This window comes from Streptomyces sp. NPDC013187 (genome assembly GCF_042899705.1).
GTDB classification, from domain to species: Bacteria; Actinomycetota; Actinomycetes; order Streptomycetales; family Streptomycetaceae; genus Streptomyces; species Streptomyces hawaiiensis_A.
Window position 1 is genome coordinate 168,412 of record NZ_JBIBAF010000011.1, and the last position, 54,465, is coordinate 222,876.

General features: G+C 71.6%; 56 protein-coding genes and 3 pseudogenes (2 of these 59 cut by a window edge). 35 read left to right on the plus strand and 24 right to left on the minus strand.

Going from position 1 to position 54,465, the window contains the following annotated elements:
• The 3 genes from ACFY5B_RS24415 to ACFY5B_RS24425 all read right to left on the minus strand — a co-directional run.
• Positions 1-264, minus strand: the start of a protein-coding gene (locus tag ACFY5B_RS24415) for an FAD-dependent oxidoreductase (RefSeq protein ID WP_389972493.1). 1,455 nt of this gene lie to the left of the window's left edge; only the first 264 of its 1,719 coding nucleotides appear in the window; the start codon lies at positions 262-264; the stop codon falls past the left edge of the window.
• A gap of 218 nt (positions 265-482) precedes the next feature.
• Positions 483-725 (minus strand): DUF389 domain-containing protein, encoded by a 243-nt coding sequence (locus ACFY5B_RS24420; protein ID WP_389972495.1) that lies wholly within the window; start codon positions 723-725, stop codon positions 483-485.
• Positions 726-904: 179 nt separating this feature from the next.
• Entirely contained in the window at positions 905-1,357 is a 453-nt protein-coding gene (locus ACFY5B_RS24425; RefSeq protein ID WP_389972496.1) for a MarR family winged helix-turn-helix transcriptional regulator, read from the minus strand.
• Between the two features lie 92 nt (positions 1,358-1,449).
• On the opposite strand from ACFY5B_RS24425, the gene ACFY5B_RS24430 reads away from it, so the two are divergent.
• Together ACFY5B_RS24430 and ACFY5B_RS24435 are read left to right on the plus strand one after the other, a co-directional pair.
• On the plus strand, positions 1,450-1,989 hold the full coding sequence (locus tag ACFY5B_RS24430; protein ID WP_389972498.1) for a phenolic acid decarboxylase: 540 nt from the start codon (positions 1,450-1,452) through the stop codon (positions 1,987-1,989).
• A 93-nt stretch (positions 1,990-2,082) separates the two neighbouring features.
• Entirely contained in the window at positions 2,083-3,123 is a 1,041-nt protein-coding gene (locus tag ACFY5B_RS24435) for a vWA domain-containing protein (RefSeq protein WP_389972500.1), read from the plus strand.
• A gap of 149 nt (positions 3,124-3,272) precedes the next feature.
• On the opposite strand, the gene ACFY5B_RS24440 is transcribed toward ACFY5B_RS24435, so the two are convergent.
• A complete protein-coding gene (locus tag ACFY5B_RS24440) occupies positions 3,273-4,340 on the minus strand; it encodes an enoyl-CoA hydratase/isomerase family protein (protein WP_389972502.1) in 1,068 nt (355 codons plus the stop codon).
• Between the two features lie 332 nt (positions 4,341-4,672).
• Between ACFY5B_RS24440 and ACFY5B_RS24445 the strand changes: the two genes are divergently transcribed.
• The 14 genes and pseudogenes from ACFY5B_RS24445 to ACFY5B_RS24510 all read left to right on the plus strand — a co-directional run bounded on the left by ACFY5B_RS24445 (position 4,673) and on the right by ACFY5B_RS24510 (position 18,494).
• A complete protein-coding gene (locus ACFY5B_RS24445; protein ID WP_104781710.1) occupies positions 4,673-5,095 on the plus strand; it encodes a DUF350 domain-containing protein in 423 nt (140 codons plus the stop codon).
• A 139-nt stretch (positions 5,096-5,234) separates the two neighbouring features.
• Complete coding sequence (locus tag ACFY5B_RS24450; protein ID WP_389972504.1) at positions 5,235-7,199, plus strand: protein-arginine deiminase domain-containing protein; 1,965 nt, start codon at positions 5,235-5,237, stop codon at positions 7,197-7,199.
• A gap of 174 nt (positions 7,200-7,373) precedes the next feature.
• Positions 7,374-7,865, plus strand: coding sequence for a hypothetical protein (locus ACFY5B_RS24455; RefSeq protein ID WP_389972506.1), 492 nt, complete (start codon positions 7,374-7,376; stop codon positions 7,863-7,865).
• A gap of 165 nt (positions 7,866-8,030) precedes the next feature.
• The gene (locus ACFY5B_RS24460; protein WP_389972508.1) at positions 8,031-10,736 is read left to right on the plus strand and encodes a LuxR C-terminal-related transcriptional regulator; all 2,706 of its coding nucleotides are present in this window, start codon (positions 8,031-8,033) and stop codon (positions 10,734-10,736) included.
• A gap of 166 nt (positions 10,737-10,902) precedes the next feature.
• Positions 10,903-12,540 carry an MFS transporter gene (locus ACFY5B_RS24465; protein ID WP_389972510.1) on the plus strand — a complete coding sequence of 546 codons (1,638 nt, stop codon included), beginning with the start codon at positions 10,903-10,905 and terminating at the stop codon, positions 12,538-12,540.
• Positions 12,541-12,558: 18 nt separating this feature from the next.
• Positions 12,559-13,095 (plus strand): hypothetical protein, encoded by a 537-nt coding sequence (locus tag ACFY5B_RS24470; RefSeq protein ID WP_389972512.1) that lies wholly within the window; start codon positions 12,559-12,561, stop codon positions 13,093-13,095.
• A 121-nt stretch (positions 13,096-13,216) separates the two neighbouring features.
• Positions 13,217-13,414 carry a hypothetical protein gene (locus ACFY5B_RS24475; RefSeq protein WP_389972759.1) on the plus strand — a complete coding sequence of 66 codons (198 nt, stop codon included), beginning with the start codon at positions 13,217-13,219 and terminating at the stop codon, positions 13,412-13,414.
• 323 nt (positions 13,415-13,737) lie between these two features.
• Positions 13,738-14,400: an HdeD family acid-resistance protein gene (locus ACFY5B_RS24480; RefSeq protein WP_389972514.1), complete on the plus strand. Its 663-nt coding sequence runs from the start codon at positions 13,738-13,740 to the stop codon at positions 14,398-14,400.
• A gap of 125 nt (positions 14,401-14,525) precedes the next feature.
• On the plus strand, positions 14,526-15,881 hold the full coding sequence (locus tag ACFY5B_RS24485; protein WP_389972516.1) for a hypothetical protein: 1,356 nt from the start codon (positions 14,526-14,528) through the stop codon (positions 15,879-15,881).
• Between the two features lie 3 nt (positions 15,882-15,884).
• A complete protein-coding gene (locus tag ACFY5B_RS24490; RefSeq protein WP_389972518.1) occupies positions 15,885-16,766 on the plus strand; it encodes a ribonuclease BN in 882 nt (293 codons plus the stop codon).
• 48 nt (positions 16,767-16,814) lie between these two features.
• Positions 16,815-17,282, plus strand: coding sequence for an SHOCT domain-containing protein (locus ACFY5B_RS24495; protein WP_389972520.1), 468 nt, complete (start codon positions 16,815-16,817; stop codon positions 17,280-17,282).
• A 39-nt stretch (positions 17,283-17,321) separates the two neighbouring features.
• Positions 17,322-17,408: pseudogene (locus ACFY5B_RS24500) on the plus strand (carbonic anhydrase); the annotation flags it as partial.
• Positions 17,409-17,600: 192 nt separating this feature from the next.
• Positions 17,601-18,170: a dihydrofolate reductase family protein gene (locus tag ACFY5B_RS24505; protein ID WP_389972761.1), complete on the plus strand. Its 570-nt coding sequence runs from the start codon at positions 17,601-17,603 to the stop codon at positions 18,168-18,170.
• Positions 18,171-18,305: 135 nt separating this feature from the next.
• Positions 18,306-18,494 (plus strand): hypothetical protein, encoded by a 189-nt coding sequence (locus ACFY5B_RS24510; protein ID WP_389972521.1) that lies wholly within the window; start codon positions 18,306-18,308, stop codon positions 18,492-18,494.
• Positions 18,495-18,606: 112 nt separating this feature from the next.
• Here the strand turns inward: ACFY5B_RS24510 and ACFY5B_RS24515 are convergent, their stop codons facing one another.
• The 3 genes from ACFY5B_RS24515 to ACFY5B_RS24525 are packed head-to-tail and all read right to left on the minus strand — an operon-like array spanning position 18,607 to position 21,001.
• Complete coding sequence (locus ACFY5B_RS24515; RefSeq protein WP_389972523.1) at positions 18,607-18,852, minus strand: enolase C-terminal domain-like protein; 246 nt, start codon at positions 18,850-18,852, stop codon at positions 18,607-18,609.
• Positions 18,853-18,886: 34 nt separating this feature from the next.
• Positions 18,887-20,710, minus strand: coding sequence for a thiamine pyrophosphate-requiring protein (locus ACFY5B_RS24520; RefSeq protein ID WP_389972525.1), 1,824 nt, complete (start codon positions 20,708-20,710; stop codon positions 18,887-18,889).
• A 54-nt stretch (positions 20,711-20,764) separates the two neighbouring features.
• Positions 20,765-21,001 (minus strand): hypothetical protein, encoded by a 237-nt coding sequence (locus ACFY5B_RS24525; protein ID WP_389972784.1) that lies wholly within the window; start codon positions 20,999-21,001, stop codon positions 20,765-20,767.
• 197 nt (positions 21,002-21,198) lie between these two features.
• Between ACFY5B_RS24525 and ACFY5B_RS24530 the strand changes: the two genes are divergently transcribed.
• Positions 21,199-21,771: a MarR family winged helix-turn-helix transcriptional regulator gene (locus ACFY5B_RS24530; RefSeq protein WP_389972527.1), complete on the plus strand. Its 573-nt coding sequence runs from the start codon at positions 21,199-21,201 to the stop codon at positions 21,769-21,771.
• Here the strand turns inward: ACFY5B_RS24530 and ACFY5B_RS24535 are convergent.
• Positions 21,768-22,127: an integrase core domain-containing protein gene (locus tag ACFY5B_RS24535; protein WP_389972763.1), complete on the minus strand. Its 360-nt coding sequence runs from the start codon at positions 22,125-22,127 to the stop codon at positions 21,768-21,770. The genes ACFY5B_RS24530 and ACFY5B_RS24535 overlap by 4 nt on opposite strands.
• Positions 22,128-22,434: 307 nt before the next feature.
• Here ACFY5B_RS24535 and ACFY5B_RS24540 point away from each other — a divergent pair, with 307 nt between their 5' ends.
• The gene (locus tag ACFY5B_RS24540; RefSeq protein ID WP_389972529.1) at positions 22,435-23,142 is read left to right on the plus strand and encodes a 2-phosphosulfolactate phosphatase; all 708 of its coding nucleotides are present in this window, start codon (positions 22,435-22,437) and stop codon (positions 23,140-23,142) included.
• Between the two features lie 25 nt (positions 23,143-23,167).
• On the opposite strand, the gene ACFY5B_RS24545 is transcribed toward ACFY5B_RS24540, so the two are convergent.
• The 3 genes from ACFY5B_RS24545 to ACFY5B_RS24555 form a co-directional block, all read right to left on the minus strand.
• A complete protein-coding gene (locus tag ACFY5B_RS24545; protein ID WP_389972530.1) occupies positions 23,168-23,353 on the minus strand; it encodes a hypothetical protein in 186 nt (61 codons plus the stop codon).
• Positions 23,354-23,678: 325 nt separating this feature from the next.
• Positions 23,679-24,242, minus strand: coding sequence for a snapalysin family zinc-dependent metalloprotease (locus ACFY5B_RS24550; RefSeq protein ID WP_389972532.1), 564 nt, complete (start codon positions 24,240-24,242; stop codon positions 23,679-23,681).
• Positions 24,243-24,323: 81 nt separating this feature from the next.
• Entirely contained in the window at positions 24,324-24,977 is a 654-nt protein-coding gene (locus ACFY5B_RS24555; protein ID WP_389972534.1) for a LysE family translocator, read from the minus strand.
• 230 nt (positions 24,978-25,207) lie between these two features.
• Between ACFY5B_RS24555 and ACFY5B_RS24560 the strand changes: the two genes are divergently transcribed.
• The 3 genes and pseudogenes from ACFY5B_RS24560 to secF form a co-directional block, all read left to right on the plus strand.
• Positions 25,208-26,602 (plus strand): hypothetical protein, encoded by a 1,395-nt coding sequence (locus tag ACFY5B_RS24560; RefSeq protein WP_389972536.1) that lies wholly within the window; start codon positions 25,208-25,210, stop codon positions 26,600-26,602.
• A gap of 176 nt (positions 26,603-26,778) precedes the next feature.
• The gene (locus ACFY5B_RS24565) at positions 26,779-27,117 is read left to right on the plus strand and encodes a hypothetical protein (RefSeq protein WP_389972538.1); all 339 of its coding nucleotides are present in this window, start codon (positions 26,779-26,781) and stop codon (positions 27,115-27,117) included.
• Between the two features lie 128 nt (positions 27,118-27,245).
• Positions 27,246-28,194: pseudogene (gene secF, locus ACFY5B_RS24570) on the plus strand (protein translocase subunit SecF); the annotation flags it as partial.
• Positions 28,195-28,198: 4 nt separating this feature from the next.
• On the opposite strand, the gene ACFY5B_RS24575 reads toward secF, so the two are convergent.
• The 8 genes from ACFY5B_RS24575 to ACFY5B_RS24610 all read right to left on the minus strand — a co-directional run bounded on the left by ACFY5B_RS24575 (position 28,199) and on the right by ACFY5B_RS24610 (position 35,336).
• A complete protein-coding gene (locus ACFY5B_RS24575; RefSeq protein ID WP_389972540.1) occupies positions 28,199-29,443 on the minus strand; it encodes a glycosyltransferase in 1,245 nt (414 codons plus the stop codon).
• A 263-nt stretch (positions 29,444-29,706) separates the two neighbouring features.
• Positions 29,707-30,075: a HEAT repeat domain-containing protein gene (locus ACFY5B_RS24580; RefSeq protein WP_389972542.1), complete on the minus strand. Its 369-nt coding sequence runs from the start codon at positions 30,073-30,075 to the stop codon at positions 29,707-29,709.
• Entirely contained in the window at positions 30,075-30,302 is a 228-nt protein-coding gene (locus ACFY5B_RS24585; protein WP_389972543.1) for a HEAT repeat domain-containing protein, read from the minus strand. Before ACFY5B_RS24585 ends, ACFY5B_RS24580 begins: the two co-directional genes overlap by 1 nt.
• A gap of 266 nt (positions 30,303-30,568) precedes the next feature.
• On the minus strand, positions 30,569-31,576 hold the full coding sequence (locus ACFY5B_RS24590; RefSeq protein WP_389972545.1) for a trypsin-like serine peptidase: 1,008 nt from the start codon (positions 31,574-31,576) through the stop codon (positions 30,569-30,571).
• 249 nt (positions 31,577-31,825) lie between these two features.
• Positions 31,826-32,320, minus strand: a complete 495-nt coding sequence (locus tag ACFY5B_RS24595) for an SRPBCC family protein (RefSeq protein WP_389972547.1) — start codon at positions 32,318-32,320, stop codon at positions 31,826-31,828.
• Between the two features lie 159 nt (positions 32,321-32,479).
• Positions 32,480-32,767 carry a zinc-ribbon domain-containing protein gene (locus ACFY5B_RS24600; RefSeq protein WP_389972548.1) on the minus strand — a complete coding sequence of 96 codons (288 nt, stop codon included), beginning with the start codon at positions 32,765-32,767 and terminating at the stop codon, positions 32,480-32,482.
• Between the two features lie 269 nt (positions 32,768-33,036).
• Positions 33,037-34,677 (minus strand): phosphoglucomutase (alpha-D-glucose-1,6-bisphosphate-dependent), encoded by a 1,641-nt coding sequence (gene pgm / locus ACFY5B_RS24605; RefSeq protein WP_389972550.1) that lies wholly within the window; start codon positions 34,675-34,677, stop codon positions 33,037-33,039.
• A gap of 230 nt (positions 34,678-34,907) precedes the next feature.
• Positions 34,908-35,336, minus strand: coding sequence for a hypothetical protein (locus ACFY5B_RS24610; RefSeq protein WP_389972552.1), 429 nt, complete (start codon positions 35,334-35,336; stop codon positions 34,908-34,910).
• A 140-nt stretch (positions 35,337-35,476) separates the two neighbouring features.
• Between ACFY5B_RS24610 and ACFY5B_RS24615 the strand changes: the two genes are divergently transcribed.
• Positions 35,477-35,626, plus strand: a complete 150-nt coding sequence (locus ACFY5B_RS24615) for a hypothetical protein (RefSeq protein WP_389972554.1) — start codon at positions 35,477-35,479, stop codon at positions 35,624-35,626.
• Between the two features lie 96 nt (positions 35,627-35,722).
• On the plus strand, positions 35,723-36,595 hold the full coding sequence (locus ACFY5B_RS24620; RefSeq protein ID WP_389972556.1) for a hypothetical protein: 873 nt from the start codon (positions 35,723-35,725) through the stop codon (positions 36,593-36,595).
• A gap of 4 nt (positions 36,596-36,599) precedes the next feature.
• Here the strand turns inward: ACFY5B_RS24620 and ACFY5B_RS24625 are convergent.
• Positions 36,600-37,353, minus strand: a pseudogene (locus ACFY5B_RS24625) (DUF1731 domain-containing protein); the annotation flags it as partial.
• 81 nt (positions 37,354-37,434) lie between these two features.
• On the opposite strand from ACFY5B_RS24625, the gene ACFY5B_RS24630 reads away from it, so the two are divergent.
• Positions 37,435-37,761: an antibiotic biosynthesis monooxygenase family protein gene (locus tag ACFY5B_RS24630; protein WP_389972558.1), complete on the plus strand. Its 327-nt coding sequence runs from the start codon at positions 37,435-37,437 to the stop codon at positions 37,759-37,761.
• Between the two features lie 74 nt (positions 37,762-37,835).
• Here ACFY5B_RS24630 and ACFY5B_RS24635 read toward each other — a convergent pair whose 3' ends face one another.
• A complete protein-coding gene (locus tag ACFY5B_RS24635; protein ID WP_389972765.1) occupies positions 37,836-39,188 on the minus strand; it encodes a diacylglycerol/lipid kinase family protein in 1,353 nt (450 codons plus the stop codon).
• 312 nt (positions 39,189-39,500) lie between these two features.
• Here ACFY5B_RS24635 and ACFY5B_RS24640 point away from each other — a divergent pair, with 312 nt between their 5' ends.
• The 5 genes from ACFY5B_RS24640 to ACFY5B_RS24660 all read left to right on the plus strand — a co-directional run bounded on the left by ACFY5B_RS24640 (position 39,501) and on the right by ACFY5B_RS24660 (position 43,616).
• Positions 39,501-40,007: an SRPBCC family protein gene (locus tag ACFY5B_RS24640; protein WP_389972560.1), complete on the plus strand. Its 507-nt coding sequence runs from the start codon at positions 39,501-39,503 to the stop codon at positions 40,005-40,007.
• The gene (locus tag ACFY5B_RS24645; RefSeq protein ID WP_389972562.1) at positions 40,007-41,089 is read left to right on the plus strand and encodes an LLM class flavin-dependent oxidoreductase; all 1,083 of its coding nucleotides are present in this window, start codon (positions 40,007-40,009) and stop codon (positions 41,087-41,089) included. Before ACFY5B_RS24640 ends, ACFY5B_RS24645 begins: the two co-directional genes overlap by 1 nt.
• A 55-nt stretch (positions 41,090-41,144) precedes the next feature.
• Positions 41,145-41,825: a hypothetical protein gene (locus tag ACFY5B_RS24650; protein ID WP_389972564.1), complete on the plus strand. Its 681-nt coding sequence runs from the start codon at positions 41,145-41,147 to the stop codon at positions 41,823-41,825.
• A 229-nt stretch (positions 41,826-42,054) separates the two neighbouring features.
• Positions 42,055-42,414: a hypothetical protein gene (locus ACFY5B_RS24655; RefSeq protein WP_389972566.1), complete on the plus strand. Its 360-nt coding sequence runs from the start codon at positions 42,055-42,057 to the stop codon at positions 42,412-42,414.
• Between the two features lie 98 nt (positions 42,415-42,512).
• Entirely contained in the window at positions 42,513-43,616 is a 1,104-nt protein-coding gene (locus ACFY5B_RS24660; RefSeq protein WP_389972767.1) for a GNAT family N-acetyltransferase, read from the plus strand.
• 157 nt (positions 43,617-43,773) lie between these two features.
• Here the strand turns inward: ACFY5B_RS24660 and ACFY5B_RS24665 are convergent, their stop codons facing one another.
• Positions 43,774-44,364 carry a hypothetical protein gene (locus tag ACFY5B_RS24665; RefSeq protein ID WP_389972568.1) on the minus strand — a complete coding sequence of 197 codons (591 nt, stop codon included), beginning with the start codon at positions 44,362-44,364 and terminating at the stop codon, positions 43,774-43,776.
• Positions 44,365-44,513: 149 nt separating this feature from the next.
• On the opposite strand from ACFY5B_RS24665, the gene ACFY5B_RS24670 reads away from it, so the two are divergent.
• The gene (locus ACFY5B_RS24670; protein ID WP_389972570.1) at positions 44,514-47,075 is read left to right on the plus strand and encodes a SpoIIE family protein phosphatase; all 2,562 of its coding nucleotides are present in this window, start codon (positions 44,514-44,516) and stop codon (positions 47,073-47,075) included.
• Positions 47,076-47,192: 117 nt separating this feature from the next.
• Complete coding sequence (locus ACFY5B_RS24675) at positions 47,193-47,885, plus strand: GAF and ANTAR domain-containing protein (RefSeq protein ID WP_389972572.1); 693 nt, start codon at positions 47,193-47,195, stop codon at positions 47,883-47,885.
• Positions 47,886-47,889: 4 nt separating this feature from the next.
• Here the strand turns inward: ACFY5B_RS24675 and ACFY5B_RS24680 are convergent, their stop codons facing one another.
• Positions 47,890-50,022, minus strand: coding sequence for a SpoIIE family protein phosphatase (locus ACFY5B_RS24680; RefSeq protein ID WP_389972574.1), 2,133 nt, complete (start codon positions 50,020-50,022; stop codon positions 47,890-47,892).
• Positions 50,023-50,485: 463 nt separating this feature from the next.
• Between ACFY5B_RS24680 and ACFY5B_RS24685 the strand changes: the two genes are divergently transcribed.
• Entirely contained in the window at positions 50,486-50,623 is a 138-nt protein-coding gene (locus ACFY5B_RS24685; protein ID WP_389972576.1) for an ankyrin repeat domain-containing protein, read from the plus strand.
• A 22-nt stretch (positions 50,624-50,645) separates the two neighbouring features.
• Here the strand turns inward: ACFY5B_RS24685 and ACFY5B_RS24690 are convergent, their stop codons facing one another.
• Positions 50,646-50,828: a hypothetical protein gene (locus tag ACFY5B_RS24690; RefSeq protein ID WP_104781672.1), complete on the minus strand. Its 183-nt coding sequence runs from the start codon at positions 50,826-50,828 to the stop codon at positions 50,646-50,648.
• A gap of 333 nt (positions 50,829-51,161) precedes the next feature.
• On the opposite strand from ACFY5B_RS24690, the gene ACFY5B_RS24695 reads away from it, so the two are divergent.
• The 3 genes from ACFY5B_RS24695 to ACFY5B_RS24705 form a co-directional block, all read left to right on the plus strand.
• On the plus strand, positions 51,162-51,983 hold the full coding sequence (locus ACFY5B_RS24695) for a chitosanase (RefSeq protein ID WP_389972578.1): 822 nt from the start codon (positions 51,162-51,164) through the stop codon (positions 51,981-51,983).
• 83 nt (positions 51,984-52,066) lie between these two features.
• Positions 52,067-53,029: a DMT family transporter gene (locus tag ACFY5B_RS24700; RefSeq protein ID WP_389972580.1), complete on the plus strand. Its 963-nt coding sequence runs from the start codon at positions 52,067-52,069 to the stop codon at positions 53,027-53,029.
• Between the two features lie 58 nt (positions 53,030-53,087).
• Positions 53,088-54,465: the 5' portion of an MMPL family transporter gene (locus ACFY5B_RS24705; protein WP_389972582.1), read on the plus strand. 875 nt of this gene lie beyond the right edge of the window; the window shows 1,378 of its 2,253 coding nt (coding positions 1-1,378); the start codon lies at positions 53,088-53,090; its stop codon lies beyond the right edge, outside the window.

Sequence of the window (54,465 nt, forward strand, 5' to 3'; positions counted from 1 at the left end):
CACCCGGAAGAGTTCCATGGTGCGGACGTTGTTGCCCCGGCCTCGCGGGTGGATGGAGGTGCCCGCGTGGCGCTCCACCAGCAGGTGCGGTACGCCCAGCCGTCCGAGGAACAACGAGGTTGCCAGGCCGACCAGGGAGCCGCCCACGATGAGGACCGGGACGTCGATGGTGTGGGGGCCCGCCTGTCCGGCTCGTTCTTTCGTCACTCTCGCCTCCAGTGCGTCGATGCCGCCGGCCCAGCCGGTTGCGGCGGCGATCCTCATGCATGCCCCGGGGAGGTGACAGTGGCTCAGGCTTCACCCGCGTGCTTCGCGGCACGCCCCTCCGGCGGAGCGGGGAACACCGCACTGCGGCGGGACGGTTCAGTCACCGACTCGTCCGGCATCGACACGCCGCCCATGGGACTCGTCCACGAAGACGGGCACGCCGTCGGGAATCCGTCCCCGAAGCCGGTCGAGCAGCGGCTGCACCCGGGGAAAGGTCACCGGGAAGGCGGACATGGATGTGCATCGTCCGCGAGACGGCGTCGGCGCCGGTGACGGACGCGTCCGGCTGGTCCGCGAGCCACTGCTGCGCCGCCGTCTTCGTGCGGCCCGTCCCCCAGGCACACTCCCGACGCCACGAAGGGTGGTACGAGCGGGATGGCGATCGCGGCCCCGGGCAGCACGGCGGCGACGTCCCGCCGGGCTAGGGCGACCGCGCCGACGAGGCCCGTGGCCACCACGCCGCAGATCGCCGGTGGGCAGGGTGCAGGGAAGGGCCGCTCCGACCTCCCCAGGTTTCGCAGCCCTTCCCGTCCAGCGGCAAACGCTTACCCCGAGACGCGGACCTCACTCCTCACCCGTCGGCACTCGTCCGACCAGGACGGTTCCTGCCGCCCGAGCACCTCGCACGGCTCCCCGTTCAACGCCGGGGTCGATCGCCCGGGCCCTCCAGGGCTCCCTGCAGTTCCCTGAGCGCAGGCAGGGCCTCCTCGATGGCCCGGCGGCTGTCCGGCGTGAGAGCGGCCAGGGCGTGCCTCAGCTCCTCCGTGCTCACTCGGTCGTACCGGTCGAGCAGATCGAGGGCGTGCGGGGAGGCCACGAGGGTGACGGTGCGCAGGTCGGTCGCTGACGGCCTGCGCTCGACGAGACCCGATGCGGTCATGGTGCGGACCAGGTTGCTGACCGTCGAGGAGGCCACCCGCAGACGGGACGCGACGTCACGTGGCGCGAGGGGTCCGGCCTCGGACAGGACTCTCAGGAGTTCGATCTGCGCTTCGGGAAGGTCCGGCAGGTCTTCCGCGCGGCGGGTGCGCAGCAGCACGGCTCGTCTGAGGGGCCCGATGAGGCGGCTGAGATCAGTCGCGGTGTCCATGGGTTCATGATGCCCTGAACTTTGTTTTGCGACAAAATAGCTTTGTGGCAAAGTGGATTGCGTACGGCAATGAACGACGAGGAGGTCCCCTCATGGACAGCCGCGCAGCGCACGAGACCACCGTCCGCAGCCCCGTCCCCCCGCAGCAGCTCTCCGGCATCGTCGGCCACCGCTTCATCTACACCTACGCCAACGGCTGGCAGTACGAGATGTACGTGAAGAACCCGACCACCATCGACTACCGGATCCACTCCGGCATGGTGGGCGGCCGGTGGGTCAAGGACCAGCGGGTCGACCTGGTCCGCCTGGACGACGACCACTACAAGGTGTCCTGGAACGAGCCCACCGGCACGTCGGTCTGCGTGAACGTCATGCCCGGCAAGCGCCGCCTGCACGGCGTGATCTTCTTCCCGCGCTGGGTCGAGGAGCACGGCGAGCGCACCGTCCTCTACCAGAACGACCACCTCGACGAGATGCGCAGGTTCCGCGACGAGGGCCCGACGTACCCGATCCATGTGGTCCCGGAGTTCGCCGAGATCACCCTCTTCGAGTTCGTCGGCCCGGACGACGACACCGTCATCTCCACGGCACCGGGCGACCTGCCACCGGGATGGTCCGACCGCACCGGCTGACCGCCCGGGTCCGGCCGCACGGTTCTTCCAAGATCGATTGTCAGTGGTGGGTGAGAAGGTAGGTACACCAAGCCGGAACGAGGGGGAGCTGTGATGTCCGAAAGCCAGAACTACATCAACCACGTTGCTCTAGTGCTGGATGCCAGCTCGTCGATGTCGCACCTGAGCCGCAAGGTCGTCGAAGTCGCCGACCAGCAGATCGCCTATCTCGCCCGCCGCTCGAGGGAACTGGACCAGGAAACCCGCGTCACGGTGTACGTCTTCGCCGACAAGGTGGAGTGCGTCATCTACGACAAGGACGTGCTGCGCATGCCGTCGCTGAAGCAGCTGTACCGGACCGGTGGGATGACGGCCCTCCTGGCAGCCGCGCTGAAGTCGCAGAGCGAGCTGGCTCAGACGGCCCAACTGTACGGAGACCACAGTTTCCTGACCTTCGTCCTGACCGACGGACAGGAGAACGCGAGCCACCGCTGCCCGGACGCCGCCGCCAGGGATCCACGTCAACTGGTCCAGGCCGTGGCGGAGATGATCCGGACCCAGCAGGACAACTGGACGCTGGCCGTGCTGGTGCCCGACCAGATGGGCAAGCGCGAGGCCATGCAGTGCGGCTTCCCCAAGGACAACATCGCCATATGGGACGCCACCAGCACGCAGGGCCTGGAGGAGGCCGGGCAGGTCATCCGCCAGGCCACCGAGAACTTCATGATGGGCCGCACCCAGGGCATCCGGGGATCGCGCGCGGTGTTCTCAACGGGCGGGGAAGCGGTCAACGAGGACACCATCAAGGCCGCCGGCCTCACCCCGGCCGATCCGTCGAAGTACCAGCTGATCCCGGTCGCCCGCGACGCGGCGATCCGGGAGTGGGTCATCGAGTGCGGGCACACCTACACCACGGGAGGCGCGTATTACGAGCTGAGCAAGTCGGAGAAGATCCAGGCGCGTAAGCAGATCGCGGTGCTGGAGAAGAAGACGGACCGTGTGTACACCGGCCCGCAGGCCCGCGCCCTGCTCGGGCTGCCCGACACGGAAGTGCGCGTCAAGCCCGACCACAACGACCACTTCACCATCTTCGTACAGAGCACGAGCGTCAACCGGAAGCTCGTGGCCAACACACGGCTGCTCCTCATGCTCTGACATCCCGTGAAGCCGATGAGGCGTCGGAGGCCGCAAGAGGCAGAAGGATGTCTCTCCCCCGGCGCCCCGTCGAAAGGCTTCTGCCTGCCTCCTGGAAGGGGCCGGCTGAGGCCCGGCCCGATGCAGTGAAGTTCGGTATGGCCCTTCCCTCAGGGAAGCAGTCGCGGCGACAGAGCCAGTTCGCGTGCATCGAGCGGGGTGAAGAAGCGCTCGACGTCGGCATCGGTGACCTCGGCCAGGGTTGTCGGCGACCAGCGCGGCCTGCGGTCCTTGTCGACGACCTGGGCGCGGATTCCCTCCACCAGGTCGGGGGTGTCCAGGGCGGCGCAGGACACTCGGTACTCCTGGTTCAGGACCAGCTCCAGGGGGCCGAGCGTCCGGGCGCGGCGCAGAGAGGCGAGGGTGACCTTGAGGGCGGTCGGCGACTTGGCGAGCAGGGTCTCGGCGGCCTCCTTGGCTGCAGAGTCACCGTGCGCGAGCAGCCGACGCACGATGTCCTCGACGGTGTCGGCGGAGTAGCCGACGTCGATCCAGTCACGTTGGGCGGCCAGGACGCCCTGCGGGGGTGTGCCCGCACAGCCGGCCAGCGCCTCCCTCGCGGGCAGCTCGGCCAAGGCGTCGAGGAAGTCCCGCAGCGAGGCCGTCGGCACGAAGTGGTCGGCGAGGCCGCACAGCATCGCGTCGGCGGCGCCGACCTGAGCTCCCGTCAGAGCCAGATGAGTGCCCAGCTCCCCGGGAGCGGCGGCGAGCAGATGGGTGCCCCCCACGTCCGGCACGAAACCGATGCCTGTCTCCGGCATGGCGATGCGGGACCGCTCGGTGACGACACGGACGCTGCCGTGCGCCGAGATACCGACACCGCCGCCCATCACGATGCCGTCCATCACGGCGACGTACGGCTTGGGGTAGCGGGCGATGCGGGCGTTGAGGTGGTACTCGTCGCGCCAGAACGCGGCCGAGGCGCTGCCGTCGCCGTCGCGGGCGTCGTCGTGGATGGCACGGATGTCACCGCCTGCGCACAGGCCGCGCTCCCCCGCGCCGGTGATGACAACGGTCTCGACCGCGGGGTCCCGCTCCCAGGCCAGGAGCGCCTCATCGATGCGGCGGACCATGGTGTGCGTGAGTGCGTTGAGGGCCCGAGGCCGGTTCAGCGTGATGTGGGCGGCGCGCCCGCTGGTGTGGAAGAGGACGGGCTCCCGTTCCTCGGTTCCGCTCATCGGAACGCCTCCCCCGGGCCCTGGGCCGCGTTGACGCGCATGTCCTGTCGGTTCCTTCCCGTTCAGGTGGAGGGCACTTCATCCGCCGTGGCCCGTGAGGAACCACCTGGCCACTGCGGACCCTACGGTGCCTGATGACCTACCCGGACGAAACGGCGGGGTGGGCGGGGCGGGACCGTAACGATTCCGAGGCCGGCCCCGAAAAAGGCTCCTCATGCCGGTGATCTCCCGGAGGACCGGGCGCCGTTCACCGTTCGGGACGTGTGCGCTACATTTTGCCTCTCTTTGACCGCGATCACTCATGATCTCTACGCTTCGGAGTTGGCACCCCCATGAGCGACATCGTCAACGGACTCGGCCGGGCCACTGCATACGGCGGTCTGGGACTGGTTCTGTTGCTCCTCGGCATCGTCCTGGTCGACGTACTGACGCCGGGAAAGCTCGGCCGGCAGATCTGGGAGGAGCGCAATCGCAACGCCGCCACCGTCCTCAGTTCCGCGCTGCTCGGTATCGGCGGCATCGTGTTCACGTCCATCTGGACGACGTACGAGGACTTCGGCAAGGGGCTGGTCTCGACCGCGGCGTTCGGGGTGCTGGGGCTGGTCATGATGGCGGTGGCGTTCCTGGTGGTGGACCTCGTCACGCCGGGACGCCTGGGGGCGACGCTGGTCGAGGCAGAGCCGCACCCCGCGGTCTGGGTGACGGCATCCTGCAATCTCGCCGTCTCCGCGCTCATTTCGGCGTCCATCGCCTGAACGACCCGCGCGGACCGTTCCGTCGGCGGCTCCGTTACCGAGCAACCCTCGCCGCACAGTGAACGCACAGCCTCTTTCCCTCCTCTTGCAGGGCGAAGCCCCTGACCGAGAGGAACCTGCTGTGCGTTCACGGAGACGTATGCGTTCGCGCCTGTACCCGGCCGGGTCGGTGGTCCTGGCCATGGCCGCCGCGGGATCGGTGCTGGCGGGGCCGGCCGGCTCCGCCTACGCCGCCGAGGCCGGGCGCGCCGACCTGCGGGCGGACGTGAACCGCGACGGGCGGGTCGACGTCACCGCCGGCAGCGACACCCGAGGCGAGGACGGCTGGTCCGTCGAGCGTGGGGCCGTATACCTGCCCAACATCGATGACGACGCCAAGCGGTGTCCGGTGACCGGGCCCGGTGGCCAGCCGCTGTCCGACGCCGAACTGGCCGCGTGCAACGACGGCTCCGACACGAAGGTCAACGGCACCGAGGACGCCGCCGACCTCGCCAGGATCCGTTCCGTGCCCCTGCCGGACCTGCCCGCCGGCGCGACCGGCAGCCTGAAGATCGCCACCGGTGGCGCGCACGCGCATCTCTTCCTCCAGCGTGCCGGGAAGTGGACCCCCGTGACATCCGGGACCCGGCTGACGACCGCCGAGCTGCGCTCCGGTGCGGAGTTCGGTGTCGAGGCCACCGATGTCGTCCGGGACAGTTCGAAGTGGGACGGCCGTGCGGTGGTCCGGCTGACGGTGACCTCCGGCCAGCTGTCGACCTCCGACGCCGTGACCCTGAGGGTCGCGCCGCTGCTGACTCAGCATCACCTCCAGGACACCCGGCAGGTGATGGTCTCCGAGGTGCAGGGCGAGGGTCCGGACAGCCGCCTGCAGCGGACGTTCGTCACCGCCCTCGAGAAGGAGGTCGAGAAGGCGGGCATCACCACACCGCTGGTCACCTTCACGAAGTACGCCGACCGCTGGGCGCAGGACTTCGTCGAACCCGCCTACGTCAGCATGACCGGGCCGGGTGGCCGGCGCCAGGTGATGCGTGTGATGCTGCGTTCCGCTCAGCCGAACCGGGACGCGGGCCGGGAGCTCTTCGAGAGGATGCGCGGCCGGGACGTCGGTGTGGTGCAGGTGACCGACCGGGCGGAGCCGGACGACTGGTCGCTCGACTCCATGGGAAACCTCGAGACGATCCCGCCCTACGCGCACGGCGGACGCTCCTTCCCGGCAGGGCGGATCATCATGGGCGAACGCAAGGACAGCGGGGGGCGTCCGTCGAAGGTGATGCGGACACTGCTCAATTCCCAGGGGCTGCAGGAACCGCTGCTGCTGGACACCTCGTGGCTTGCCGTGGGGCACGTCGACGAGTTCGTTCAGTTCCTGCCCGCCGACACGCCCCGTGGCTGGCGCATCGGCGTCGCGGACCCGCAGGCGGGACTGAAGCTGCTGCGGGACGCCAAGCGCGACGGCCACGGCAGAACGAAGATGTTCTCCGTTCCGGGCCGCGGTGACAGTCCGGCGCCCAAGGAGACGATCGACCAGGCGCTCGCCTCCCGTCACCTGGTGGCCGACAACGAGATGGCGGCGCGGCGCATCGCGGCCGACCTGGAGATCCTCAAGCGCGAGACCGGAGTCACCGACGGGGAGATCGTGCGGGTGCCCGCGCTGTACACCCGTGACTCGGAGGCTCTGACCGCCGACGGCCGGGAGATCCCCGTACCGCGCCTGACCCGCATGGGCGCCGGCTCCGACCTCGTGAACAGCCTCGGGGACCACGGCCAGCAGAAGTGGCTCGCCGGGAATCCGGCCGCGCCCCGTGCCGGGGCCGAGGCGACCGTGACGACCAGCGCGTACGTTCCCGGGGCGGTCAACGGGCTGCTCCTGACACGCGACCGTTATCTAGCCCCACGCCAGTGGGGGCCTGTCATAGACGGCAAGGACATCTTCACGCAGGCCGTCACCGCCACCTACCAGCGGGTCGGCCTGAAGGTGTCGTACATCGACGACTGGTACACCTACCACCTCGGAATGGGTGAGGTGCACTGCGGCACCAACACCCTGCGCGACGCGACCTCCGCATGGTGGCAGCGCCCGGTGGCGCACCGTAACGAGGTGTAGGCGACGAGGGGCGACGGGACGGCGACCGCCGCCGCCTCACCCGCGTCGGGTGAGGCGGCCCGTGCCGTGCCGTGGGCACGCTGATGAGGACACCGAACGGTTCGGAGCGGGGCCTGGAACTCAAGGCGTTGCCTCGCTCCTTCCGGCCCCTGAGCATCGCAAACGAGGCGCACGATGACCGCGACACACACTCAACCGGCACACAGCGCGAAGGACGAATGGGCCACCGGCCTGACCGCCTTCGCGGCTGTGATGCTCTTCCTGGTCGGCCTGCTCGACATCTTCCGGGGCATCATGGCCATCGCCGAGGACGACATCTTCGTGACGACCCGCAATTACGTCTTCGAGTTCGATCTGACCGGCTGGGGCTGGGTCCACCTCGCCCTGGGCGCACTCGCCGTGATCGTCAGCCTGGGGCTGCTCAAGACGGCGATGTGGGCCCGCGTCCTGGGCGTGGCCATCGCCGGGCTCGTCATCATCGCCAACTTCCTCTCCCTGCCGCAGTACCCGGTGTGGTCGGTCGTGATGATCGCGCTCTCGGGCTTCATCATCTGGGCCCTGTGCGTCGTACCGCGCGACAGCCTCCTCGAGCCCCCGGAGGACGCGTCATGGCGCGGGCGCGACGACACGTACCGTCCTACGGCCGCTCCACGTCCGCCCCGCTGACGAGGTTCAAGAACACTCCGCCAAGAGCCACTCTCGATCCCGCTGACCTGCCGCCGCGAGCGCAGGTCAGCGGGCTGCTGGTGCGGTCCGTCGCGCGCCTGAGCCGGAAGGCTGGGATGCTGAACGTGAACGCTGCCCATGACGTGACCCTGACCGACAGGGGTGATGAGGGCCGTGGCGGAAATCCATGAGAACGCCCAGGGACCGGCGGTCCACCTCGTTCCGGCACTGTCGCGCGCCGATCCCATGGGGGATCCGTTTCTGCGCACCCGGTTCGCCCTCCCCGCGAGGCCTCACACGTTCCTGCGTCGTCAGCGGCTCGTCGACCACCTCGACCAGGCCCTGAGGACGCCACTGACCCTGCTCGACGGCCCCGCCGGAGCCGGCAAGACCCTGCTGGCCTCGGACTGGGCGTCGGGACTGGGCCCCCCGGTCGCCTGGCTCACCTGCGATGTGGGCGATCGCCGTCCCGGGGTGTTCTGGGCCTATGTGCTGCAAGCCCTGCGGGCCTGTGGTGCACCGGCGTCCGAAGCCGTCGGGGCGCCCTCGGACGCCGCCGGTGTGGACCACAGGATTCTGTCGGCACTGGCCGGCGACTTGAACGGCCGGGATCGGCCGCTCGTCCTCGTGCTCGACGAGTACGACCGGGTGACCGATGCGACGGTCGCCGAGCAGCTGGAGTTCGTCCTGCACCACGCCGGCCCAGGACTGCACCTCGTGCTCGTCACCCGCACCGAACCACTGCTGCCGTTGCACCGCTACCGGGCGGCCGGTGATCTGACGGAGATCCGCTCCGCCGAACTGGCTTTCACGCCTGAAGAGGCCGCGACGCTGCTGGAGCTGCACGGTCTGAGCCTCCCGGTCCAGGCGGCGCGGAACCTGGTCGACCGCACGCGGGGCTGGGCCGCCGGCCTGAGCCTGTCCGCGCTGGCCGCCCGGGAGGATTCCGACCCGGAGCTCTACCTGAAGGAGTTCGAGGCGGACCGCAGCACGGTGGCGGACTTCCTGCTGGCCGAGGTGCTCAAGAGGCAGACCCTGGAGACACAGGACCTGCTGCTGCGCGTCAGCGTCCTGGAGCGCTTCTGTCCCGATCTGGCCAACGCGCTGACCGACCGCGTCGACGCCGAGCCCATCCTCGCCGGGCTGCACCGTGAGAACGCGTTCGTCGAGCGACTCGGGCACTCGTGGTACCAGCTCCATCCGCTGTTCGGGGAGATTCTCCGCGCCCATCTGCGCGTTCGCCTGCCCGGGCTCGAGCCGGAACTGCACCGACGGGCCGCGCGCTGGCTGCACCGGCACGGCTTCCTGCCGGAGACCCTCGCCCACAGCTCTGCCGCGGGCGACTGGGACCTCACCGCAGGTGCCCTCGTGGGCGATCTCGCGATCGGGCTGCTCTTCACCGGGCCGAACTCGGACGACCTGGCTCGGTTGTTCTCCCCTATGGGGCCCGGGGCGAGGAGCCCGGCCGGCCTTCTCGTACGCGCCGCGCAGGACCTGTCCCGGCACGATCTGGATCACGGCCTGGCCGGCCTGCGCCACGCCGAGGAGCAGCTCGCCCGCGCGGGGAACGACGCTCACGACGCGGCGGCCGCCCGGCTGAGCTGTGCGCTGCTGGAGGCCCTGGCCGCCCGCCTGACCGGATCTCCTCCAGAGGTCGAGAGGGCCGCCGCATCGGCCGCGGAGCTCAGGCAGGAGGTTCCGGTCCACCTCCTGGACAAGCATCCCGAACTGACCGCCCTCCTGATGACCCATGTCGGTTCCACGCTCCTGTGGGCCGGGCGCTACGAGGACGCGCGCGCCGTCCTGACCAGCGTGGCCGGCGCTCCCGGCGGAACCTCCACCGCGCTGCCCCGGGAGGAGGCGATGGGGCACCTGGCCCTGCTCGACTACATGGACGGCTGGCCCGGCCGGGCCGAGCGCAAGGTACTGGCCGCGGTGTCCGAGGCGGACCGGCCGGGCGCACCCCGGCCGTCCGGGTCCGGCCTCGGAAGGCTGGTCCTGGCCGCCGTCGCGGTGGACCGCAATGAACTGGGACGGGCACAAGCCCTCATCGACGAGGCGGCCGAGTTCCCCGCCGGGACGGCTGATCCGGTGCTGGCGGCGGGACGCTCCCTGGCCGAGGCGCGCCTGTTGATGGCCCGGGGAAAGGTACGCGCCGCTGTCGAGGCGGCGGGCCCGGCCGTCCCCGCCGCCGTGGCCTCGCCGTGGGCGCGGAGCCACGAAGCGCTCGTCACCTCGGCCGCCCACCTGGCCGAGGGGCGGCCGGACGAGGCCGCCGAAGTGCTGCGGGCCGTCTCCGGTGACCAGCCCGTGTGCGCCGTGGAGGCCGCGGCGATCCAGCTCGCGGCCCGGCGTCCCGCGGCAGCCTTCGACCTGCTGGACAGTGTCCACGCCGAGCGACGCACCGGTCCGGCGGTGACGGTGCGGGCAGCGCTGGTCAGGGCTCGGGCCGCCGCCGTGGCCGGAGACGGAGCCGCGGCCCGCAAGCTCGTGGCACAGGCGCTGCTCGACGCCCGCCGTGAGCGGCTGCGACGTCCGTTCCTGGACGCCGGAGCATGGATCCGGCCTCTCATCGCCACGGCTCCGCTGCACGATCTGGCGGCAGGCTGGCTGACACCCGCCGCGCCTGCCCAGGGCGGTCGGGCCCGGGCGCAATCGCCGCCCGCCCCACTCGTGGCGGTGGAGCTGAGCGCACGCGAGCACGACGTCCTGGACCGGGTGGCCCGGATGATGTCGACGGAGGAGATCGCCGCCGATCTCTGCCTGTCGGTGAACACGGTGAAGACCCACCTGAAGAGCGTCTACCGGAAACTGGCGGTGAACCGGCGAGGCGAGGCGGTACGCCGCGCACGCGACCTCCGGATGCTCTGAGCCCGCACCGGATCACTCGCGCCGGATCACCGGCTGCCAGGCCCGTACTTCCCCCTTCGTGGGTGAGGCGCGCGGCGCGTACACGGGGTGCGATGAGGAACAGTCGGCGACGCGTTCGCCGGCGCATGCCGGACTCCGCGCCGGCGTACCGGTCCGACTCGGCGAGGTGGACACCGTGAAGCGGTGGCGGGCTCTGATCGTGCTGGGGGCGGCTCAGTTCCTGATGGTCCTGGACACCTCCGTGATGAACGTGTCCATCAGTCAGCTGGTCGCGGACTTCGACACGGAGGTCACCGCCATCCAGGCCGTCATCACCTTGTACGCGCTGGTCATGGCCGCATTCATGCTCATCGGCGGCAGGCTCGGGGACATCGTGGGACGTCGCCGCATGTTCGTGCTCGGGATGGTCGTCTACGGCGTCGGGTCTGGTCTGACGGCTCTGGCACCCGCTCTGTGGGTCCTCATGCTGGGCTGGTCCGTCATCGAGGGGCTCGGCGCCGCCATGGTGCTGCCGGCCATGGCGGCCCTCGTCGCGGAGTCGTACCGCGGACGCGACCGGGCCATCGCCTACGCGGTCATCGGCGGGCTCGCCGGTGCGGGAATCGCGGTCGGCCCGCTGCTGGGCGGATGGGTGACGACGTATCTGACCTGGCGGCTGGTCTTCGCCGGCGAGGTCGTGGTCGTCGTGGCGGTGCTGCTGTGCCGCCGGGTGATCGCGGCGCCCACCACGAGCGGGCCGCGCCCTCGTCTGGACGTGGTCGGCGCGGTCCTCTCCGCGGCCGGACTCGGACTGGGCGTCCTCGGCGTGCTGCAGAGCAGTACCTGGGGATGGGTACAGCCCCGGAACCCGCCCTTCACCGTGCTCGGCTTCGCCCCGACCCTGTTCGTCGTGGGCGCCGGGGCCGCCGTCCTGGCCGCCTTCCGCTGGTGGGAGCGGCGTCGGGAGCACGGGAGTGCCGATCCGCTGGTGCACCTGTCCCTGCTGGGCAGACCCGTGCTGCGGTCGGGCCTGCTGACGCTGCTGAGCCAGAACCTCGTCCTGCTGGGGCTGTTCTTCACCATTCCGCTGTACCTGCAGGTGGTCCAGGGGTTCGACGCCTTCGAGACCGGCCTGCGGCTGCTCCCGGTGTCCGCCACCATGCTGGTGACCTCTCTGTGCGCGTCCTCGCTGGGGCACGTGGTGGGGCCGCGCCGGGTGGTCCGGCTTGCCCTGACGACCCTGGTGGCGGCCATCGTGTGGCTGCTGGCCACGATCGACCCGGCCATCGACGACGGGCAGTTCGCCGGCGCCATGGCCCTGCTGGGCGTGGGGGTCGGGCTGCTCGCCTCGCAGCTGGGCAACGTCGTGCAGTCCGGGGTGGGCGAGGAGGAACGCAGCGAGGCGGGAGGGCTGCAGTTCACGGCACAGAATCTGGGCTCCGCGCTGGGCACCGCGCTCATCGGATCCCTTCTCATCGGCGCGCTGGCCCACGCGTTCACCACGCATGTGGAGGAGGACCCGAGGCTGTCGGCAGAGACTCGCGAGCAGGTCGGTGTCGCCCTCGAGGCCGGGATCACCTTCATCCCCACGGATCAGGTGCGTTCGGCAGCCGAGCGTGCCGGGCTGCCACCGTCCGAGGCCGACGCCGTCGCCGAGTCCTACGCCTCCGCGCAGTTGCAGGGTCTGAAGGCGGCGATCCTGGCCACCGGCGGCGTCGCTCTGGCCAGTTTCCTCGTCACACCGCACCTGCCGGCAGCTCGCGGGAACCGTGCGCGCGCGCAGGGCGCCGATGCCACGGGCGGGGCGACGGGGTCGTCACACTGAGTTCGTGGGGAGTCGTTCATGCCCAGGACCACAACCGCCCCGGGCGGCCGCAGCAAGCGCCGGGCCGAGCGCCGGGCCGAGCGCCGGGCCGGCGCGGACTACACCGGCGGCGTCTACGGTTCCATGCTGGCGTCCTCCGTGGTGATCGGCGCCGGCTCCCTGGGCCAGTTCCCCCGGACCGAGCTGGTGTTGTTGCTGCTGCTCACCGGAGTGGCGTTCTGGATCGCGCACGTGCACGCCCAGCTGTTCGGGGCACGCCTGGCGCAGCAGGCTCCGGATCGCCGTCTCGTCTTGCACGTGTGCCGTGACGAGTGGCCCATCGTCAAAGCCGCGGTCCCGCCGGCCGTCGCGGTGGCGGTCAGCCCTCTCCTGCGGCTGGACGTCCGAGGTGCCCTTTGGCTGGCTCTGTGCGTCGCCGTGGTCGGCCAGATCGGCTGGTCCGTGGCCGCGGCACGCCGCGCCGGTGCCTCGCCACGGCTCCTGGCCGTCACCGCGTCGGTCAACCTGTTCCTCGGCCTGCTCATCATCGCTTTCAAGATTGTGCTGAAGCACTGATCCCGGCATCCGTCACCCGGCGGGTCACCTGCTTCGGGTGAGGTCCGAACCCGGACGGAGGCTCACGATGGCGGAAAGGGCGCCGTCCGCCTGTCCCGGGCATTCGTGGGAGGACAAGCTCGTGCGCTATGAGATCCGCGTCGAGGGGCACCTGTCGGAAACGCTGGCGAAGGCCTTTCCGGAGTTGCGCCATGTGGTGATGGCCGGCCAGACCGTCCTGTACGGCCACGTCGTGGACGACGCGCACCTCTACGGGCTGCTGGCGCGCTGCCAGTCGCTGGGACTGCGGGTCGTCGAGATGCGGCCGGTGCCGGAGTGACGTGACCGGCCCGCATGCCCTCTCAGCTCCTCCGATGTACCGGACGGCGTCAACTCCGCTGCCCACGTCCTGACTGACGACTCGTCGGCCCCACGCCGGGCGACTGGTTCGAGAAACCGGCGCCGGTCACCGCGCCCGCGGGTTCCCGGACGGGCGCCCCGGCGCCGTCTCGGCACCGGCGGATCACCCTTGACGGGTGACCCCGGCACCCGGCGCCGGAGGGATTCTGGAGCCGGCAGAGCTGCGCACCGTCCCTGCCACACCACTCGGGCACCGCACCCTGGCGGTCCCGAAAGGACCGATCGATCACGCGAGGAGGAGCCATGACCATGTCGCGTGGTCCGACACCGCTCCCCGGGCAGGAACACCGGCCCGACGGGGCCGTCCTTGCTCCGGCATCCGGCACCGCGTACGGGCTGGCACGGCTGGGCCGTTCATGGACCTGGCTCCTGGGCTCGGCCGTCGCGACCTTGGTCCCGGGCGTGCTGGTCCTGGTCTGGCCGGAGGCGACCCTGCACGTCCTGGCCGTTCTTATCGGTCTGTACCTGCTGGTGAGCGGGGCGTTCCGGTTGGTGGCCGTCTTCGGCCGGGAGGAACACGGCGAACGGCTGCCGGGACTGCTCCTGGCTGTGGTGTATGTCCTTGGCGGGGTGTTGTGCCTGCGCGACCCGCTGCAGACGATCACCGTGCTCTCGCTGGTCACCGGCGTCGTCTGGCTGGTGTCCGGGATCCTCACCCTCTACACGGCCGTCGTCGCCGAGGACCTGCCGCACCGCGGCGTCGTTCTGGCCGCCGCGATGCTGGGCATCGTCGCGGGGATCGTGGTGCTCGCCCTGCCCATGGAGTCGGCCCGCGCCCTGACCCGGCTGCTCGGCCTGTGGCTCGTGCTGCTCGGCCTGGCCGAGACAGCGGTTGCTCTGGCGTGGCGGGCCGCGCTCCGCACGACGCACCCAGCGGGGTCGCACGCCCCCTCCGAGGCTGCCTGAGTCAGCCCGTCGGCGCGACGGAGGCGCCGCGCCCGGTGCGGCGCCCCCACCTCCGTCTCCCGAGCGGCGACGACCTACAGCGCCCGGGGCGGCGCGCACCCGGAACCACGCGGAAGGGCACCCCCATGAACGCGCCGACCCCGGATCCGCCGCACTCCGGCAAGGCCGGGAACGCGAAACACGTCATGACGGCCGAGGAACGAGCGGAGTACGAGCGGCTGCGCCGGCACGCGGCGGTTCGTCACCTGCGGGCGCGGCGTGCCGGGTCCTCGGTCCTTCTCCTGCTGGCCCTGCTTCTCGCGCCGCCGGCCGTCGTCGCGGCATGGGTCCATGACACGGTCTCCGACACCGACAGGTACGTGGCGACCGTGGCGCCGCTGGCCTCCGCATCATCCGTGCAGAACGTCGTGATCAACCGGCTCACGGACCGTGTGGTGGACAACGTCGATGTCCAGGCGGTGACCGACGCACTCGTCCGGACCCTTCAGGACGCGGGGGCACCGCCCCGCGTCGTCGATGGGGCCGCGTCCCTCGAGGGTCCGCTGCGCAACGCGGTCAGGACCGTCGTGGACCGCACCGTCACCCGCGTGATCACCAGCGACGTCTTCCAGCAGGTGTGGGAGGGCGCCAACCGGCGCTCACACGCCGCGGTGGTGAACATGCTCACGGGTGACCGCGAGGGCGCCGTGGGGGCCGTGAACGGCACCGTCCAGCTGGATGTGGGAGAAGTCGTCGACCAGGTGCGGGAGCGGCTCGTCGACGCGGGCTTCGACAAGGCCGCGGCGATCCCGGACTCGGACCGGACGATCACTCTGTTCGAGACCGAGCAACTGGGCAAGGCACAGGACGCGATGCGGCTGCTGGACGTCCTCGGCACCTGGCTGCCCGTCCTCACCGTCGTGCTGGCCGCACTCGCCGTCTGGACCGCTCCCGCGCACCGGGTCATGCTGATGATCACTGCCACGGGCGTCGGTGTGATGATGGTGGGGCTGCTCGTCGCGCTGGCCGTGGTCCGGCGCGTCTATCTGGACTCGGTCCCGCCGGCGGTGCTGCCCGGCGACGCAGCCGCGATCATCTACGACACGTTCGTACGTTTTCTGCGCGACAGCACTCTCACCCTGCTGGTCGTGTCGGTGATCACCGCACTGGTCGCATACCTGTATGGTCCCGGGCGCCTGGCCCGTGGCGTCCGGACGGCGGCCGACCGGGGTACGACGGCCACCGGCAGAGCACTGGAGAAAGCGGGCGTGCGCACCGGTGCCACGGGACGGCGGCTGGCCGGCCACCGACAGTGGATCACCGGTGTGGTCATGGGGGCCGCAGCTCTGACGCTGGTGCTCTGGAACCACCCCGCCGTCGGAGCAGTGGCGCTCGTCGTCGGTATCGCCCTGGCCGTCCTGGTCGTTCTGGCGATCCTCGCGGCCGCCGCCGGACCGGCCGGGCCGGCGGCGGACCAGGCCGAGCAGCGGGCGGTTCCGTGAGTCATGACCGTGAAACCCGGCCTCTCCGGCAGGCTCCGCGGGCACACGGCAGCGCGGCTTGCGGCGAGCCTGCGGTCCGGAGCCACGGCCCGGATGCTGTCCCGCCTGGCGGCGCTCAACATCGTGGAGGGCTCGGTGCGGCTGGCCGCGCAGGCGTTCCTCACCGCGCTCCCGCTGCTGATGACCGTCGCGGCGTTCGCTCCGGACGGGATGCAGGACCTGCTGGCCGACTCCCTCCGGGCGGTTCTGGGCATACGCGGTGACACCCTCGACGAGCTGCGCCAGGTCTTCTCCGCGACGGGCACGACACGCAACACGGCCGGAGCGGTGAGCGCGGTGGTGACGCTCGTGTCGGCCACGGCGTTCAGCAGGGCCCTCCAGGCGGTGTGTGAGCGCTGCTGGCGGCTGCCGCGCGCACCGATACGAGCGGCCTTCTGGCGCTGGCTGCTCTGGCTGGTGGTCTGGCTCGCCTACCTCCTGTTCCAGGCGCCGCTGCGCCAGGGGTTCGGCGCGGGCACGGTGACCGGGCTGGTGCTGTCCTTGTTGTCCGCGACGCTGCTGTGGTGGTGGTCCCAGCACCTACTGCTGGGCGGCCGGATCGACTGGCGGAGCCTGCTTCCGGGAGCGGTGCTGGCCGGCGCCGGTACGGTCCTGCTGAGTCTGGCCGCGCGCGTACTCGTGCCCACGGCGATGGAGCGCAGCCTCGACGAGTTCGGTCCTCTCGGTCCCGTGTTCACGTTCCTGTCCTGGCTCATCGCCGTCTTCCTGGTGGCCGTGTCGGGCCTGGCGCTCGGCGAGTACGTCGCCTCCACCGCGTGGTACCGGGCTGCCGCACGCTCACCCGCACCGGGTGAAGCCGACCGTGTGTTTCCGGACCCAAGCTGAAGGCAGCATCCGCCGGTGGCCCGGCGAGCGTCGGGACGGAGGAGAGAAATGAGCGCGCAGACGTATCTGGCCTACGACTATCCCCTGTTGAGCGTCTTCTGGAGCATGCTCCTGTTCTTCCTGTGGATCATGTGGTTCATCCTGCTCTTCCGTGTGGTGGTCGACATCTTCCGTGACGACGACCTGAGCGGCTGGGCGAAGGCCGGCTGGCTGGTGTTCACCGTCGTGCTGCCCTTCCTCGGCGTGTTCGTCTACGTCATCGCCCGCGGCAAGAACATGGGTCGCCGTGAGATGGCGCAGGCCCGAGCACAGCAGGAGGCCTTCGACGCTCGCATCAGGCAGGCCGCCGGCAGTGAGGGCCGGTCCAGCAGCGTCGACGAGCTCGCCAGACTGTCCGAGATCCGCGACAGCGGGGCCATCACGGACGACGAATACCGCAGGGCGAAGGAACTCGTCCTGACGGGACATGCCCCAGCCGGGCAGTCGGGGTTCACCCCGCCCCCGTCCGGTCGTTGATGCCGTCGGCGGCGGTCGCACCGTACCAAGACCCTTCGCGTGCTGTTCGGGTGTTCCGGCTCCCGGGCGGCCGCCGAGATCGTCTTCGACCGAGGCCCGGGCGACCTGTTCGTGGTGCGCACCGCGGGCCACGTCGCGGGTGCGGAGGTGTGCTCGCCGAGGCAGTCGACGCGGGCCGAACCGCCGGGTGGGTCGCGCTACCGCCTGACCGATGGCAGCCAGCCACATGGGGTGGTCGTGATGAACGCCCGCGCACGGCACTGCGGCAGCACACCGGGACGTCGTACGGTCGAACCCCGTGGCCGAGGAGGACTGCCGATGCGCAGCGTGACCTATTCGATGAACGTCTCACTCGACGGCTACATCGTGGGGCCGGACGGCGGCTTCGACTGGTCCGTGCCCGACGAGGAGGTCTTCCGCTTCTGGATCGACGAGATCCGAGAGGTCGGCGTCCACCTGCTGGGGCGACGGCTGTACGAGACGATGCTGTACTGGGAAACCGCCGACCAGGACCCCTCGCTCGACGACTCGCAGCTCGAGTGGGCCGCGTTGTGGAACCCGCTCCCGAAGGTGGTGTTCTCCACGACGCTGTCGACGGTGCAGGGCAACGCCCGCCTGCTGTCCGGGGGGCTGGCGGAGGAGATCGAACGGTTGCGGGCCGAGCCGTCGGAGGGTGACCTCGCGATCGGCGGCGCGACTCTCGCCGCCGAGGCGGCGGCGTCGGATCTGATCGACGAGTACCGGACCATGGTCTACCCGGTGCTGGTCGGCGGAGGCATCCCGTTCTTCCCGCAGCGCGAACGCAGGGTCGACCTCGAACTCGTCGAGTCCCGCACCTTCGGTTCGGGCGTCGTCCACCACCGCCACCGCGTCGTGCGCCAGGACTGACGATCGCCGACCGAAGCGTCCGCGCCCGACCCCGTCGGCTGCCGATCGGGTTCACCCGAACAGCCACCTCCGCGCTGTGCCGCGGCCGCGGATGCGATGTCCTGGTCGGAGAGTCGTCCGTCCCATGGGGGAAGCATGTACGAGATGTGCCCCGGCCTCGACGAGCCCGGCACCACCTTCGTCTGGCATGTGAAGGCCAAGAACGGAACCGTGGCCCTGTGCGGCCTGCCACTCGAGACGAGCGCGGCGAAGCCGGTGGAGACGGATCGCCATTGCCCGTCCTGCATGACCTCGTTCGGCCGACTCGTCGACCAGCGCGTCTAGATCCTGACCGGCGGATCGCCATTGATCCATGTCCTCGAATGCGTCCGGGTGGGGCGCCCCGGCGTCGGGCGGTGGGCGACCACCTTTGCCGGCCTCGCCGCGGCCCTCCCCGTCAGCGCACCCGGTACCGCTCCGCGTGCTCGGTGTTCAAGGTCAGGCCCAGGCCGGGCTCGGCGGCGTGTGCGTGGGCATGGGGAGCACAGTGACCGGAGATCTCCGGGCCGCGGCCCTGGGCGAGAGCTGCGGCGCGCAGCCAGACCGCGATGCCGCCACATCGGGTGACGTCCGCTTGCCGGCAGTCGACGGCGCCGGCGGCGAGCATGTGCTCGAAGTACGGATGGTGTAGCCGTACTCGCACGGCGGTGTCAGTCGTTCCGCCACCGCCGCGTCCGTCACCGGTCCTCACCCGCTCCGGGCCGGTCCTCGCGGTGCCGGCCGCCGGGCAGCATTTCCTGCACCTTGGCCTTGAAGCCCTGACGGACCATCGCGGTGCGATCGCTGTCGCCCTTGAGCACGGACGCCGCCGCGGCCTCGATCTGGTCGAGGGACGCGTGCGGCGGGACGGGCGGCACGGCCGGGTCGGTGCGGAAGTCCAGCACGAAGGGCCGGTCGGATGCCAGCGCCGCTTCCCACGCGCTCTGTACGTCCTGCGGCTTCTCCACCCGCATGCCGTTCAGCCCGACCGAGCGGGCGAAGTCGGCGTAGGCGACGTCGGGCAGGGACTGTGAGGGGAGGAACTGGGGGGCGCCGGACATGGCCCGCATCTCCCAGGTGACCTGATTGAGGTCCTGGTTGTTGAGCACGGCCACCACCAGGCGCGGGTCTTCCCACTGCTGCCAGTACTTGGCGATCGTGATCAGCTCGGCGAGTCCGTTCATCTGCATCGCCCCGTCACCCACGAGCGCGATGGCGGGGCGGTCACCGTGCGCGAACTTCGCCCCGATCACGTAGGGGACGCCGGGGCCCATGGTGGCGAGCGTGCCGGAGAGCGAGCCGCGCATGTCCCCGCGCAACCGCAGGTGGCGTGCGTACCAGTTGGCGGCGGAGCCGGAGTCGGCGGCCAGGATGACGTTCTCGGGCAGCAGGCCGTTCAGGGTGTGGGCCACGTACTCGGGGTTGATCGGGTCGGCGTCCACCGCGGCGCGCCGTTCCATCACCTCCCACCAGCGGGCGGTGCTCTTCTCGATCTTCTTGCGCCAGCCGTCGTGCTCGGCCGGACGCAGGTGTGGCAGCAACCGCTGCAGGGTCGCGCGGGCGTCACCGACGAGGTTGACCTCGAACGGGTAGCGCAGGCCCACCATGTGCGGGTCGATGTCGATCTGGACGGCTCGCGCCTGACCGAACTCGGGCATGAACTGCGTGTAAGGGAAGCTGGATCCGATGACCAGCAGGGTGTCGCAGCCCTGCATCAGCTCGTACGACGGACGCGTGCCCAGGAGGCCGATCGCGCCGGTGACGTAGGGCAGGTCGTCGTCGAGCGCGTCCTTGCCGAGGAGTGCCTTGGCCACGCCGGCGCCCAGCCGGTCGGCGACCTCCATGACCTCCTGGCGGGCCCCGCGAGCGCCCTGGCCGATGAGCAGGGCGACCTTCTCACCGGCGTTCAGCACCTCGGCGGCGCGCTCGATGTCGGATTCCGCGGGCACCGGGGCGTAGTGCGACACGCCCAGGCTGGAGGGCACCATCTTGAAGGCGTGCCCTGGGGCGGAGTAGTCGAGTTCCTGCACGTCGGCCGGGATGATGACGGCCGTCACCGAGCGGCGCGCCATGGCGGTGCGCATGGCCCGGTCGAGCACGTTGGGCAGTTGCTCCGGAACGGTGACCATCTCGCAGAAGTCGGAGGCGACGTCCTTGTAGAGGCTCAGCAGGTCGACTTCCTGCTGGTAGGAGCCACCCATCGCGCTGCGGTTGGTCTGCCCCACGATCGCGACGACGGGTACGTGGTCGAGCTTGGCGTCGTACAGGCCGTTGAGGAGGTGGATGGCGCCGGGCCCGGAGGTGGCGGCGCACACTCCCACCCGGCCGGAGAACTTCGCGTAGCCGACGGCCTCGAAGGCGGCCATCTCCTCGTGCCGGGCCTGGATGAACTCGGGCTTGTTGTCGGCCCGGCCCCAGGCGGCGAGCAGTCCGTTGATGCCGTCCCCGGGGTAGGCGAAGACGTGCTCCACCTCCCATTCACGCAGGCGCTGCAGGAGGTGGTCGGAGACCTTCATCGACATGATGCTGACCTTTCCGGTGGTGGGGGCGTGTGTCAGGTGGTTGTGGGGGGTGGGTCAGGGGCCCGGTGGTTGTTCGATCTGGGTGCGGCAGCTGAAGCCGTCCGGGAGAAGCAGGCTGCCGGGGGCGGCCGCGTGCACGGCCGGCAGGACGCCCTGTTCCGCGACGGCCAGGGAGATCTCGTGGTGGCCGCGTTCGAAGGTCCAGTCGATGGCGATGTGCGAGTCATCGGGATAACCGTTCCTTTTGCGTGCCCCGCGTACGGGCGGGATCCTGTGCTGGGGCCTGATCACCGAGGTCTCCTCCGCCACTGCGCCGGACCCCGGAGAGCCTCCTGCCTCCGCGTACCCACCCTTGCACTCTGCAATGATGCTTTACGCGGAACATTTCGGCCGGATCCGGCAAGTCCCACCGCTTACCATTGCTGTCTGCAATGGTTCGCCCTCGAGGGCGATGACGAGATCGCCGGTCGGAGAGGTGGAACGGGACCATGGCGCGCTCCCACGCGGATCCGGATCAGGAGGCCGAGGAGGTCACCCTCGCGGTCATGGCGGCGTCCAGGCTGCTCGTCGCCATCTCCGCACGGGCCCTGGCGTCCACCGACAGCGCACTGACCCTTCCCCAGCTGCGCGCCCTCGTGGTGCTGGAGACGTCCGGGCCCGTCAAGCTCGCCACCATGGCCGCGACCCTGGGCGTCAACCCCTCGACCGCCCTGAGGATGGCCGGCCGGCTGGAGGACAGCGGCCTCATCGACCGCAGGACCAACCCCGCCAACCGGCGAGAGGTGGTCCTACGCCTCACCCCTGCGGGACGTGACGTGGTGGAGCGCGTTCTCGCGCACCGGCGCGCGGAGATTCGCGCCCTCGTGGAGCGGCTGCCCGCCGAGGCCCGCGCCGGACTCGTTCCCGCACTGGAGGCGCTCACCAGGACGGCGGACGAGATGGCCGTGGACCCCGTCGACCAGACGCGTCGCATCGCAGGCCTCGTCGACGACCCGCTCAGCCCTGCCCCGCCCGGCGCTCCTCGGAACGGGCGTGGTCGGCCGAAGGGCGAGACGGCCTAGATGTGCTGTCCGGACAGGTTGGTGACGCGGCTGGCTGGGGTGTGGCCGCCGATGCCGGTGTGGGGTCGGTGGTAGTTGTACCAGTCCAGCCAGTCGGGAAACGCTGCCTGCCGTTCGTCGACTGTTCTCCTCGGACGAGGGCGTGTTGGTGGAATCGGTCGAGGCGATCGCCACGGTCGTCCGGTTCGAGGCCCGTCGACCGCAGGGCGGGTGGCCTGTCCGGGGTGCGGGTGCTGGGTCGGCGAATACACGGCTCCTACCGGCGATTCCTCGTGATTGCCGACGGCGGGCAAGTTCGTGGTGGTGTCGTTGAGGGTGCGGAGGTTCGTCTGCGAGGAGGAGTCCTGCGAGCGCATGACCTTCGCCGAGCAAGTACCCGATCTCACCCGCAGGTTCAGGCGACGGACCGAGCGGCTGCGGTCGACGCTGGTGTCGATCGGTCTTGGGCTCGTGGGTGTTTTGACGGCCCAGCCGTGCTGACGGACTCCGCCGAAGCAGGTTCCGAGCTGGACACCGAGTGTCACGGCGGCGGGATGCCCAGCCCGGGCATCGGTCCACTGCCCGCCGGCCGCTGGAGGGTTCGAGCCACTCACACCGAGGCGGACGGAAACAACTGGGCGACTTCGGACGCGCTTCGGGTCGGGCTTGCGCGATCATGGCCGTATGAAAGCTTGTTTCGTCGGCATCGCCGAGCTGACCGAAGCCCCGTCCGTGGCCGTCGTCGTCGACGTCATGCGCGCTTTCACGGTTGCCGCGTGGGCCTTCGGCCAGGGGGCGGAGCGGATCGTTCTCGCCGCGTCGCTGGAGGAAGCCCTGGCACACAAGGCCCGGCACCCGGACTGGGTCGCGCTCAAGGACGGTCCGCCGGCTCCGGGGTTCGACACCGTCAACTCGCCCGGCCTGGTGCGGTCTCTCGACCTCGGCGGACGCACCGTCGTGCAGAAGACCACGGCCGGGACGGTCGGCGCCCTTGCGGTCAAGGAGGCGTCGCTGGTGCTGTGCGCCGGGTTCGTCGTCGCGGAGGCGACGGCTCGGCTCCTGCGGACTCGCACCCATGGCGGTGACCGGGTCACGTTCGTGGTCACGGGCGAGGACGGACAGGCCGATGAGGATCTGGCGTGCGCTCAGTACATCGCCCGGCGGGCCGTCGAGGCGGGGACGGATGCAGCTGAGTACCTCCGCCGCGCCGGGCGTTCGCGCGCTGCCGCCGAGCTGGCGCAGGGCGTGCGACAAGGAGTCCATCCCGACGACGTGGCGCTCTGTCTCGAGCTCGACCGGTTCCCCTTCGCCATGGTGGCGGCCCTGGAAGACTCGCTCATGATCCTCCGCCCGTGTGCCGTGCCTTCGCCGGCCGACGAGCTTTCGACCTGACCGCTCCACCGGCAGGCCGATCGGGTTAGTCGGCGTCCCCGACGCCTGCCCCGCCACCACCGCCGCCACCACGCCGCCGCCCGTGCGCACCCCGCCCCAGACAGCCCCACAGGAACAGGGACACGACGCCCACTCCCGCCGCTGCCAGCAACACGGCGTGCAGGCTGAGGACGTCCAGCGCGGCCAGAGCGATCAGTACGGCCGACCCCACGGCACAAGACAGGAGCGGGCTGCTGACACGCGTACGCCGGTCGCCGCATCAGCATGCCTCCCGAGGGTGCGGGCCGGCTGCGCAACCGAAGCCAGTACCACGACCGCTCCCGGTAGAACCGCGTTGCGCAACACGTCCCGCTCCCCTGCTGTACCGCACTTCGCAACGCGTCCCGCTCCAACCGCTGTACCGCACTTCGCAACGCGTCCGGCTCCCCTGCTGTACGGCACTTCCGGCAGGGGAGCCGCCGGCGCTGCCACCGCCACTGATCGACGGTGAGCCGTGCTGCGCGGCGTGGGGCCTTCCGAAGCGGGTGCGGCCCGCCTCAGTCCACGATCACCCCGGCACGCGCCACCGGGGCCCGCCCGGCGAGTGCGCCGCCGAAGTTCCCCTCGACCTCCGCCCTCTCCGCCGCGTTCGGGTACGGGTTCGTGCACGACGTGCCCGCGGTGGAGCCGGACATCAGGCTCGAGCACGGTCCGGGCTTGCGATCCGGCAGGCCCAGGATGTGCCCGAGTTCGTGCGAGGAGATGCGGATCGTGTCGTAACCCTGGTCGACGGCCTGGCGCCCGATGTACACGGTGCCGTTGCCCAGGGTGGTGGGCAGAGCGCGCGGCCAGCCGTTGTCCGCGAGGACCCGTATGTTCGCGCGTTGCCCGGCCGCGACGGGCCGCAATTCGACGGCGTCGACACTCTCGTTCCAGATCGCCGCGCCCCGGTTGACGGCACTCTTGAACTCCGCGGAGCCACTCGCGTCGTAGGTCACGACACGTGCGGCCAGAGGCCCGTCGGCCGTTGCGGGTGCAGCGGCCGCGGCCTGACCACCCGTCAGGGACACGGACACCAGACAGGCAGCGGCGAGACCGCCGGTCAGCAAACGGACGTGCATGATCGACCTCCTTGTGGGGGAAGGGCAGTCGTGCTCATGACATTCCCTAGCCCATTGCCCAGCGGGGTCCTCCCTGAACCCTCAGGCGACGGCAGCCACCGAGACGCCGATGGCGATGAACATCCAGCCGGTGGTCAGCTCCCAGCGCCGGCGGATCTTCGGCCTGGCGAGCAGGGCTCGCAGTCGCGCGGCGACCACGACGAGAGCGAACCAGTAGACGACGCCGATGAGTATGTCCAGCATGCCCAGGAAGAAGATCTGCTGCGCCATCGACCCGTCACCGTCGACGAACTGCGGTAGGACACTGAGGAAGAACAGGGCGGCTTTCGGGTTGAGCACGTTGGTGAGCAACCCCTGAGTGAAACCGCTCCGGAGACGCCCCTGGTTGTCGGGCCCGGCCTCCTCCGGGGCTTCGGACGGGGCCTCGTTCGTGTGGTGCCCTTCCCGGGCGGTCCGGCGGGCGGTGAGCACGGCCCGCACACCGAGATACACGAGGTAGGCCGCTCCCGTCAGCCTGATCCCGTCGTACACCACGGGTGAGCGCGTGGCGATCACCGAGAGGCCGGCCGCGGCGGCCAGCATGTGCACACACAGCCCGGTCTGCGCGCCCAGTGCCGCGGCTCTGCCTTTCGCAGGGTCGTCGGCAGCCGATCTGACCACCACGAGGAAGTCCGGACCCGGCACCACATACGCCACCAGCACAACGCCGAAGAAGCCGAGCAAGTCGACCGTCATCCGCCCTCCACTTCTGCGCGCGCACCGAAACCGCCCGCGGCCGGGACCCGTTGACACTCCTCGTGCACCGGTGCCGAGTACCCCCGCGCGGGTCACCCGGACAGCCCGGCCGTCGGAACCACGGGTGAACCGGAGCCAGGCACGCTTGGGCTCACCGGCGTTGACCGCGTACGCACGTCACCAGCACAATCTGCGGGCCTGCGTCAATCCGCCGGCGAACAGGGGGAAGCATGTGCGACACGTGTCCTGACCGCGAGACGCTCCATGCCATCGCGCGGAACCCGGCGGCGCCGGTCGACGTACTGACCAGGCTGCTCTCGCAGCAGGCCATCGCCGCCCGGGCCACGCTGGCCTGGCGTGCGCTGCCGGACGCGGTGGTCGACGCGATCGTCGTACATCCCGATCACAGACTGCGCTCGGCGCTCGCCGAGAACCCCTCGGTGACGCCGGAACAGCGCTCCCGGCTCATCGACGATCCCGACGCACGAGTGCGCGCGACTCTGGCCTACGGCCCCGACTGGTTCCGCGTTCCCGTCGAGCCGCTTCCGGTCGCCGTGCAGAAGCGTCTGCTCGCCGACGAGGACGCACGGGTCCGCCGCAGCGCGGCCGACTCCCGGCACACCGCTCCGGATCTGGTCGCCCGTCTCGCCGACCACCAGGACGCGAGCCTCCGGAGGGCAGCGTGCCGCGAGTGGGCCGCGCTTTCCCGAGGCACCCGCGATCGCCTCCTCCAAGACCCCGTGGAGGATGTACGCCACGTCGCCATGCGGGAGGCCTGCCGCGACGACGCGCGCCTCACCGATCTCCTGCTCGACGCTGACCCCGGCCCCTTCTCCAGGCAGGAGGTGATTCGCTACGGGGCCATGAGCACGGCGACCGCCGAACGGCTCGCGGCCGGCGGCGAGGAGTCGGACCGGCGGGAACTGGCGGCCAATCCTCACCTGCCCGTCGACATCGTCCGCAGGCTGGCCGTCGACGACGCGCACAGCGTCCGGCTGGCCGTGTCGGTCCGGCCCGAGTTGACGGAGACCGAACGGGGCGCCGTCGACATCACCATCAACCCGTCCGACCGGCTGCATCCCGTCGAATGGGTGCGCCTCTGCTCCGACCCCGACGTGCTGCGCCGATGCGCCCGGTCGGCCAACATCCTGCTGCGCCGCAGCGCCGCCTTCAGCCCGCACCTGCCCGCCGACGCCGTCGAACTCCTCTCGCGGGACGACGACTACGCCGTGAGGCTCCTGCTGTGCGAGAACCAGTCGGCCGTGGACGGCGAGGTCGTGCTGCAGACCTACTTGGACTGCCAGGTCATCACCAGGGGCGACCTGCTGGGCCACGCCAACTTCCCGCGTAAGGACGCCGGTCGGCGCTTCGCCGACGACCCGGACCCGGAGAAGAGGTGGCTGGTGGGACTCGACCCGCACGCTCCGGCCGACGTAGTGGTCCGGCTGCTCGCGGATCCCGACGCACGAGTGCGTGGCATGGCCGCCGCGCATCCCGCCCTGCCCGTCGACCTCGTCCTGAAGAGCTGCGACGACCCGGAGCTCTCCGCCCGGGCCCTGAGCAACCCCCGCCTCCCGGCAGCGGTCATGCACCAGCACCTCGACTCCTTGGGCATCCCGCGCTGACGCCGGTCCCGGAGGAGCGGAGCCGGTCGTTCACTCTCTGATGGCGCGTCAGCGCGCACCCGCGCGCTTCCCATTTCACGGCACCCGTTTCACGGCACCCATTTCACCATCAACATTTGATCGCGATACGACCTGCCCTGTTCCATGTCCACGAAATGGATACACGGGAGGCGGCAATGTCGGATCGCGTTCTCTTCTACGGCGCGTCCCAGGGGCGCGGTGTGGCCGCCGCCATCGACGACGGCAACCACATCGGAGACCTCACGGTCATACCCGCGGGCAGCTTCGCCAAGGACTGGACGGCTTTCACCGGACTGAGCGGCGACCGCATCCTCTTCTACGGCAAGACCCAAGGCCGCGGAATCGTCTGCTCCATCGACGACGACAACCACATCGCGGACGTCACCGTCATCCCCCCGGGCAGCTTCGCCAAGGGCTGGACAGAGATGAGCGCTCTGCGTCCGCAGGGCAGTCATCTGCGAGTCGGTCGTGCCGCGGAGGAGCACCACGTCTGACTCCGGCTAGGAGGATGTCGTCCAGCGAGGGGCTGTTCCGGCCCAGGCGGACTCCCATGCCGTCAGGTTGTGGTGCTGGATGACGCGGTGGGCCGTGCCGTAGGCGACGGCTGCCGCGGCGGGGACACCGTCCGGGCGTACGCCGCCGCCCCGGTCTCACCGGCATCGCCGGGACCGGCGCGGTCCGCGACCGCCTCACCCGCCGCAACCCGTTCCTGATGCGCCGTCCGCGCCGCCGGCTCGCCACCTCCGCGGCTGTGCTCGTGCTGGCCGGCTCGGGCATCGCGGTGCGCGGCGTCGATCTCAGCGTGGAATTCACCAGGGGCCGCCACATCGAGTACAGCACCAGCAGCCCCGTCGATCCCGGCCGCGTGCGTGCCGCCCTGGCCGACGCCGGATTTCCCCGGGCGGTCGTACAGTCCTCGGGCGACACGGGTCTGACGGTGCGTACCGATCCACTGACCGACGCCGGGGAGGCGGAGGTCACCGGCACTCTGCGCGACCTCGACCGCCGGGCGGACAAGGTCCGCGACGAACTGATCGGTCCCAGCCTCGGTGAGGAGCTGCGCCGAGGAGCGCTGATCGCACTCGCCGTGGGCCTCGCGGCCCAGTTCGTCTACCTCGCGGCACGCTTCCGCTGGGTGCTGGGCTCGGCCGCGGTCGTCGCGCTCGTCCATAACGCGGTGATCCTGCTCGGGGTCTTCGCCTGGCTCGGCAAGCCGGTCGACGGGGTGTTCCTGGCAGCCCTGCTGACCGTCATCGGCTACTCCGTGAACGACTCCGTCGTCCTGTTCGACCGTGTGCGGGAGCTGGTGCGGCGCAGCTCCGGGGCGCCGTTCCCCGGCCTCGTGAACGAGGCGATCCTGCAAACGCTGCCCCGCACGGTGAACACCGGCATGGGTGCGGCGTTCATGCTCACCGCGCTCGCCGTGCTGGGCGGTTCCTCGCTCAAGGACTTCGCCCTCGCGCTGCTCGTCGGTGCTTGTCGTGGGGACGTACTCCTCGGTGTTTACCGCCGCTCCCCTGGCGATCCGGCTGCGCCGCCGCTTTCCGCGAGTGGAGCCGTCCCGCCGGTGACCGGTCACGGCGTGAGCCGGTCCAGCGCGGCCAGGACCGGTGCCACGCCGTCCTCTTCGGCCAGGCCACGGGCCAACTCCTGGGCGCGGAGGCGGTGGTGCTGACCGTTCGTGGCGCGGCGCAGGGCGGAGGCCAGTGAACCGGCGGTGAGGTGCCGCAGGGGGACGGCGCACGGTGCCGTCCCCAGGGCGACCAGACGCGCCGCCCAGAACCCGCCGTCGAACTGCACGGGTACCGGAATCGTGGGGATGCCCGCGCGCAGGCCGGCGGCTGTGGTGCCTGCTCCGGCGTGATGGACCACGGCGGCGGTACGGGGAAACAGCAGCGCGTGCGGCACGTCCCCCACGGTGATCACGTCGTCGTCGCCGCGGGCGGCGAGACCCGCCCAGCCCTGCTGGATGATGCCGCGCAGTCCCGCCGTCCGCAGCGCACGCACGATCTCGGCGCTGAGGCGCTCGGCATCCGGCACCGTCGCACTTCCCAGACCTACGAACACCGGTGGGGGCCCCGCGCCCAGGAACTCCTCCACCGCGCCGGGCAGTGCGCGGGTGTCGTGCGGCCACCAGTACCCGGCGACCTCCAGTCCGGGGCGCCAGTCCTTCGGGCGGGGCACCACCCGTTCGCTGAAGCCGTGCAGCACGGGCCAGTGGGCTCGCTCGTGGGCCCGGCGGCCGGCGGAGGGGCCGCGCAGGGCCATGCCGTGCCGGGTGCGCAGCCGGTGCACGGCCTGGGTGAAGACCCGGTCGACGGCGGCGATCACGGCTCGTCCGCCCAGGTGGTTGCCCACCGCGCCGAGTGATCGTCCGCCGAGCATGGGCGCGCCGAACTCGCGCGTCGGATGCTGGGGTTGGAGGAACAGGCCGAGGCTGGGGAGGCGCAGTCCCTCTGCGATGGCGCGGCCCAGCGGTGCGACGGCTCCCGCGGCCAGGACGATGTCCGCGTCGCGGGCCGCCTGGACCAGGGCGTCGGTCATCTCCTCGGCCGCGGACCGGGCCATCGACACGGCACGCAGCAGCTTGCCGAGACCGGTGGTGCTGGTGTGCAGATCGCGGCCGCGCTCGGAGTGCGACACGGCGTGCGGGTCGACCGGGGTCGGGTGGAAGCGCACCCCCGATCCGGCGGCCAGGGGTTCGAACAGGCCGTGGGTGGCGAGCGTGACCTCGTGCCCGCCGCGTACCAGCCCCGCGCCCAATCCGGTGTAGGGCGCGACGTCGCCGCGCGAACCCGCCGTCATGATCACCACGCGCATGGGTTCCAGTCTGGACCGGCCGGGCGGATGACACGGGGTACATGGCCGCACGTGGACGAAAATCGCCGTTGCGGGTGTATCTCCGGCCGGTTCTCACCGTGGGGTGTCCAGGCTGTGGAGGAGGCGGGCGGCGGCTCGGCGCAGTCGCGCGGACGCGTCGCCGGTGAGGGTGGTCAGCCGGTCGTGGACCCTCCCGTCGTCCGGCGGCGGGGAGCCGGTGGCCTCCGTCCGGCGCTGGAGACCGAGGACGGCCTCGTAACGGACTAGTCGAGGAGTTGCCCGGTGCAGCGCTCCGGCAGCTGTTCCAGGGCACGAGCGCGTGCGGCACCCGTGCCCTGGCGGGCGGTGCGCATCAGTTCCGCTCGTACGGACGGGTCCTCGCCGCATCTGTACAGCAGGGTGCGGGCGCGTCCCCAGACGGCGCTGTCAAGGTCACCGAGCAGGGCGGCCAGAGCGGTGACGTCCCCGGGGGCGCCCAGTGCTGCCAGTCCGTCCAGGGCGTTGATCCGCACATGGTGGTCCGGGTCGGCCAGCAGCCGGGCGAAGGCCTGGACGGCGGCCGGTCCGTCGAGTTCCAGACGCGTGGCGGCGACGCAGGCCCTGCGCCGGACGTCCGGATCCGGTTCGCGCATCAGCAGGGGCAGGACCTCTGCGCCGGCCTCCGGGACACCGAGCCGGCCCAGGGCGAGGCGGCGGCCGCGCGCACGGAGGGGGCGGGGTCGCCGGCCGCTTCGACGAGTACACGGGCGTGCCCCGTCCGGCCGATCCGCCCCAGCCCCTTCAGCGCCGCAGCGCGCCGCTCCGGGTCCCGCTGCGCCGACTCCCGCAGGAGGAACGCGATCTGATGGTCCAACCCCATGGCCACCTCCCGGAGAGACAGACCGTCGTAGGGCGGGAAGGTCGCCGGTGTCCGGGGTCGGCGCGATCGGCTGGGGGATCACCCGGTGGACGGTGGGGGCTTGGTGTCCGGGCCGGATTCCGGGACCGTCGTGATGCGAGCCGGGTCATCGGTGCTCCGCGGGGGCGGGGTCGGGTGATCTCGTGGAGGTCCGGGCCAGGAATGATCCGGAGCCGCTTCCCCCGCCACGCGGTGGCGGGGGAAGCGGCTCCCGGTGAGGCGCCGGCTCAGGACGACTGGGCGCTCTGGTACAGGTTCTGGGCGTCCGCGCCGAAGTACGGGCCGTACATGGAGTTCGGCAGGAAGTTGTACTTGAAGCTGTTCACCGAGGACTGCAGGCCGGTCCCGGTGGCCTCGCTGAACTGGGTGAACCAGGGGCCGCCGCTGGAGCCGCCGGTCATGTTGCAGCTCAGCCCGTGGTCGTTGGACAGCAGGAAGTCGCGGGTGGTGGTGCCGCTGCAGTAGATGAACTTCTCGCCGTCGTACGGTGCCGCGGCCGGGAAGCCGAAGGAGTACATGGCCTTGTTGTAACCGGTGTTGAAGGCCAGTCCCTGCCCGCCGACGACGTCGGTCAGCTTCTTCCCGTCCAGCGGGGCGACCACGGCCGCGCCGATGTCGTAGTTGATGTCCTCACTGGCCGTCCACTGCGGCGTGGACAGGGTCTTGGAGGCGGTCCAGGTGCCGTACGGGCGCTGCCCGTCGTGGTAGCCGGGCACGAAGACCCAGTTGGTGTGCCAGGCGCCCTGCATCTTCACGCAGTGACCTGCGGTGATCACGGTGCTCTTGTTGGCGCTGGTGACGGCGTTGCCGGAGCAGGACGCGGTGCGGCCCTGGTAGCTGAAGAACACCCGTCCCGCGGTCTTGGTCACCGCTCCCCCGCCGGACCAGGGGCCGCCGCCGTGCGGGAAGGCCAGCGGACCCGCGGCGGAGGCGGGCGCGCTGGGGGCCACGACCGTCGCCTTGCCCTTGCGGAGTGTCGGCGCCTTGACGTCGGAGCGGTCGACGGTCAGCAGGTCGAGCGGGGTGGCCTCGCGCATCCGCTGCGGGGTCCAGAAGGCCAGGGCGCGTTCCTGCGCCGAAACGGTCATCACGCCTGGGTCCGGTGCCGCGCTCGCGGGTGTGGCGGTCACGCCGGTCGCCAGGAGCGCGGCGACGCCGGCGAGCGCGCCGAGGACGGAATGGCGGACGCGGGTACTGCCGCCGGACGGGTACGGGCTGCGGGGTCGGCCTATCACGCGGTCTCCTTCTGCTGTGGGGGCCGGGCGGCGGGAAGCCCGCCCACCCGGTCAGGCAGGGGTGTCACTGCGGACGGTCAGGGGGCAGCGTGCCACCAGGAGGCCGATATGGACAGGTGCATGTCATGACGTTGGCCGAAAAACCACGCGCTCACCGCGCCGAGCGCGACCTGTGGGCACAGAAGAACCCGGCCTCACCGGGGAGGCCGGGTTCGGGGTGCCGCTGATGTCAGAAGAGTGCGGCCGGTGTCAGAGGACGGGGCCGGCGCCGCCGGTGCTGCCGGGGCCGCCCGGCTCGACGCGGCCGCGCCATGCGCCGGATTCGACTCCGCGCTCCTCGATGTACTGCTTGAAGCGCTTCATGTCGCCCTTCACCCGGCGGTCGATCGTGCCCATCATGTCCGCCGCCTTCTCCACCGCACCACTGGGCTCGACGTCCATCACGAGCTCCACCCTGGTGTGGGTGTCGTCGAGACGCTCGAAGCGGACGGATCCCCTCTGGTGGGTGTCTCCGCTCGTCGTGCGCCACGTGACCCGCTCGTCGGCCAGCTGGTCGACGATCTCGGTGTCGAATTCGCGCCGTACCCCACCGATCTTGGTGGTCCAGTGGTTGTGGCGGTCGTCCAGCTGCCTGACCTCCTCGACGCCCTCCATGAAGTTCGGGAACTCCTCGAACTGCGTCCACTGGTTGTAGGCGGTGTGGACGGGAACGTCGACTTCCACGGTTTCCTTGATGGTGCTCATCTGGCTGCCTCCGTATTCACTGATCGACTGCGGGAGGCCCATCGGCCCACTCAGCTCCGGGCCCGTGGAGGCCGAGTACCCGGGATGCTCCGGTTGCCACATCGGAGGTGATCAGTGACCGCCGTCCGGGCGCGTGCCCGAACCGTCCGGCCGCCGGGTTCAGAACCGGTCGTGCTGCTGCGGCTGCCCGGACACCTGGCCGCTCGGCCCGTTGGCGCTCTGGGTCTGCAGCTGCTCCGCCTGCTCCTTCGTCACCTTCTGTTCCGCGCCGCAGAAGGTGCACTGCGTCAGATACTTCGTCGAGATCGGGAACAGCGGGACGAAGAACAGGGTGAACTTCGTGACGCGCTTCCTGAGCGTGTGGGCGGCGGGGTTTCCGCACTGGCCGCACACCAGCGTCAGTATCGCCAGTTGGTAGAGATATCCCTTGGTGCCGAAGATGATCACGTGTCGGTCCTTCCCGGTCGGATCTTCCTCCAGTGTCCTGTATCGCGGGCACGTCGGGGGCGCGGGCCCCTCATTCGTGTGGAGCACCCGGCGCGGGCTGATCCAGTCGGGTGACGTCGCAGGCGGTGGTTCGGTGCGAACGGCCCGGAGGGCGCGTCGAGGGCCGCCGAGCAGCTGCTTCCGGACTCCGGGCCCCGCAACCTGCGCGAAAGACGGCGTGCACGGCCCGGGGCCGTGTGAGAGTGGCCCGGGCCGTGCTGTGTCCGGGGTCAGCCGGACAGGGCCGTCAGCACCACGGACTTGGCCTCCTCCTGGACCCGGCCGAGGTGGTCCGGGCCGAGGAACGACTCGGCATAGATCTTGTAGACGTCCTCGGTGCCCGAGGGGCGGGCCGCGAACCAGGCGTTGTCCGTGGTCACCTTGATGCCGCCGATGGACGCGCCGTTCCCGGGAGCCTCGGTGAGCACCGCGGTGACCGCGTCCCCGGCCAGGGTGTCGGCCGTGACCTGGGCCGGGGAGAGCTTGGCGAGCAGGGCCTTCTCCTCGCGGGTCGCGGGGGCGTCGATGCGCGCGTACGCCGGTTCGCCGAAGCGGGCGGTGAGGGCCGCGTAGTGCTCGGAGGGGGTCTTCCCGGTAACCGCCGTGATCTCGGAGGCGAGCAGGGCGAGCAGGATGCCGTCCTTGTCGGTGGTCCACACGGAGCCGTCCCGGCGCAGGAAGGACGCCCCGGCCGACTCCTCCCCGCCGAAGCCGATGGTCCCGCCCGCCAGTCCGTCCACGAACCACTTGAAGCCGACGGGCACCTCGACCAGCTCGCGCCCCAGGTCGGCGGCGACCCGGTCGATCATGGCGGAGGAGACCAGGGTCTTGCCGATGCCCGTGGTGGCCGGCCAGCGGTCGCGGTGGGCGTAGAGGTAGGAGATGGCGACGGCCAGGTAGTGGTTGGGGTTCATCAGGCCCGCGTCCGGGGTGACGATGCCGTGCCGGTCGGCGTCGGCGTCGTTGCCCGTGGAGATCCGGAAGCGGTCGCGCTGCTCGATGAGCGAGGCCATCGCGTACGGCGACGAGCAGTCCATGCGGATCTTCCCGTCCCAGTCCAGCGTCATGAACCGCCAGGTGGGGTCGGTGTGCGGGTTGACCACGGTCAGGTCGAGGCCGTGCTGTTCGGCGATGCGGCCCCAGTACGCGACCGACGCCCCGCCGAGCGGGTCGGCCCCGATGCGCACGCCCGCCGTACGGATCGCGTCCAGGTCGAGCACGCCGGGCAGGTCGGTGACGTAGGTGCCGAGGAAGTCGTAGCGGCCGGTGGTGGAGGCGGCGAGGGCGCGGGCGTAGGGGACGCGCCGTACGTCCTTCAGGCCGCCGCGGATGATCTCGTTCGCCCGGTCCTGGATCCAGGAGGTCGCGTCGGAGGCGGCGGGGCCCCCGCTGGGCGGGTTGTACTTGAACCCGCCGTCGGCGGGCGGGTTGTGGGAGGGCGTGACGACGACGCCGTCCGCGAGGCCGGTGGTGCGGCCGCGGTTGTGGGTGAGAATGGCGTGCGAGACGGCCGGGGTCGGTGTGTAGCCGTCCGCGTCGTCGATGAGCACGGTCACCTCGTTGGCGGCGAACACCTCCAGGGCGGTGACGCGCGCGGGCTCGGACAGGGCGTGGGTGTCGGCGCCCAGGAAGAGGGGGCCGTCGATTCCCTGCCCGGCCCGGTACTCGCAGATGGCCTGGCTGGTCGCGGCGATGTGGTCGTCGTTGAACGCGTTCGCCAGGGACGAGCCGCGGTGTCCTGAGGTCCCGAACGTGACGCGCTGGCCCGGGTCGTCCAGGTCGGGGCGGCGCGCGTAGTACGCGGTGACCAGCCGAGCGACGTCGACGAGATCCTCGGGTCCGGCCGGACTTCCCGCTCGCTCGTGCTGCATGGGCCCGCTCCTCCGCATGGGTTGATCCTTCGTGTGCGGTCCCATCCTTTCTCGTCACGGCGGGGCCGCGCGAGGGGCGCGCCCCGGCGAGGGTCGGATGTGCGCCAGGCCACGCGGGTGGGGGCGGCTCGGATCACGAGGAAGGCGGCGCCACGGACCACCGGACCACCCGGTGGTCCGTGGCGCCGCCTGCTCCCCCCGTGCCGGCACGTCCATCGCGCCGGCCCTGCTCAGATCCGCCCGCCGGTGAGTCGGGTGAGGGGGCCGTGCGCGCCGCGTTCGGCACGGCGGCCGACGGCGTAGGACGCCGCGCTCAGGGCGGTCAGGCCCGCTCCGACGCCCGCGGCCACGAACTTGCGGTGGGCGATGACCGTCCAGGCCGTCTTCGCCGTGGTGGCGACGTGCCCGGAGGCCGTGACGACCGCCTGGCGGCCCGCCTCGACGCCCTTGGCCGCGGTCTGTGCGGCCGCCTTCGCCGTCTCGGTGGAGCGCTCCGCTCCGGACTTGGCGGCTGACGCCGCCTCATTGGCCTTGCCCGCGGCGCCCTTCGCCGCCTGGGACGCCGACGCGGTGGCCTTGTCCGCCGTGCCGCGGGCCTTGGACTCGGCGGTCCGTACGGTGGTCGCCTTGTGATTCGCGCGCTTGTTCTCTTCAGTCATGGACACCGACTTGCCTCTGACTCCGGCGGCAAACACATTCGGTCGCGCACCGACCGGGCGGAGGTGTGCCTGAGCACCGCGCCGGAGGGGTAGGCGCACTACACAGGCAAGCGACATCACCACAGGAAGGAAGGTGCGTCATGGCCGGAATGCTGAATCGCATCAAGGAGTTCGCCAAGAGCCCGCAGGGACGGCGGGCCGCGGAGCAGGCACGCCGGGCCGCGGCCGACCCCCGCAAGCGGGCCCAGGCCCAGCGTCTGCTCGGCAGGCTCAAGGGCCGCCGCCACTGACGGGTCCCCGTCTCCAACTCCTCGGACCCACAGGTGTGTTCATGTCCGGCTTGGGCACTTGAGCCGCACCACACATGCCTGAGAGGGGCTGGTTCGATGAGCAGGGCGGGAAACGGCAGGCGGGTCTGTGCCTTAGGCGTCGCCGGAGTCCTGGCCGGGACGATGCTGGTCGGCTGCGGCGACGACGACCCGGGCGACGGTGCGCAGGACACCACGGCGAAATCCGGCGGCGGCGCCCGGGCACAGGGGACGCAGGCGGTGCGCTCGGCCTACGACAGGACGGCCGAGGAGGACACCGCCAAGGTCAAACTGCGCGTGCGGACCTCGACCCAGGGCGCCTCGCAGACCGCGAACGGGCAGGGCGTCGTGGACCTGGACGACGGCGACAGCGTCATGACGCTCACGGTCCAGGGGCAGCGGGTCGAGCAACGGGTGATCGACCAGGTCCTGTACCAGAAGCTGCCCAAGGGGCAGGCGCCGGGAGGCAAGCCCTGGATCAAGATCGACCTGGGGAAGGTCATCGCGCAGCAGGGCGCCGGTGACGGGTCCATGAGCGATCCGGCCCAGTCCGCCGCGTACGCCAAGGCGATCAGCGACAAGGACGTGACCGAGAAGGGCAAGGCCACGGTCAACGGCGTGGAGACCACGCACTACCGCGTCTCCCTCGACGTCGCCGATCTTCCCAACGGCGACACCCTGCGCAAGCAGGTCGGTCCGACCCTGCCGATGGACGTCTGGCTGGACGACGAGGGCCGGATGCGCCGTCAGCAGCTCGACATGACCGTCAAGACCCCGGAGGCGACGCAGCGGTCGTCCTCCGGAGCCTCGTCCGCGCCCGAGAAGGTCACGGTGCGCACGGTCATGGACTTCACCGACTTCGGTACCGAGGTGGAGGCGGACGAGCCTCCGGCCGGACAGGTCACCGACATGACCGGCAAGGCCCTCGAGCAGGGCAAGCGGCAGAGCTGACCGGTCACCCCACCGCACGGCCGCGGAGACGTCGTACGAGGTCGTCCGCGGCCTGCGGCCACTCGGGGTGCTCGAAGGCGAAGCCCGCTTCGAGCAGGCGGCCGGGGACGACACGGCGGCTCTTCAGCAGCAGTTCGGTGTCCGAGCGCAGGACGAACACGCCGAGCTCCGCCATCCAGCGGGTCGCGGGCAGGCCCCCGGGGATGCCCGACGCGGCCCGCAGGGGCGCGCATGAAGGCGCGCTGCGGCACGGGGCCCGGGGCGGCGAGGTTGACCGGGCCCTCGATGTCGTCCCGGGCGACGAGGGCTCATCACCATGGCGGCGCGCAGGGCCCCCTTTCGGGTGTGCGGGTGTCCGCGGCCTCCAGCTCGCGCTCCCAGGACTTGGCGATGTCGACGCTGTAGCCCCAGCAGCCGGGGACATCGGGTTCGGTGCCGCCGATCACGCCGGTGGCCTCGTCGTTGGCCGCGTCGAAGCGGTGCGCGTAGACGGTCGCGGCGCTCATCTGCAGCCAGAGCCGGGGCGGTTCACCCGCCGCGGCGATCGCCTCGCCCACGACCCGGGCGGAGTGGACCCGCGAGTCCATCAACTGCCGGAGGTCGGCGGGCGTGTAGCGGCAGTTCACGCTCCGGCCGGCCAGGTTGACCACGACATCACAGCCGTCGATCTCGGCCGCCCAGGGTCCCTGGGTCGCGCCGTCCCACTGCCACCGGGCATCACGAACTTCATGAAGGTCTCCCCCTCGATGGGTGAGAGCGACCCCAGCTCACATTGGAACGCGTTCAAAGGGAGGCAGGCCTTAACCTGGGCAGATCCGCCATCGGGCAAGATGGGACCCATGAGCGTAGTCAAGATCAACGTGCTGACCGTGCCCGCCGAGCAGCGGGAGACACTGGAGAAGCGGTTCGCGTCCCGGGCGCACGCAGTGGAGAACTCCGACGGGTTCGAGTGGTTCGAGCTGCTCCGCCCGGTGGAGGGCACCGACACCTACCTCGTCTACACCCGTTGGCGTGACGAGGCGTCGTTCCAGGCCTGGATGGAGGGGCCGATGAAGAGCGCGCACCAGGGCGGCGGTGAGGGCGGCGAACGCCCGAAGCCCGCGGCGAGCGGCTCGACGCTGTGGTCCTTCGAGGTGGTGCAGCAGGCCGGGCCGAAGGGGGCGTGACCGACGGCGTGACGCAGGAGGTCCCCCATGCCGCGTGGCACGGGGGACCTCCTGCGTGAGCGCCGTGTGGGCGCTCAGGTGTGCCGGGAACGCGTGGGGACGGCGGTGCGGCCGACCGCGGCCGCCAGCTTCCGCAGCCGGCGCCAGTCGAGGCGCGGGGGCGCCTCCGGCACCCCCGGACGATCGCGGGGCACGCGGACGCGCAGGGCGCGGCGTGCGATGCGGCAGTGGACGGGGGCGGGCATGGTGAGCGCCTCACCGTCGAGGCCGACCTCCAGCTCCGCCTGGTCGGCGTCGACGACGACGCGCTGGGCGGTGAGCACCGTGAGCCCCTCCGGGCGCGGCGACAGCAGCAGCTCGGCCGCTTCCACGGCGCTGTCCACCCGGACGGCGAGCACGCCCAGCCGCCCGGAGTTGAGCCGCTCGCGCCGGCCGAAGCCGAAGGGGTCGTCCATGCGGTAGGCGTTGTTGCTGACCAGGACCGCCTGCGGGTCGGCGACGGTGATGCCGTCGGCGGTGGCCGTCAGACGCGGACCGCTCTGCCGGCTGAGCAGGTCGGGAAGGCGCTCCAGGGCGGCGCCCACCTTGCCCTCACGGTAGCCGGGGCTCTGCACGACGGCCCCGTACACGCCGAAGGAGGCGTTGTTGACGAACGGGCGGTCGTCGGCGAACCCGAGGTCGACGCGGAGTTCGACACCGTCGGTGAGGGCGTCGAGGCAGGTGGCGGGGTCGTCCCGGTCCAGACCCAGGTCCATGGCGAAGTGGTTGCGCGTACCGGCGGCGATGACGAGGAACGGCAGTCCGTGTTCCGCGGCGACGGCGGCGACCAGGGCCTGGGTGCCGTCGCCGCCCGCCACGCCCAGGAGGTCGGCACCGTCGGCAACGGCGGCTTTGGCCAGGGCCGTGACGTCCTGGTGCTGGTCCGGGTCGAGCAGCACGACCTGGGCGCCCAACGCCTCGGCCTTCTCCTGCAGGTTGAACCTCTCGACCTTGCCGCCGCCCGAGCGCGGGTTGAGCAGCAGGAAGGGGCGCAGTGGCGGCGGTGTGCGGTACTCCTTGACCCGTACGGCCCGCAGGCCCGTGCTGCGCAGGGCGTAGCGGCCGCTCCAGACCGCCCCGCACCACAGGAGCAGGGACAGGAAGACCACCCAGAGCAGATTCGCTGCGGCGAAGAGGGTGATGAGGCTTATGGGCGCGGCGACGGCCAGCGCGGCCGACGCGATTCGGACCACTCCCCGCCGGGACAGGACCCACCAGAGCGCGGCCGCGGTCACGGCCAGTCCCGCGAGGCCCGCCACGAGCAGCAGCAGCCCTCGCAGGCCTCCGGAGACGAGCGGCAGCAAGGCCGCCAGCGCGGCCGCGGCCAGGGCGCCCCGGGCGGCCCATCTCTGCCGGCGGTGAAACCGCTCGTCCATCGCCGATCCCATGTCGTCCCTCCGCTCGAAGGCCGGCGCGGGCGGGCCCTGAAGACCGCTCCCCGCCGTGACCATGGTGCCCGCCGACGCGTCGGCACCACCACCGTCTTCCTGGACGGCTCCCCCACCGCCGGTCACGTCGGACGTGAAGATCCCGGGGGCGGAGCCACCGGTAGCGTACGCGGCCCTTCGGGCGCGGTTCCGCGCACCGGGCCACATCGGCAGCTTCACCCACCTTCCTTCGGCCTCCCACCGCTTGACCTGGTGAGTCTCATTACGCAACTCTTTGGCGACAGTCCTTGTCGACGAGGAGGCCGACACGCGATGGAGTGGACGGGCGCACGGTACGCGGACCAACCGACGGTCGAGGCGACGACTTGGGTCGCGGCCCCGCCGGGGAGGGTGTGGGCGCTGGTGTCGGATGTGACGCGGATGCCCGAGATGAGCGACGAACTGCAGTCCGTGCGGTGGGCCGGGGATGCGGCCGGGCCGGTCGTAGGGGCCCGATTCGTCGGCCGGAGCCGGCACGAGCAGTTCGGCGAGTGGGAGACGACCTCGACGGTGGTCACGTGCGATCCGGAGCGGGTGTTCGCCTGGGCGGTCGGGGATCCGGCGGAGCCGAGCGCGATGTGGCGGTTCGCACTGGAGCCGAGGAACGGCGGGACCGAGCTGTCGCAGTGGATGCGGATGGGGCCGGGGCGCTCGGGGCTGTCGTTCGCGATCGACGCCATGCCGGAGAAGGAGCAGAAGATCGTGTTCGTACGGCTGCGGGAGTTCGAGCGGGGCATGACCGCCACGCTGGAGCACATCAAGCACCGGCTGGAGGCGTGATGCGCGCGGCGACGACCGTCGAGGCGGCGGCTCTGGGCTCTTGGTCCCGGCAGGCCGATTTCGTCGTGGAGGCGGAGAAACTGGGGCTCGACGTCTGCTGGGTGGCCGAGGCCTGGGGCTCGGACGCCCCGTCCGCCCTGGGCTTCTACGCGGCCCGCACGGAGCGGATGCTGCTCGGTTCCGGGGTCATGCAGGTCGGCACCCGCACGCCGGTCGCCCTCGCACAGACGGCGATCACCCTGTCGAACCTGTCCGGAGGGCGGTTCCTGCTGGGGCTCGGCCCGTCCGGTCCGCAGGTGATGGAGGGCTTGCACGGGGTGCCGTTCGTCCGTCCCCTGGCGCGGGTGCGCGAGACGGTGGAGATCCTGCGGCAGGTGGTCGCCGGGGACAAGATCGCCTACTCGGGCTCCGAGTTCGGTATCCCGCTGCCCGGCGGGGAGGCGGTGCCGATGCGTCTGTCCATGCGCGCCGAGCACCCCGTTCCCGTCTACCTGGCGGCTCTGTCGCCCGCCATGCTGCGGCTGACCGGCCGGGTCGCGGACGGCTGGCTCGGTACCAGCTTCGTCCCCGAGGGGGCCGCTAAGGCCTATTTCGCTCCCCTGGACGAGGGTCTGGCCGCCGCCGGCCGTGAGCGCGCCGACTTCGACGTCTGCCAGGGCGCCGAGGTCGCGTTCGCCCGGGACGAGGAGGCGCTGGCCGCCATGGTCGCGGGCCGGAAGAAGGAACTCGCCTTCAGCCTGGGCGGTATGGGTTCCGCCTCGACCAACTTCTACAACCGGGCCTACAGCCGCCAGGGCTGGGCCGAGGTCGCGGCCGAGGTCCGGCGGCGCTGGCAGGCGGGCGACCGGGACGGTGCGGCCGGCCTCGTCACCGACGAGATGGTGCTGGCCACCACGCTCATCGGCACGGAGGAGATGGTGCGGCGGCGCCTGCGCGTGTGGTGCGACGCCGGTGTGGACACGGTCCGTCTCTACCCGGCCGGAGAAACCCTCGACGACCGGCTCGACACGCTCGGCAGGGCGATCGAGCTGGTCCACGAGACCGAGGCCACCGGGGCGGAGGCCACCGGGGCGGGCGGGTAGGCTCCCCTGGCTGATCACCGGCCGACACGACCGACAGGGGGGCTCCGTGCGGGCCATGGCTACGTTGACGACGTCCACGCTCTGGCTGCTGGCGGGGGCGGCCCTGGCCGGGTGCGGAGCCGGCGGCTCCGGCGAGGACAGATCCGCGGGCGAGATCCTCGACGAGGCCAACGCGAGGATGCGGAAGCTGGACACCGTCACCGTGGACATCACCAACCGCACCACGAGCGGCGACACGGTCACCAGCCACCTGGTGACCGACCTGGACGGCCGGTGCAGGTCCAAGACCACCTGGTCCGGGGGTGGCGCCCTGGAGCAGATCCGTCTGGGCAAGACCGACTACGTCCGCCCGAACCGGGCCTATCTGCAGAAGTGGAAGAACGAGCCCGGCGTCACCGGTGAGCAGAAGCTGTGGGTGAGGACACCGGTCGACCCGGCCTCCAGGGGCGGCGACGGTCTCACCTCCTGCACCCGGCCCTTCGACTCGTTCGGCACGGCGAAGAAGGGCGGATCCGCGCGCGTCGGGGACACGAAGGCCATCGAACTGATCGTCACCGACAAGGCGGACAAGAAAGGGACGTACACGTTCTACGTGGCCGACGAAGGCGAACCGTATCTGCTGAAGACGGTGTACAAGAGCGCCGCGCAGCACACCACCACGTCGTTCAGCGGCTTCGACGAGCCTCTGGACCTGCGGGCGCCGAAGCCCGGTGAGGTGCTGGGCGTCGGCGGCTGAGCCCCCGTCAGGAGGCAGCGCTTTCCGTTGGATTTCCGGCGGCAACCGGCCGGGAGGGACGAATCGTCACACCAGGGCTTGACGGGGCGGAGCAGGGCTCGGCCTACTGGAAGCGCAGCCGGCCGTGTCGGGGGTCTGGTCCGGTGCGGCCCCTGGGGCCGAGTCCACTCCGTTCTCCCCCGCCGGAACGCAGGTCAGGGGTCTGATGGTGCGGCGACGTTGGGCAGCGGTGGTGGGCCTGATGGCCTGCCTGCTGTTGCTGCAACTCGTCGCTCCGGGGCTCGCGGGCGACGGGCGTCCGGCCGTGACGGTCGCGGCGGCGGTGGACGCGACGGCTGCGGGCGCCGCTTCGAGCGCCGCGACCGAAGAGGCCGGAGAGTCGTGTCCGTGTGAGGACGAGCCGTCGGTTCGGCAGCTCGCGGCGCGCACGCCGCGGGCCGCGGGGGCGGCAGGGGTGGACCCGGTGGTGACCGGCGTGGCCGTGGCGGGCCGAGGCGGTACGGATGTGCGTGCGGCGGCAATGAGCCCGTGTCCGGGGGCGGTCGGATCCGTCCCGAGCGCCGAACGGTTGCAGACGTTCCGCTGCTGAGCGACGGCAGTACCGACAACGGCCTGCGCCGTGCGGCCTGAGTACTGCCCTGGTGCCGAAGCGCGGTGATGTGCAGGCCTTCGTGTGTCCCCATGCCGATGACACAGGAGGCAGAGTTGCCTGGAAAGCGCGTTCTCGTTCTGAGGCCGGACGAACTCGGCCCGAACGACCAGAAGATGTGGCGGGAGATACGGACGGAGTGCGGCGCACCGGCGAATCCCTTTCTCGACCCGGCGTTCACCGTGGCGGTGGGGCGGGTCAGGCCGGGGGCCAGAGTGGCGGTGCTGCTGGACGACGGGTCCCCGGTGGGGTTCTTCCCGTACGAGACGGGGGTGCTGGGGCGGGGGCGGGCCATCGGGCTGGGGGTGTCCGACAGTCAGGGGGCCGTGTTACGCCCCGGGATCACGCTGGACGCCCGGCGGTTGCTGCGGGTCTGCGGGCTGTCGTCCTTCGAGTTCGACAACCTCGAAGCCGGTCAGGGGGTGTTCGTGCCGCACGCGGTCGAGGAACTCGCCTCCCCGGTCGTCGACATCGGTGCGGGCTTCGCGGCGTACACGGAACATCTGCGGGCGCAGTCGCCGGGTTTCCTCAGACAGACCCGGGCCAAGGAGCGCAGGCTGGCCCGGCAGGTCGGCGAGGTACGGTTCGTGTACGACGCCCGGGACCCGGCGGCGCTGCGGGCGCTGATGGAGTGGAAGTCGGCGCAGTACCGGCGGACCGGCCGGCGGGACCGGTTCGCGCAGGAGTGGATCACCCGGCTGGTGGCGCTGCTCGGGGAGAGCGAGGAGCCGGAGTGCCGCGGCGTGCTGTCCGTCCTGTACGCCGCCGGACGGCCCGTCGCCGCGCACCTGGGGCTGCGCTCGCGCACGGTGCTGTCCTGGTGGTTCCCGGCGTACGACCGCGCGTACGCCAAGTACTCCCCCGGCCTCCTCCTGCAGTTGCGGATGCTGGAGGCCGCCGCGGCCGACGGCATCGAGACCGTCGACCTGGGCAGCGGCCCGGCTCGCTACAAGGAGTCGCTCAAGACCCGTGACCTGCGGGTGTACGAAGGGGCGGTGGTGCGGCCGGTGCCGGGCGGAGCCGTCCACTGGCTGGGCCGCGAGCCCGCCCGGGCCGCCCGTCGCTTCGTACGCGGCCGGCCCCGGCTGGCCGGTGCGGCGGCCCGGACACTCGAGGAACTGGGCCGGTTGCGCGGCAGCTGAGGCCGCCCCGGCCCGGACCTGGGCGCCCGGCCCCTGAGAGCCGGGCGCCGTGCGGTCGGCCCGTGGCCGTCAGCCCATGGGCGTCGGCCCGTGGGCCGTCAGCCCGTGGGCCGTCAGCCCGTGGGCCGTCAGCCCGTGGGCGTCGGCCCGTGGGCCGTCAGCCCGTGGCGGTCCAGCTGTGGGCGACGTCCACGACGACACGGTCGTCCAGCTGCTGCACCCGGAAGGGCAGCCGCGCGCGGACGCCGAGACCGATCTGGGTCTGCCCCTCGAAGCTGCCGGCGAACCGGGTGTCCCGGAAGGTGCGGTAGCCGGTGAGGTCCACGCCCGGCAGGGGGCGCGCCACCCGGCCGGGATACGTGGCCGCGCCGGTCTCCGGGTCGTACGCGGGCGCGGTCACCCGCACCTCGAGCACGGCGCCGCCGGCCACGGCGATGTAGCGGCCCGAGCCGTCCTGGTAGAGCTTGTCGACGTACTGGACGGTGTAGCCGACGCCGCTGCCCGCGCCGGGCACGTCGATGACCATCCGGTCGTAGCAGGTGTGGCGACCGGTCCTGACGTCGGTCATCGGTGCGACGCCGACGCCGGCGTCGGTCTTGGCGAGGCTGCCCCAGCCGGTCGGACACGCCGTGGCCCGGGTGGTGGACTGCGGGCCTGCCACCGGTGCCGCGCCGGCCGGGACAGCCGCCACACCCACCGTGGCGCCGACGAGTGCGAGAGTCGCGCATGCTCTTCTGATTCGTACCATTGCCGCCCCCGAGGCTTGCATGTGGTTGATGCAGGAGGAGACGGCCGGGGCGGCCGAAAGGTTGCACTTGCCGCGCCGGAGCGCCGACCATGGCACATCCTGGTGGGAAGCGATTGGTGTCCGGTGCGTCCGTACCGGGAGGACGCGACATGGATGAGGCAGCCGCCGTACCGGACAGGCCGAGGTCAGCCGCCGGCCGGAACGGGGCTGAGGGCCGGGTCCCGGACGAGGACACGGGCCGGATCGAGGATGCCCTGACGGCCCCGCTGGTGGCGGCCGTGCGGGACCTCGACGGCTACGGCGGGCTGGTCTACCTGCGCTCCCGCGACCGGCGCTCGCTGGTGCTGGCGATGATCACCGGGGTGCCCCGTTCGCTGCTCAAGAGCTGGTGGCGGGTGCCCGTGGGCGGTGCCCTGCCCATGGCGGAGGCCTACCGGCGCGACGAGACGCTGTGGCTGCCGGACGAGCACGCCACCATGGTCCGCTTCCCGCATTTCACGGCCGGGCTCCCCTACCCTTTCGGCTCCGCCTACCAGCCCGTCCGGACCGGCGGCGAGGCGGTCGGCGTGCTGGTCGTGCTGCGCTCGGCGGCCCGGGCCCCGATGGACGGGGAAGCGGTCGGCCTCGCGCTGCGCCCCGCCGAGCGGGCCATGGAGGAGCGCCTCGACCGCCTCGTCGCGAGCCGGCCGGGCGCGAACTCCGCCGCACACCACGTCGAGTACGACGACGAGCCGATCAGCGTGCGGCTGCCCACCTCGGCCGCCCACCCGGTCCGGGTCGGGCTCATCGACTGGGACCTGGACAGCGACCGCTGCACGGCGGACGACGACGCCCTCGCGCTCCTCGGCCTGGACCGGTCTGACTACGGCGGCACCATCGCGGACGTCGAGGCCCGTGTCAGCCCCGACGACCTGCACGAACTGCGCGAGAGCCGGCACGACGCGCTGGCCGACGGCCGGGTCAGGTCCCGGCACTTCCGGGTCCGCGACGAGTCCCGGGGCGAGGAGAAGACCGGCTACCGGCCCGTCGAACTGTGGGGCCATCTCGTGCAGGGCGGCACCGGATCCGCGCGGATCCTCGTGGGCGCCCTCGTCGACGCGGGCGGCGGACTCACCGCCGCCGCAGCGGCCGAGCGGCTGCCCGACGGGCTCTTCTCCCTCGACCAGGACGGCCGCCTGACGTATGCCAACCGTCGCTGCGAGGAACTGCTCGGCTCCGGCCGGGAGGACCTCTTCGGCCGCTACCCGTGGGAGGTGGTCACCTGGCTCCGGGATCCCGCGTACGAGGACCGCTACCGGGCGGCGATGCTGTCGCAGGAGCAGGTCTCCTTCCTGGTCCGGCGGCCCGACGGGAACTGGCTGAGTTTCGTGCTGTACCCGGACGTGCACGGGCTGACCGGCCGGGTCTTCCCGACCGGGCCGCCCACGGGGGCCGAGCAGGGGCCGGAAGCCGGTTCCGGCGCCGCCGAGGGTCTCGACGCCGTCGCGCCGCCGCCCGCACCGGTGGCGGCCGCGCGGGCCGGAGCGCTCTACCACGTGGTGCAGATGGCGAGCGTGCTCACCGAGGCGGTCACCGTGCAGGACGTCTGCCGGGCCGTGTCGGAGCAGTTGCTGCCCGCCTTCGGCGCCCGGGAACTGGCCCTTTACACCGTCCGCGACGGCCGGATGTACCTGCTGTGGGAGTCGGGGTACCCGGAGGGCTTCCTCACCCCGTTCGAGGGCGTCACCCTCGACACACAGCTGCCCGGAGTCCACGCGCTGACCACGCGGCTCCCCCTGTTCTTCGAGTCGCCCGAGGAACTCTCCCTCGCCTACCCGGGCATCACCCTGGACCGCATGCAGGCCTGGTCGTTCCTGCCGCTGATCGCCTCCGGTCGCTCCGTAGGGTCCTGCATCCTCGGCTGGGACGCCCCGCACCGGTTCACCCCGGACGAGCGGTCCGCCCTCACCGCGCTGAGCGGCCTGGCCGCCCAGGCGATGGAACGAGCGCGGCTGTACGACTCGGAGTCCGCCGTCGCCCGTGGCCTCCAGGAGGGACTCCTGCCGCACCGGCTGCCCGCCGTCGAGGGCCTGCGCACCACCGGCCGCTATCTGCCCGGCACGCAGGGCATGGCGATCGGCGGGGACTGGTACGACGTGATCACCACCGGGCGTGGCGTGGCCCTGGTCATCGGGGACGTCGAAGGTCACAGTGTCGGCGCCGCAGCGGTGATGGGGCAGTTGCGCAGCGCGGTGCACGCCTTCGCGGCGAGCGAGCGCCCGCCGCAGGTGGTCATCACGCACACCAACCGGTTGCTGAGCGAGCTGGAGTCGGACGTCTTCGCCACCTGCTGCTACATCGAACTCGACCCGGCCACCGGACGAGCCCTCGCCGTGCGGGCCGGCCATCCCCCGCCGCTGCTGCGCCACCCCGACGGGCGGGCCGAATCACTGGATCTCGCGGGCGGCGTCATGCTGGGGGTGCAGCCCGACTCGGTGTACCCCGTCACCGCGCTCACCCTGGCCCCCGGCAGCGTGCTCGCCCTGTACACCGACGGGTTGGTCGAGCGGCCCGGCAGCGACATCGAGTCGGGCATCGAGGCGGTCCGCCGCCGTCTGTCCGAGACCCCGGCGGACTCGGTGGAGCACCTCGCCGACCGGCTGGTGGGCACGGCCCGGCAGGCCCGGGAGCGGCCGGACGACGTGGCTCTGCTGCTCACGGCGTACCGGTGACCACGGTTCCTCCTACCCCCAGGCAGGCCTCCCCGGCACCCGGCCGAAGGGACGAACGGGCGAACGAAGCGGCACGGAGTACGGTGGTCGGGACCGGCGAGCAGGACGGTGGTTGCGGTGGAGTGGCAGCGGTACGCCGAGCAGATGGCGCGGCTCGCCCGGGAACTGGGCGCGCAGGATTCGGTCCAGGCGACGCTGGACGCGATCTCGTCGTCGGCGGTGAAGGTGATCGACGGCTGTGACGCCGCCGGGATCCTGGCGGTCTCGAAGGGCCGGGCCGTGACCCTCTCCGTGTGCGGTGACATGGTCGCGGAGTCGGACCGGTTGCAGGGCGAGTTCGGTGAGGGGCCGTGCTTCGACGCCGCGCGTCGCGTGGACGGGGAGCGGCTGTTCCGGATCGCCGACATGACCCGGCCGCAGCCGTCCTGGCCGCGGTACAGCCGGGCGGCCCGCGACCTCGGGATCGGCAGCATGACCGGTGTCCTGCTCTACACGCACGAAGAGGACTTCGGGGCGCTGAACCTCTACTCGCGCCGTCCCGGGGCCTTCGGCGAGGACATCGAGGCCGCGGGCTGGCTGCTCGCCTCCCATGCCGCGGTGGCGCTGGCCACGGCCCGTACCGTCGACCAGCTGGAGCACGCGCTGGAGACCCGGCATGCCATCGGTGAGGCCATGGGGATCCTGATGGAACGCCACCGGCTGAGCGAGGACGAGGCCTTCGGTGTGCTGCGGCGCATCTCCCAGAACCACAACCTCAAGTTGCGCGACGTGGCCCGGCGGGTCACGGCCGCTTCCCCGGACCGGGGTTGACGTCTCACGCCCGACCGTCGCCCAGCCGGGAGGCGCGCAGGAGGAGCACCGCGATGTCGTCGGCGTGCTGTCCGGTGGGGGTGGTGTGGCGGACGAGCCGGTCGATGAGCCGTTCCAGGTCGTGGCCGTCGGCGGTGTCCAGGTGCGCGGCGAGGTCGGACGTGGTGCGGGTGACGTCGGTGCCGGGGAGTTCGACCAGACCGTCGGTGTAGAGGGCGAGGGTCGTGCCGGGGAGCAGGGGCACGGTGGTGACCGGGTAGTCGGTGCCGGTGTCGATGCCCAGCAACGGGCCGGGCTCGATGTCGAGGACGACCGCGGGGTGCCGGGCGTGGCGCAGCAGCGGCGGCACGTGTCCCGCGCTGGCGAGGGACGCCTGGTGGTCACCCAGGTCGAGGTGGACGAAGAGGCAGGAGACGAGGAGTTCGGAGTCGAGGTCGGCGAGGAGCCGGTTGGTGCGGGCGAGGACCTGGCCGGGTGCCGCGCCGGCGGTGGCGTGGGCGTGGATGGCGGTGCGGACCTGGCCCATGAGGGCGGCGGCGGCGACGCTGTGGCCCTCGACGTCGCCGATCACGGCGGCCGCGGTCGTGTCGTTCAGGCGCAGCACGTCGAAGAAGTCCCCGCCGACCTCGGTGCCGTGCCCGGCGGGCAGGTAGCGGGCCGCGACGTCGAGACCGGGCAGGCGCGGCAGGGCTCGGGGCAGCAGGGCGCGCTGCAGTTCGTGCACGAGCCGGTGTTTGGTGTCGTAGAGCAGGGCGCGGTCGAGGGCCTGGGCGATCAGGCCGGACAGCGAGGTGAGGACGGCGCGTTCGTCGGCGGAGAAGGGGTGCGGCCGGTTGTAGGACAGGATGCAGCAGCCGACCGGCCGGCCGGAGATGATCAGGGGCAGGAACGCCCAGGCCTGCTTGCCGCTGATCTGCGGTGCGCTGGGGTAGCCGGCGGCGAGCTCGCCGGGGTCGGCGAAGAAGGCGGGGGTGCCGCTGGCGAGGACCTGGCCGGCGGGGGTGAGGTCGGTGTCCAGGGACAGGGCGTCGAGCCGCTCCATGACGTCGGCCGGATAGCCGTGGTGGCCGGTGATCTTCAGCCGGCCCGCGTCGACGCTGGACAGCACCAGGCCCTGGGCGCCGAAGGCGGGCAGGATCTGGTGGGCGAGGAGCGCGACGAGGTCGCGCACGGTCACCGACTCGGTGAGCGCGGCGGCCAGGTGCACGAGCTGGTAGAGGCGTCCCGTCGGTGCCCCGGCGGACGGCCGCGCACCGGTGGGCGGCGCGTGCGCGGCCTGCTCCGCGTTCGGCAGGACGCGGATGCTGATGCCGCTGCTGTCGGGGTAGAGCTGGAAGGTCAGCGGCTGGTCCGGCGGGCGAAGCGCGGTGAAGGAGACCGGCGCGCGGCTGATGATCGCCGTCCGGTAGTGGTCCTCGAAGACGGGGTCGTCGAGCCAGGGCAGGGAATGCCAGGGACGGGTGCCGAGGAGACGGTCGGCGCCGCGACCGAGCAGACGTGCCGCGCCAGCGGTCGCGAAGGTGATGCGGCCCTCCAGGTCGAGGGCCAGGGCGCCCTCGGGGAGGCGTTCGAGGTAGTCGGCGGCGGCCAGACCGGTCTGCGCGGGGTGGCGGGTGGCGTCGACGGGGACGACGCGCGGCAGCTCGGGCAGGGACGGGGGCCTGGCGGCGTCGTCCAGGAGGCGGGCCATGCGGCGGGCGCTGGAGGTGATGTGACCGCGTTCGCGCGGTGTGACCCGGCGCGGCCGGCCGGCGGGCCACATCAGCACGAGACCGCCCCAGGGGCGCCGTACGCCGGTCAGCGGGGCGGCGACCAGAGCGAACGGGTAGGGCAGGACGGCGGCGGCGCGGGGGTACCGGCGGGCCATCTCGTCCTGGTCGGCGATGCTGACCAGTGCGTCGTCGTGGATCGCGTCGGTGACCGGGACCGGTGCGGTCAGGGGCAGCCGCTGCCAGGGGGCGCTGAAGGCCACCGGAAGACCGCACAGGGCAACAAGGCGCAGTACCGGCTCCGCATCCTCGATCAGGTAGAGGCCGCCGATCGAGGCGCCGGTACCGCGCACGGTGTCGGCCAGCGCGATCCCCAGGGCATCGTCCGGCGAACCGGAGCCGCCGGGGTGCTCCTTGCTCCCGGGCATGTGTCCTCCCGCTCCTACCCCGGACGCTACGCCTGGCGGAGCGTCCGGGCATGTCGTCCGGACGGGTGCCCTTTTTGCGGATGAATGTGCACTCCCGGGGCATGGCCGTGCGACCGGTCGGCGACTGCGTACCCGCCGTTTCGCACCGGTGGCCGCGCGACGGACGTCTGCCGGCAGAATCGGGAGCCCTGGACGGCATGGGGAGGCCGGCTCGCAGACGCCGACATCGCGGGACCCGCCGGCCGTCGCCGTCACGGAGGCGATCCGGGCCGGAGATCTGCCCGGGCTCCGGCACCTGCTCGCCGAGCATCCCGGCGCGCCCGTTTCGTCGGGGCGCACGAGGAGACGCCGCTGCACCGGGCGGCCGGCAGCAACGACGTGCCCGTGCCGGACGCGCTCATCGCGGCGGCGGCCGACATCGAAGCGCCCGGTGCGGTGACCGGCGGCGGCACCCCGCTCGCCCGTGGATTCGGCCAGTGGCGCGCGGCCCGCCGGCTGGTGCGGCTACGACGGCCTGACCCCGCTCCACATCGCCCGCGCCCAGGACGCCGACGACGTCGTGCGGTGGCTGTGCGACCTGGGCGCGAGGAGCACCTCCTGACGACCCGCCCAGGCGGGACGCCTCACAGGCAGTAGCGCACGAGCCATTCGTCCTGGTTGTACGCGGTGCGCGCCGGGTCGGGCACACTGGCTGCCCGCTCCTCGACCATGTCCTCCACGCGCACCGGCTCCGGCAGTGCCCCGAAGCGTGCCCGGCGGGCGGCGCTCTCCGCCTCGCTCCCCTGCTGCGACGTCGCCTCGTCCACGGCGATTCCCCTCTCCGGCTGGTCGGTCCGACCGTTCGGCCCTAGGCGGGCACTGAGTTGACGTGCGAGAGGGGCTGTTGGTTCCCGTGGCGCAGCTCAGCGGGAGAAGTCGCGCTGCCACCGGCGCCCGGCGAGGGCCGCCGGCTGTTCGTCCGCGAGCGGGTGGCCGTCCCTCAGCGCCGTGTCACGCGTAGCCGCGACGCGGGAACCGGCTTGTTCGACCCTACGAACCTCCAACCCGCTTGTTTCACTTGCGCCTTCATAGTGATAGGAAACCTTCCTATCAGTTCTGCACGGCCCGCTCTTCCAACCCCCACTCTGCTTGGAGGCACCGTGAGACATCCCTCTGCCCCGGCCGGCCGCCGTACCGTCCTGGCGCTGTTCGGCGCGGCCCTCGCGACCACCCCGTTCCTGAAGCCGTCGCGCGCCAGGGCCTCCGCGGCCGCGATCGGGCTGGACGACCCGGCGAAGAAGGAGATCGCCATGCAGCTCGTGTCGAGCGCGGAGAACTCCTCGCTCGACTGGAAGGCCCAGTACCAGTACATCGAGGACATCGGCGACGGCCGCGGGTACACCGCCGGCATCGTCGGGTTCTGTTCCGGCACCGGTGACATGCTGGACCTCGTCGAGCTCTACACCGCCCGCAAGCCCGGCAACGTCCTCGCGAGGTACCTGCCGGCCCTGCGCGAGGTCGACGGCTCCGACTCGCACGACGGACTCGACCCCGGCTTCCCCGGCGACTGGCGCCGGGCTGCGCGGGACGCCGGGTTCCGGCGCGCCCAGGACGACGAGCGAGACCGGGTGTACTTCGACCCGGCGGTCCGGCAGGGGAAGGCCGACGGGCTGCGGGTGCTTGGCCAGTTCGCCTACTACGACGCCATCGTCATGCACGGCGACGGCGGCGACCCCACGAGTTTCCGCAACATCCGCAGGCGGGCCCTGCGGACGGCCAGGCCGCCGGCGCAGGGCGGTGACGAGGTGACGTACCTCCACGCCTTCCTGGACGCGCGGGTGTGGGCCATGAAGCAGGAGGAGGCGCACAGCGACACGAGCCGGGTCGACACGGCGCAGCGTGTCTTCCTGAACCGGCGCAACCTCGATCTCGACCCGCCGCTGGACTGGAAGGTCTACGGCGACAGCTACCACATCGGCTGACGCAGCGGCTCGGGAAGTGGTCCATCAAGCAGGCATGGAAGTGGACTCCTTCCCGGGCCGCCCGGCTGCCTAGCGTCACCCGCATGAACGCCACCACCACGCGCGGAGCCCTGCTCGCCGCGCTCGCCTGTGTCCTCGTCGGAGGGTCCTTCACGGCCAACAGCGTGCTGGGCGACTATCCGTACGCCGGCGGCCAGTTCCTGCGCTACGGACTGGCCTGTCTGTTACTGCTCCCGGTGGCCGGGAAGGGCGCCGCCGACCGGCTTCGAACCCTGACACGCCGCCAGTGGGGCCGTCTCGCCCTGCTCGCGGCGGTCGGCATGGTCGGTTTCAACCTGGCCGTCATCGCCGCCGAGCGCACGGCGGAACCGGCGGTGCCCGGCGTGTTCGTCGGCTGTGCCCCGGTGGCCGTGGCCGTGCTCGTGCCCCTCCTGGACGGGCGCGGGCCGCAACGGGCCGTGTTGTACGGGGCGTTGCTCGTGGCCGTCGGTGCCTTCACCGTCCAGGGCTGGGGGCGCACGGACGGCGTGGGCATCGCCTTCTCCGTGTGCGCCCTGGCCGGGGAGGTCGGGTTCGCCGTACTCGCCGTTCCCGTACTGCGGCCGCTCGGGCCCCGGTTGCTGTCCGCCACGGTGTGCGCGGTCGCCGCCGTGGAGTCGGCGGCAATCGGGCTCCTGGCCGACGGCGCCGAGTGGTTGCGGCGTCCGGACGACGTCGAGACGGCCGCGCTGCTGTGGCAGGCGGTGGTGGTCACCGTGGTCGGCTTCGTGTGCTGGTACATGGGCATGCAGCGGATCGGCGCGGAACGCGCCACTCTGTTCTCCGGCCTCATCCCGGTCGCGGCGGCCTGCACCGCACCGCTCGTCGGCACGGGCTCCTACGGACTCCCGCAGGCGGCGGGCAGCGCACTGGTAGGGCTCGGGGTGGCGCTCGGGTCGGGGGTGCTGGGGCGCGCGGGAGGCGAGCGCCGTTCAGGGGAGCGGGCCTTTCGGGGGAACGGGCGCCCGGAGTCCCGCGGCGTCCGCGTGCCTGAAACGCCGGAGTGATCCCGCGCGCATCTAATGGACGGCATCGACCTCCCGGCCTACACAGGAGACCACGTCCATGCCGCACAGCCGCACCGGAGAAGGGGTCCAGAAGGCCACGCGCGGGGGTGTACTGCGGCGGCTGGGCGAGTGGTGCGCACGCCACTTCGTCGTCGTCATCATCGCCTGGCTGGTGGCTCTGGTGGCGCTGCAGGTCGTCAGCCGTGAATTCGGGGGGTCGTACTCCGACAACTTCAGCCTGCCCCAGGCGCAGGCCCAGAAGGGCCTGGACGTGCTGAAGGCGCACGATCCCCAGGCCGGCGGCTACAGCAGCCAGATCGTGATGCACGACGACCAGCAGCCCCTGACCGCGCTGAGCTCCCAGATGTCGACCACGGTCGCCGATCTGGAGAAGCTCCCGCACGTGCTGTCCGCCCAGAACCCGCTGTCCGCCCCGGGCACGCCGAGCGGCCAGCAGAACGTGGGGCCGCTGTCGGACGACAAGAAGACGGCTTACATCACCGTCCGGTTCGACGTGCAGCCCTCGACGCTCGGCGACGACTACCTCGACGGCGTCGACACCGCCGTGCAGCCGTTGCGGTCGGCCGGGGCGGAGGTCGAGTACGGCGGACCGCTCGGCGAGCTCGCCCGGCCGTCCGCCGACGACCGGGTGAGCGAGCTGATCGGTTTCGGCGTGGCGGTCATCGTGCTGCTGGTCGGGTTCGGCAGCGTGATCGCCGCTGTCGTGCCGCTGGTGAGCGCGCTGATCAGTGTCGTCGGCGGTCTCGCCATCCTCGGGCTGCTGGCGGCGGCCTTCACCTTCGCGACGGTCTCACCGACCCTGGCGACCATGATCGGCCTGGGTGTCGGCATCGACTACGCGCTGTTCATGCTCACCCGGCACCGGCAGAACCTCATCGACGGCGTGGACCCGGTGCGGGCGGCGGGTCAGGCCGCGAGCACCAGCGGCCATGCCGTTCTCGTCTCGGGCTGCACGGTGATCATCGCGCTGGCGGGCCTGTCCGCGTCCGGGGTCTCCTTCATCTCCCTGCTCGGTGTCGCCGCGGCCGTCACCGTCGTCTCGGCCGTCGTCGGCGCGCTCACCCTGGTGCCGGCCCTGCTCGGCTTCATCGGCCGGCACATCGACCGCTTCCACGTGCGTCCTCCCATCGCCGAGACGGAAGCCGGGGCGGGTGACACGCCGCAGGGCACCTGGCACCGGTACGCGCAGCGGGTGGAGCGCAGGCCGCTGTCGTTCCTGTCGGCGGGTGTCGCCGTGGTCGTGGTCCTCGCGATCCCGTTGTTCTCCATCCAGCTCGGGCACATCGGTGACGGCGCCGACCCGACCTCCTTCACCGACCGACGGGCGTACGACCTGATGGCCGACGCCTTCGGGCCCGGTTCGAACGGTCCGCTCACGGTCGTCATCGACCAGACGAACGTGCCTCAGTCGCAAC

What these genes read in the sequence shown, in the direction of transcription:
- ACFY5B_RS24635 (WP_389972765.1), bottom strand. Translation starts at nt 39,188, where the DNA reads ATGGGATCGGCGATGGACGAGCGGTTTCACCGCCGGCAGAGATGGGCC.
- ACFY5B_RS24595 (WP_389972547.1), bottom strand. Translation starts at nt 32,320, where the DNA reads ATGAGCACCATCAAGGAAACCGTGGAAGTCGACGTTCCCGTCCACACC.
- ACFY5B_RS24580 (WP_389972542.1), bottom strand. Translation starts at nt 30,075, where the DNA reads ATGCGCGAACCGGATCCGGACGTCCGGCGCAGGGCCTGCGTCGCCGCC.
- ACFY5B_RS24430 (WP_389972498.1), top strand. Translation starts at nt 1,450, where the DNA reads ATGGACAGCCGCGCAGCGCACGAGACCACCGTCCGCAGCCCCGTCCCC.
- ACFY5B_RS24650 (WP_389972564.1), top strand. Translation starts at nt 41,145, where the DNA reads ATGGCTACGTTGACGACGTCCACGCTCTGGCTGCTGGCGGGGGCGGCC.
- ACFY5B_RS24455 (WP_389972506.1), top strand. Translation starts at nt 7,374, where the DNA reads ATGACCGCGACACACACTCAACCGGCACACAGCGCGAAGGACGAATGG.
- ACFY5B_RS24470 (WP_389972512.1), top strand. Translation starts at nt 12,559, where the DNA reads ATGCCCAGGACCACAACCGCCCCGGGCGGCCGCAGCAAGCGCCGGGCC.
- ACFY5B_RS24425 (WP_389972496.1), bottom strand. Translation starts at nt 1,357, where the DNA reads ATGGACACCGCGACTGATCTCAGCCGCCTCATCGGGCCCCTCAGACGA.
- ACFY5B_RS24660 (WP_389972767.1), top strand. Translation starts at nt 42,513, where the DNA reads ATGACACAGGAGGCAGAGTTGCCTGGAAAGCGCGTTCTCGTTCTGAGG.
- ACFY5B_RS24555 (WP_389972534.1), bottom strand. Translation starts at nt 24,977, where the DNA reads ATGACGGTCGACTTGCTCGGCTTCTTCGGCGTTGTGCTGGTGGCGTAT.
- ACFY5B_RS24670 (WP_389972570.1), top strand. Translation starts at nt 44,514, where the DNA reads ATGGATGAGGCAGCCGCCGTACCGGACAGGCCGAGGTCAGCCGCCGGC.
- ACFY5B_RS24610 (WP_389972552.1), bottom strand. Translation starts at nt 35,336, where the DNA reads ATGACTGAAGAGAACAAGCGCGCGAATCACAAGGCGACCACCGTACGG.
- ACFY5B_RS24505 (WP_389972761.1), top strand. Translation starts at nt 17,601, where the DNA reads ATGCGCAGCGTGACCTATTCGATGAACGTCTCACTCGACGGCTACATC.
- ACFY5B_RS24560 (WP_389972536.1), top strand. Translation starts at nt 25,208, where the DNA reads ATGTGCGACACGTGTCCTGACCGCGAGACGCTCCATGCCATCGCGCGG.
- pgm (WP_389972550.1), bottom strand. Translation starts at nt 34,677, where the DNA reads ATGCAGCACGAGCGAGCGGGAAGTCCGGCCGGACCCGAGGATCTCGTC.
- ACFY5B_RS24620 (WP_389972556.1), top strand. Translation starts at nt 35,723, where the DNA reads ATGAGCAGGGCGGGAAACGGCAGGCGGGTCTGTGCCTTAGGCGTCGCC.
- ACFY5B_RS24630 (WP_389972558.1), top strand. Translation starts at nt 37,435, where the DNA reads ATGAGCGTAGTCAAGATCAACGTGCTGACCGTGCCCGCCGAGCAGCGG.
- ACFY5B_RS24510 (WP_389972521.1), top strand. Translation starts at nt 18,306, where the DNA reads ATGTACGAGATGTGCCCCGGCCTCGACGAGCCCGGCACCACCTTCGTC.
- ACFY5B_RS24435 (WP_389972500.1), top strand. Translation starts at nt 2,083, where the DNA reads ATGTCCGAAAGCCAGAACTACATCAACCACGTTGCTCTAGTGCTGGAT.
- ACFY5B_RS24480 (WP_389972514.1), top strand. Translation starts at nt 13,738, where the DNA reads ATGACCATGTCGCGTGGTCCGACACCGCTCCCCGGGCAGGAACACCGG.
- ACFY5B_RS24565 (WP_389972538.1), top strand. Translation starts at nt 26,779, where the DNA reads ATGTCGGATCGCGTTCTCTTCTACGGCGCGTCCCAGGGGCGCGGTGTG.
- ACFY5B_RS24450 (WP_389972504.1), top strand. Translation starts at nt 5,235, where the DNA reads ATGCGTTCGCGCCTGTACCCGGCCGGGTCGGTGGTCCTGGCCATGGCC.
- ACFY5B_RS24445 (WP_104781710.1), top strand. Translation starts at nt 4,673, where the DNA reads ATGAGCGACATCGTCAACGGACTCGGCCGGGCCACTGCATACGGCGGT.
- ACFY5B_RS24495 (WP_389972520.1), top strand. Translation starts at nt 16,815, where the DNA reads ATGAGCGCGCAGACGTATCTGGCCTACGACTATCCCCTGTTGAGCGTC.
- ACFY5B_RS24640 (WP_389972560.1), top strand. Translation starts at nt 39,501, where the DNA reads ATGGAGTGGACGGGCGCACGGTACGCGGACCAACCGACGGTCGAGGCG.
- ACFY5B_RS24680 (WP_389972574.1), bottom strand. Translation starts at nt 50,022, where the DNA reads ATGCCCGGGAGCAAGGAGCACCCCGGCGGCTCCGGTTCGCCGGACGAT.
- ACFY5B_RS24645 (WP_389972562.1), top strand. Translation starts at nt 40,007, where the DNA reads ATGCGCGCGGCGACGACCGTCGAGGCGGCGGCTCTGGGCTCTTGGTCC.
- ACFY5B_RS24440 (WP_389972502.1), bottom strand. Translation starts at nt 4,340, where the DNA reads ATGAGCGGAACCGAGGAACGGGAGCCCGTCCTCTTCCACACCAGCGGG.
- ACFY5B_RS24700 (WP_389972580.1), top strand. Translation starts at nt 52,067, where the DNA reads ATGAACGCCACCACCACGCGCGGAGCCCTGCTCGCCGCGCTCGCCTGT.
- ACFY5B_RS24575 (WP_389972540.1), bottom strand. Translation starts at nt 29,443, where the DNA reads ATGCGCGTGGTGATCATGACGGCGGGTTCGCGCGGCGACGTCGCGCCC.
- ACFY5B_RS24540 (WP_389972529.1), top strand. Translation starts at nt 22,435, where the DNA reads ATGAAAGCTTGTTTCGTCGGCATCGCCGAGCTGACCGAAGCCCCGTCC.
- ACFY5B_RS24460 (WP_389972508.1), top strand. Translation starts at nt 8,031, where the DNA reads ATGAGGGCCGTGGCGGAAATCCATGAGAACGCCCAGGGACCGGCGGTC.
- ACFY5B_RS24520 (WP_389972525.1), bottom strand. Translation starts at nt 20,710, where the DNA reads ATGTCGATGAAGGTCTCCGACCACCTCCTGCAGCGCCTGCGTGAATGG.
- ACFY5B_RS24485 (WP_389972516.1), top strand. Translation starts at nt 14,526, where the DNA reads ATGAACGCGCCGACCCCGGATCCGCCGCACTCCGGCAAGGCCGGGAAC.
- ACFY5B_RS24550 (WP_389972532.1), bottom strand. Translation starts at nt 24,242, where the DNA reads ATGCACGTCCGTTTGCTGACCGGCGGTCTCGCCGCTGCCTGTCTGGTG.
- ACFY5B_RS24585 (WP_389972543.1), bottom strand. Translation starts at nt 30,302, where the DNA reads ATGGGGTTGGACCATCAGATCGCGTTCCTCCTGCGGGAGTCGGCGCAG.
- ACFY5B_RS24530 (WP_389972527.1), top strand. Translation starts at nt 21,199, where the DNA reads ATGGCGCGCTCCCACGCGGATCCGGATCAGGAGGCCGAGGAGGTCACC.
- ACFY5B_RS24615 (WP_389972554.1), top strand. Translation starts at nt 35,477, where the DNA reads ATGGCCGGAATGCTGAATCGCATCAAGGAGTTCGCCAAGAGCCCGCAG.
- ACFY5B_RS24665 (WP_389972568.1), bottom strand. Translation starts at nt 44,364, where the DNA reads ATGGTACGAATCAGAAGAGCATGCGCGACTCTCGCACTCGTCGGCGCC.
- ACFY5B_RS24490 (WP_389972518.1), top strand. Translation starts at nt 15,885, where the DNA reads ATGACCGTGAAACCCGGCCTCTCCGGCAGGCTCCGCGGGCACACGGCA.
- ACFY5B_RS24535 (WP_389972763.1), bottom strand. Translation starts at nt 22,127, where the DNA reads ATGCGCTCGCAGGACTCCTCCTCGCAGACGAACCTCCGCACCCTCAAC.